The 44,891-nt window shown below is 65.0% G+C and carries 42 protein-coding genes, 4 tRNA genes, 1 other RNA gene and 4 pseudogenes; 35 read left to right on the top strand and 16 right to left on the bottom strand.

The genetic code is table 11. The features are described 5' to 3' along the window. Window positions 1–149: 149 nt before the first annotated feature. Window positions 150–1,238 (top strand): sn-glycerol-3-phosphate ABC transporter ATP-binding protein UgpC, encoded by a 1,089-nt coding sequence (gene ugpC, locus FHT09_RS07295; RefSeq protein ID WP_104604667.1) that lies wholly within the window; start codon window positions 150–152, stop codon window positions 1,236–1,238. On the opposite strand, the gene FHT09_RS07300 is transcribed toward ugpC, so the two are convergent. Then, window positions 1,235–2,125 (bottom strand): folate-binding protein YgfZ, encoded by an 891-nt coding sequence (locus tag FHT09_RS07300; protein ID WP_104604665.1) that lies wholly within the window; start codon window positions 2,123–2,125, stop codon window positions 1,235–1,237. The two genes, ugpC and FHT09_RS07300, sit on opposite strands and share 4 nt — an antisense overlap. Before the next feature lie 39 nt (window positions 2,126–2,164). Between FHT09_RS07300 and FHT09_RS20215 the strand changes: the two genes are divergently transcribed. The 10 genes from FHT09_RS20215 (at window position 2,165) to lolD (ending at window position 8,759) form a co-directional block, all read left to right on the top strand. Further along, window positions 2,165–2,335 (top strand): DUF1674 domain-containing protein, encoded by a 171-nt coding sequence (locus FHT09_RS20215; RefSeq protein ID WP_258077163.1) that lies wholly within the window; start codon window positions 2,165–2,167, stop codon window positions 2,333–2,335. A 56-nt stretch (window positions 2,336–2,391) separates the two neighbouring features. After that, complete coding sequence (sdhC, locus tag FHT09_RS07310) at window positions 2,392–2,784, top strand: succinate dehydrogenase, cytochrome b556 subunit (RefSeq protein WP_104604663.1); 393 nt, start codon at window positions 2,392–2,394, stop codon at window positions 2,782–2,784. Beyond that, window positions 2,781–3,167: a succinate dehydrogenase, hydrophobic membrane anchor protein gene (sdhD, locus tag FHT09_RS07315; RefSeq protein ID WP_104604661.1), complete on the top strand. Its 387-nt coding sequence runs from the start codon at window positions 2,781–2,783 to the stop codon at window positions 3,165–3,167. Before sdhC ends, sdhD begins: the two co-directional genes overlap by 4 nt. Window positions 3,168–3,201: 34 nt before the next feature. Next, on the top strand, window positions 3,202–4,992 hold the full coding sequence (gene sdhA / locus FHT09_RS07320; protein WP_104537314.1) for a succinate dehydrogenase flavoprotein subunit: 1,791 nt from the start codon (window positions 3,202–3,204) through the stop codon (window positions 4,990–4,992). Between the two features lie 3 nt (window positions 4,993–4,995). Continuing rightward, window positions 4,996–5,205: a hypothetical protein gene (locus FHT09_RS07325; RefSeq protein WP_104604659.1), complete on the top strand. Its 210-nt coding sequence runs from the start codon at window positions 4,996–4,998 to the stop codon at window positions 5,203–5,205. Window positions 5,206–5,221: 16 nt separating this feature from the next. After that, entirely contained in the window at window positions 5,222–6,004 is a 783-nt protein-coding gene (locus tag FHT09_RS07330; protein WP_039521725.1) for a succinate dehydrogenase iron-sulfur subunit, read from the top strand. A gap of 111 nt (window positions 6,005–6,115) precedes the next feature. Then, entirely contained in the window at window positions 6,116–6,364 is a 249-nt protein-coding gene (locus tag FHT09_RS07335) for a succinate dehydrogenase assembly factor 2 (protein ID WP_104604657.1), read from the top strand. Beyond that, window positions 6,315–6,767: a hypothetical protein gene (locus FHT09_RS07340; RefSeq protein WP_104604655.1), complete on the top strand. Its 453-nt coding sequence runs from the start codon at window positions 6,315–6,317 to the stop codon at window positions 6,765–6,767. The genes FHT09_RS07335 and FHT09_RS07340 overlap by 50 nt, the downstream gene beginning before the upstream one ends. A gap of 23 nt (window positions 6,768–6,790) precedes the next feature. Then, the gene (locus FHT09_RS07345) at window positions 6,791–8,032 is read left to right on the top strand and encodes a lipoprotein-releasing ABC transporter permease subunit (protein WP_104604653.1); all 1,242 of its coding nucleotides are present in this window, start codon (window positions 6,791–6,793) and stop codon (window positions 8,030–8,032) included. Continuing rightward, a complete protein-coding gene (lolD, locus tag FHT09_RS07350) occupies window positions 8,025–8,759 on the top strand; it encodes a lipoprotein-releasing ABC transporter ATP-binding protein LolD (RefSeq protein ID WP_181126274.1) in 735 nt (244 codons plus the stop codon). Before FHT09_RS07345 ends, lolD begins: the two co-directional genes overlap by 8 nt. 240 nt (window positions 8,760–8,999) lie before the next feature. On the opposite strand, the gene FHT09_RS07355 is transcribed toward lolD, so the two are convergent. Next, the gene (locus tag FHT09_RS07355; protein WP_104604651.1) at window positions 9,000–10,064 is read right to left on the bottom strand and encodes an SDR family oxidoreductase; all 1,065 of its coding nucleotides are present in this window, start codon (window positions 10,062–10,064) and stop codon (window positions 9,000–9,002) included. A 254-nt stretch (window positions 10,065–10,318) separates the two neighbouring features. Here FHT09_RS07355 and FHT09_RS07360 point away from each other — a divergent pair. From FHT09_RS07360 to FHT09_RS07420, 13 genes and pseudogenes are all read left to right on the top strand, one after another. Further along, a pseudogene (locus FHT09_RS07360) lies at window positions 10,319–12,865 on the top strand (DNA internalization-related competence protein ComEC/Rec2); the annotation flags it as partial. Continuing rightward, window positions 12,759–13,421 (top strand): MotA/TolQ/ExbB proton channel family protein, encoded by a 663-nt coding sequence (locus tag FHT09_RS07365; RefSeq protein ID WP_104604647.1) that lies wholly within the window; start codon window positions 12,759–12,761, stop codon window positions 13,419–13,421. The pseudogene FHT09_RS07360 and the gene FHT09_RS07365, both read left to right, overlap by 107 nt. Window positions 13,422–13,424: 3 nt before the next feature. After that, on the top strand, window positions 13,425–13,889 hold the full coding sequence (locus FHT09_RS07370) for a biopolymer transporter ExbD (protein ID WP_104537322.1): 465 nt from the start codon (window positions 13,425–13,427) through the stop codon (window positions 13,887–13,889). Continuing rightward, on the top strand, window positions 13,886–15,655 hold the full coding sequence (gene msbA, locus FHT09_RS07375) for a lipid A export permease/ATP-binding protein MsbA (protein WP_104604644.1): 1,770 nt from the start codon (window positions 13,886–13,888) through the stop codon (window positions 15,653–15,655). The genes FHT09_RS07370 and msbA overlap by 4 nt, the downstream gene beginning before the upstream one ends. After that, on the top strand, window positions 15,652–16,689 hold the full coding sequence (lpxK, locus tag FHT09_RS07380) for a tetraacyldisaccharide 4'-kinase (RefSeq protein ID WP_104604642.1): 1,038 nt from the start codon (window positions 15,652–15,654) through the stop codon (window positions 16,687–16,689). Before msbA ends, lpxK begins: the two co-directional genes overlap by 4 nt. 149 nt (window positions 16,690–16,838) lie before the next feature. After that, window positions 16,839–17,618: a 3-deoxy-manno-octulosonate cytidylyltransferase gene (gene kdsB, locus FHT09_RS07385; RefSeq protein WP_104604640.1), complete on the top strand. Its 780-nt coding sequence runs from the start codon at window positions 16,839–16,841 to the stop codon at window positions 17,616–17,618. Next, window positions 17,615–18,079 (top strand): low molecular weight protein-tyrosine-phosphatase, encoded by a 465-nt coding sequence (locus FHT09_RS07390; protein WP_104537326.1) that lies wholly within the window; start codon window positions 17,615–17,617, stop codon window positions 18,077–18,079. Before kdsB ends, FHT09_RS07390 begins: the two co-directional genes overlap by 4 nt. Window positions 18,080–18,102: 23 nt before the next feature. Then, a complete protein-coding gene (locus FHT09_RS07395; protein WP_166774728.1) occupies window positions 18,103–19,521 on the top strand; it encodes a hypothetical protein in 1,419 nt (472 codons plus the stop codon). Next, complete coding sequence (gene uvrC, locus FHT09_RS07400; RefSeq protein WP_104537328.1) at window positions 19,518–21,374, top strand: excinuclease ABC subunit UvrC; 1,857 nt, start codon at window positions 19,518–19,520, stop codon at window positions 21,372–21,374. Before FHT09_RS07395 ends, uvrC begins: the two co-directional genes overlap by 4 nt. Next, window positions 21,374–22,006 carry a CDP-diacylglycerol--glycerol-3-phosphate 3-phosphatidyltransferase gene (gene pgsA, locus FHT09_RS07405; protein WP_104537329.1) on the top strand — a complete coding sequence of 211 codons (633 nt, stop codon included), beginning with the start codon at window positions 21,374–21,376 and terminating at the stop codon, window positions 22,004–22,006. The genes uvrC and pgsA overlap by 1 nt, the downstream gene beginning before the upstream one ends. Before the next feature lie 36 nt (window positions 22,007–22,042). After that, a tRNA-Gly gene (locus FHT09_RS07410) sits at window positions 22,043–22,118 on the top strand. Window positions 22,119–22,186: 68 nt separating this feature from the next. After that, window positions 22,187–22,260, top strand: a tRNA-Cys gene (locus tag FHT09_RS07415). Window positions 22,261–22,341: 81 nt separating this feature from the next. Continuing rightward, window positions 22,342–22,417, top strand: a tRNA-Gly gene (locus tag FHT09_RS07420). 129 nt (window positions 22,418–22,546) lie between these two features. Here the strand turns inward: FHT09_RS07420 and FHT09_RS07425 are convergent. Then, the gene (locus FHT09_RS07425; RefSeq protein WP_258077162.1) at window positions 22,547–23,359 is read right to left on the bottom strand and encodes a 4'-phosphopantetheinyl transferase superfamily protein; all 813 of its coding nucleotides are present in this window, start codon (window positions 23,357–23,359) and stop codon (window positions 22,547–22,549) included. A gap of 105 nt (window positions 23,360–23,464) precedes the next feature. Continuing rightward, window positions 23,465–23,548: transfer RNA gene (locus FHT09_RS07430), tRNA-Leu, on the bottom strand. A gap of 143 nt (window positions 23,549–23,691) precedes the next feature. On the opposite strand from FHT09_RS07430, the gene FHT09_RS07435 reads away from it, so the two are divergent. After that, entirely contained in the window at window positions 23,692–24,984 is a 1,293-nt protein-coding gene (locus tag FHT09_RS07435) for a nucleotide sugar dehydrogenase (RefSeq protein ID WP_104604634.1), read from the top strand. On the opposite strand, the gene FHT09_RS07440 is transcribed toward FHT09_RS07435, so the two are convergent. Both FHT09_RS07440 and FHT09_RS07445 read right to left on the bottom strand, forming a co-directional pair. After that, on the bottom strand, window positions 24,968–26,227 hold the full coding sequence (locus tag FHT09_RS07440; protein ID WP_104537331.1) for a TIGR03862 family flavoprotein: 1,260 nt from the start codon (window positions 26,225–26,227) through the stop codon (window positions 24,968–24,970). The genes FHT09_RS07435 and FHT09_RS07440 overlap by 17 nt on opposite strands. An 11-nt stretch (window positions 26,228–26,238) precedes the next feature. Continuing rightward, entirely contained in the window at window positions 26,239–26,670 is a 432-nt protein-coding gene (locus FHT09_RS07445; protein WP_104537332.1) for an FKBP-type peptidyl-prolyl cis-trans isomerase, read from the bottom strand. 61 nt (window positions 26,671–26,731) lie between these two features. On the opposite strand from FHT09_RS07445, the gene FHT09_RS07450 reads away from it, so the two are divergent. The 3 genes from FHT09_RS07450 (at window position 26,732) to FHT09_RS07460 (ending at window position 28,752) form a co-directional block, all read left to right on the top strand. Continuing rightward, window positions 26,732–27,097, top strand: coding sequence for a DUF6164 family protein (locus tag FHT09_RS07450; RefSeq protein WP_104537333.1), 366 nt, complete (start codon window positions 26,732–26,734; stop codon window positions 27,095–27,097). 35 nt (window positions 27,098–27,132) lie between these two features. Then, complete coding sequence (locus tag FHT09_RS07455; protein ID WP_104537334.1) at window positions 27,133–27,894, top strand: sulfurtransferase; 762 nt, start codon at window positions 27,133–27,135, stop codon at window positions 27,892–27,894. Window positions 27,895–28,104: 210 nt separating this feature from the next. After that, on the top strand, window positions 28,105–28,752 hold the full coding sequence (locus FHT09_RS07460; protein ID WP_016904564.1) for a response regulator: 648 nt from the start codon (window positions 28,105–28,107) through the stop codon (window positions 28,750–28,752). A gap of 162 nt (window positions 28,753–28,914) precedes the next feature. Here FHT09_RS07460 and FHT09_RS07465 read toward each other — a convergent pair whose 3' ends face one another. Beyond that, entirely contained in the window at window positions 28,915–32,661 is a 3,747-nt protein-coding gene (locus FHT09_RS07465) for an Rne/Rng family ribonuclease (RefSeq protein WP_104604632.1), read from the bottom strand. A 410-nt stretch (window positions 32,662–33,071) separates the two neighbouring features. Here FHT09_RS07465 and FHT09_RS07470 point away from each other — a divergent pair, with 410 nt between their 5' ends. Then, on the top strand, window positions 33,072–34,058 hold the full coding sequence (locus tag FHT09_RS07470; RefSeq protein ID WP_104604630.1) for an RluA family pseudouridine synthase: 987 nt from the start codon (window positions 33,072–33,074) through the stop codon (window positions 34,056–34,058). 114 nt (window positions 34,059–34,172) lie between these two features. Here the strand turns inward: FHT09_RS07470 and zupT are convergent, their stop codons facing one another. Further along, window positions 34,173–34,991 (bottom strand): zinc transporter ZupT, encoded by an 819-nt coding sequence (zupT, locus tag FHT09_RS07475; RefSeq protein ID WP_104537337.1) that lies wholly within the window; start codon window positions 34,989–34,991, stop codon window positions 34,173–34,175. Window positions 34,992–35,319: 328 nt separating this feature from the next. Here zupT and FHT09_RS07480 point away from each other — a divergent pair. Beyond that, window positions 35,320–35,395: non-coding RNA, sX9 sRNA (locus FHT09_RS07480), on the top strand. A 4-nt stretch (window positions 35,396–35,399) separates the two neighbouring features. Here the strand turns inward: FHT09_RS07480 and FHT09_RS07485 are convergent. Both FHT09_RS07485 and FHT09_RS07490 read right to left on the bottom strand, forming a co-directional pair. Further along, window positions 35,400–35,822 carry an energy transducer TonB gene (locus FHT09_RS07485; RefSeq protein ID WP_104604628.1) on the bottom strand — a complete coding sequence of 141 codons (423 nt, stop codon included), beginning with the start codon at window positions 35,820–35,822 and terminating at the stop codon, window positions 35,400–35,402. Further along, complete coding sequence (locus tag FHT09_RS07490; RefSeq protein WP_104537888.1) at window positions 35,819–36,175, bottom strand: 4a-hydroxytetrahydrobiopterin dehydratase; 357 nt, start codon at window positions 36,173–36,175, stop codon at window positions 35,819–35,821. The genes FHT09_RS07485 and FHT09_RS07490 overlap by 4 nt, the downstream gene beginning before the upstream one ends. An 89-nt stretch (window positions 36,176–36,264) precedes the next feature. Here FHT09_RS07490 and FHT09_RS07495 point away from each other — a divergent pair, with 89 nt between their 5' ends. Together FHT09_RS07495 and FHT09_RS07500 are read left to right on the top strand one after the other, a co-directional pair. Further along, window positions 36,265–36,864, top strand: coding sequence for an NfuA family Fe-S biogenesis protein (locus FHT09_RS07495; protein WP_104537339.1), 600 nt, complete (start codon window positions 36,265–36,267; stop codon window positions 36,862–36,864). A 13-nt stretch (window positions 36,865–36,877) separates the two neighbouring features. Then, entirely contained in the window at window positions 36,878–38,686 is a 1,809-nt protein-coding gene (locus FHT09_RS07500; RefSeq protein ID WP_104604626.1) for a transmembrane repetitive protein, read from the top strand. 452 nt (window positions 38,687–39,138) lie between these two features. Here the strand turns inward: FHT09_RS07500 and FHT09_RS07505 are convergent, their stop codons facing one another. Next, a complete protein-coding gene (locus tag FHT09_RS07505) occupies window positions 39,139–39,411 on the bottom strand; it encodes a BPSL0761 family protein (RefSeq protein WP_104604624.1) in 273 nt (90 codons plus the stop codon). A gap of 195 nt (window positions 39,412–39,606) precedes the next feature. Continuing rightward, on the bottom strand, window positions 39,607–40,548 hold the full coding sequence (locus tag FHT09_RS07510; protein ID WP_104604622.1) for a DNA-binding protein: 942 nt from the start codon (window positions 40,546–40,548) through the stop codon (window positions 39,607–39,609). A 105-nt stretch (window positions 40,549–40,653) separates the two neighbouring features. Here FHT09_RS07510 and FHT09_RS07515 point away from each other — a divergent pair, with 105 nt between their 5' ends. After that, window positions 40,654–41,736, top strand: coding sequence for a site-specific integrase (locus tag FHT09_RS07515; RefSeq protein ID WP_104604620.1), 1,083 nt, complete (start codon window positions 40,654–40,656; stop codon window positions 41,734–41,736). Between the two features lie 206 nt (window positions 41,737–41,942). Here FHT09_RS07515 and FHT09_RS07520 read toward each other — a convergent pair. Together FHT09_RS07520 and FHT09_RS07525 are read right to left on the bottom strand one after the other, a co-directional pair. After that, window positions 41,943–43,051 (bottom strand): IS3 family transposase gene (locus FHT09_RS07520; RefSeq protein WP_104604618.1). Its coding sequence is split into 2 segments (ribosomal slippage): window positions 41,943–42,790 and window positions 42,790–43,051, totalling 1,110 coding nucleotides; the frame shifts between segments, so codons are not numbered across the junction. 41 nt (window positions 43,052–43,092) lie between these two features. Then, a pseudogene (locus FHT09_RS07525) lies at window positions 43,093–43,293 on the bottom strand (hypothetical protein); the annotation flags it as partial. 3 nt (window positions 43,294–43,296) lie between these two features. Between FHT09_RS07525 and FHT09_RS07530 the strand changes: the two are divergent. Further along, a pseudogene (locus tag FHT09_RS07530) lies at window positions 43,297–43,482 on the top strand (Presumed portal vertex protein); the annotation flags it as partial. 62 nt (window positions 43,483–43,544) lie between these two features. On the opposite strand, the gene FHT09_RS07535 reads toward FHT09_RS07530, so the two are convergent. Beyond that, the gene (locus FHT09_RS07535; RefSeq protein ID WP_146096428.1) at window positions 43,545–43,817 is read right to left on the bottom strand and encodes a hypothetical protein; all 273 of its coding nucleotides are present in this window, start codon (window positions 43,815–43,817) and stop codon (window positions 43,545–43,547) included. A 78-nt stretch (window positions 43,818–43,895) separates the two neighbouring features. Here FHT09_RS07535 and FHT09_RS20435 point away from each other — a divergent pair, with 78 nt between their 5' ends. Then, window positions 43,896–44,483, top strand: coding sequence for a hypothetical protein (locus tag FHT09_RS20435; protein ID WP_146096427.1), 588 nt, complete (start codon window positions 43,896–43,898; stop codon window positions 44,481–44,483). On the opposite strand, the pseudogene FHT09_RS07545 reads toward FHT09_RS20435, so the two are convergent. After that, a pseudogene (locus FHT09_RS07545) lies at window positions 44,465–44,794 on the bottom strand (CPBP family glutamic-type intramembrane protease); the annotation flags it as partial. The gene FHT09_RS20435 and the pseudogene FHT09_RS07545 overlap by 19 nt on opposite strands. Window positions 44,795–44,891 lie beyond the last annotated feature (97 nt).

A 44,891-nucleotide genomic window follows, 5' to 3' on the forward strand; every position in this document is an offset into this window, starting at 1 on the left:
TCCCGAGATCGATGTTGCCATGTGAAAACGATTACATGTCAGAATAAACCAATGCATTCGTTTGCAGGAGATTTCCTTGCAGGCGCATGTCGCGTCACCGCCGTCGGGAGGGCCGAGGGCAGGGCGCACAACTTACGTTGAGGCCGAAAATGGCGAAAGTGCAGTTGGAAGGTGTCCGCAAGGTCTACGAGAACGGTCAGGTCGCGGTGCAGGGTGCGAGCTTCGAGGTCGCCGATGGCGAGTTGATGGTGCTGGTCGGTCCGTCCGGCTGCGGCAAGTCGACCCTGTTGCGCATGATCGCCGGGCTCGAGGACATCAGCGCCGGCACGCTGAAGATCGGCGAGCGCGTGGTCAACGACGTGGCCCCGAAGGACCGCGACATCGCCATGGTGTTCCAGAGCTATGCGCTCTATCCGCACATGACCGTGGCCGAGAACCTGGCCTTCGGGCTCAAGCTACGCGGCCACCCCAAACAGGTCATCGCCGAGCGGGTCAACAACGCCGCCGAGCTGCTGGGGCTGACCCCGATGCTCGACAAGCTGCCCAAGGCGATGTCCGGCGGCCAGCGTCAGCGTGTGGCGCTGGGAAGGGCGATGGTGCGCGAATCGTCGGTGTTCCTGCTCGACGAGCCGCTGTCCAATCTGGATGCCAAACTGCGCCACAGCGTGCGCACCGAGATCGCGCAGCTGCATCGCAAGCTCGGCACCACGATGATCTACGTCACCCATGATCAGGTCGAGGCGATGACGCTCGGCCAGCGCATCGTGGTACTCAAGGATGGGGTGATCCAGCAGATCGACAGCCCGATGGCGCTGTACGACCGCCCGGCGAATCTGTTCGTGGCCGGATTCCTCGGCAGCCCGGCGATGAACGTGCTGGAGGGGCGCCTGGATGAGCAGGACGGCCTGCATCTGGTGATGGCCGATGGCTGGCGCGTGCCGCTGGGTGCGGCACGGGTGGAGCGCAGCTGGTTCGGGCGCGAGGTGATCGTCGGCGTGCGCCCGGAGCACCTGCAGCCGTCAGGCGATGCCGCGCTGGGCTTTGACGCGCGTGTCGAGGTGATAGAGCCGGTCGGCAATGAGATCTTCCTCAACCTCGACCGCGGCGGCCAGCCGCTGGTGATCCGGGTTGCGCCGCAGGCCTTGCCGGCGGTGGGGGAACCGCTGCGCCTGGCGCTGCGCAGCGAGGCGCTGCACTTCTTCGACCCGGCCAGCGGCGAACGGCTGGCGCTGGCCTAACGCGCCAGTCCCTGCACGAACGCAAGCGGGCGGGCGGCATGCGCGCCCGCCTGCAGCACGGCGTCGGTCTCCAGGGTCAGCTCCAGCGGCAATACCGCCAGCGCAAGATCGCCCGCCACGCTGACCAGCGTGCCGACAGTGGCATCGCCCAGCAGCACGGCCTGGCCCGCGTCGACCGGCGCATCGCTGCCAACCGCATCGACCTGCAGCAATTGCAGCGCACGCTTGGCCTTGCCCAGGAAGTGTGTGCGCGCGACGATCTCCTGGCCCGGGTAGCAGCCCTTCTTGACGCTGAACGCGTGCAGGCGATCCAGCGCCAGCTGCTGTGGTGTCCATTGCTCGCGTTGCGCATCGGGCAGGCGCGCCAGCCCCAGTTGCAGGTCCGTACGGCGCCAGTCGGCATCCATGCGCCGTGATTCGATAGGCGCTGCCAATGCCTGCTCGCCCGCAAGCAGCACCAGCGTGCGCGGCAAGGCATCACTGCCCATGTCCAATTCGATACGCTGCGTTCCGATATCGGCCTGCGCGCCTTGCGCGCGCGCAGGCGCGGCAAGGCCGCCATACGCCGAAAGCGCCGCGACGCCGATCTTGAGCTTGCGCCGGAACACAAAACGGCCGAGTTGGGTTGCGATCTCGGCCGCATTGCCATCGGGCAACAGCATCAGCAGGTGGGTGTCGTCCTCACGTAGGAGTGCGAAGATGGCGATCACGCGCCCCTTTGCCGTCAACCACGCATTCCACTGCCACTGCCCGATCGCCAGCGCCTGTACGTCGTTGGCAAATTGCGCATGCGCGAACGCCACTGCATCCGCCCCGATCAAGCGGACGTATTGCATGTCGTGCAGGGAGCCGAAACCCTGCGGAATGAGATTCAGGTTGTCAGCCACGGAAGGGGAGGACTAAAATCGCAATGTTGTGAGACCACTATGATAGGCCATCCAACCCCCACCCCAGCGCAGGATTCCGAGACGCAGCCTTCTCCTCAGGAGCCTATTCCCGAGAAGCAGCCGCTGCCCAAGGAGATCGGTGGACGCGACGGCCCTGAGCCAACGCGCTACGGCGACTGGGAAAAAAATGGACGCTGCATCGATTTTTGAGCAGCTTTTAGCCACAGCGGTCTAGTGCCGCCCAGCCGAGAAAACGAGCCCAGCGAATGGCGATCCGCGAACGTCCTCTTTCCCCGCATCTCCAGGTGTATCGCTGGCAGATACAAATGGTTACCTCGATCCTGCATCGAGCGACCGGCATCATTTTGTCAGCAGGAGCGCTGGTCATCGCCGCCGCTTTGCTGGTGTTGATGATCGGCCAGGACCACTGGACCTGCCTCACCCAGCAGCTTGGTGCCTGGTATGGTCAGCTTTTCCTGTTCGGCTGGACATGGGCATTTGCCTACCATCTGTCCAACGGTATCCGCCATATCGTGCAGGACTTCGGGTACGGCTTCAGCATTCCCGCCTTCGTGCGTAGTGGCTGGGCCTCGGTGCTGGTCAGCCTGCTGATAACCGCCGCGATCTGGGCCTATGTCGTGATCGGAGCTGGCGCATGAACCGTTACCGTACTCCGCTGAAAAACGTGCGTGGTCTGGGCGCGGCCAAGACCGGTACCGAGCATTTCGTTCTGCAGCGACTGACCGCCACCGCGCTGGTGGTGTTGTCGATCTGGTTCCTGGTCTTCGTCCTGAGCCTGCTCGGTTCGGACTACCCGGCCGCGGTCGCTGCCGTGTCCAAACCCTGGAACGCGATATTGCTGGTCGGCTTCCTGGTGGCGATGTTCTGGCACGCGCAGATCGGTCTGCAAGTCGTGCTCGAGGATTACATCCACAACTCGTTGCTGGCGCTTGCGTTGCAGACCACGGTCAAATTCGTTGCCGCGCTTGGCGCGATCGTCAGCATTTTCGCAGTGGCGCGCATCGCGCTGGGCGGTGCCTGAGTCATCGGGCACCCAGAACAGGAATCCAGATTAGATGTCCGCTTATAAGATCACAGAACACAAGTACGACATGGTCGTGGTGGGCGCAGGCGGCGCTGGCTTGCGCGCCACGTTCGGCTTGGCCCAGAAGGGCTTGCAGACCGTCTGTCTGACCAAGGTCTTCCCGACCCGATCACATACCGTTGCGGCGCAGGGCGGCATTTCGGCCGCGCTCGGCAACATGGGCGAGGACGACTGGCGCTACCACTTCTACGACACCATCAAGGGCTCCGATTGGCTGGGCGACCAGGACGCGATCGAGTACATGTGCCGTGAGGCGATCCCGGCCATCATCGAGCTCGAGCACTACGGCGTGCCGTTTTCGCGCACCGAAGAGGGCAAGATTTATCAGCGCCCGTTCGGCGGCATGACCACCAAGTACGGCGAAGGCCCGTCCGCACAGCGCACCTGTGCGGCGGCCGACCGTACCGGTCATGCGATGCTGCACACGCTGTATCAGCAGTCCCTGGCGCACAACGCGCGCTTCATGATCGAGTACTTTGCGCTCGACCTGATCTTCGACGAGGAAGGCGTGTGCCGCGGCGTGCTGGCGCTGGACATGGCCGATGGCAGCTTGCATCTGTTCCGCGCCCATGGCGTGGTACTGGCCACCGGCGGCTATGGCCGTGCCTACTTCAGTGCCACCTCCGCCCATACCTGTACCGGTGACGGCGGCGGCCTGGTGATGCGTGCCGGCCTTCCGGTGCAGGACATGGAGTTCGTGCAGTTCCATCCCACCGGCATCTACGGTGCCGGCTGCCTGATCACCGAAGGCGTGCGTGGCGAAGGCGGCATCCTGCGCAACAGCAACGGCGAGCGCTTCATGGAGCGCTATGCACCGCATTACAAGGATCTGGCATCGCGCGACGTGGTGTCGCGTTCGATGACCGTGGAGATCCGCGAAGGCCGCGGCGTAGGCGAGCACAAGGATCACATCCTGCTCGACCTGACCCATCTCGGCCCGGAAGTCATCAACGAAAAGCTGCCCGGCATCGCCGAGAGCGCGCACATCTTTGCCGGTGTGGACGTGACCAAGCAGCCGATTCCGGTGTTGCCGACCGTGCACTACAACATGGGCGGCATTCCGACCAACTTCTACGGCGAAGTCGTGCGCAAGCAGGGCGATAACCCGGATGCGGTCGTGCCCGGCCTGTATGCGATCGGCGAAGCCGCCTGCGTATCGGTACACGGTGCCAACCGCCTGGGTTCCAACTCGCTGCTGGATCTGGTGGTGTTCGGCCGTGCGGTGGCAAACCGCTGCGCTGAGACGGTCAAGCCCAACCAGCCGCACAAGACACTGCCGTCCGATGCCTGCGACAAGGCGTTGGGCCTGCTGGACAAGCTGCGTTACGCCAACGGCTCCACACCGACCTCGGTGATTCGCGACAACATGCAGCGCACCATGCAGTCGGACGCGGCCGTGTTCCGCACCAGCAAGACGCTGAAGGAAGGCGTCGACAAGATGGCTGAAATCTTTGCCACCTTCGAAGACGTCAAGGTGTCGGACCGCTCGCTGGTGTGGAATTCGGATCTGATCGAGACCTACGAGTTGAACAACCTGCTGCTCAATGCAGTGGCGACGATCAACTCGGCCGAGCAGCGCCACGAAAGCCGCGGCGCGCATTCGCACGAAGACTTCCCGGACCGCGACGACGTCAACTGGCAGAAGCACACGCTGGTCACCGTCGACGACAAGGGCAAGTGCGCGTTTGAATATCGTCCGGTGCACATGTACACGCTGAGCAAGGACGTGGACGTGGTCCCGCCGAAGCCGCGCGTTTACTGATCGATGCGCATGGATCGAACCGCTTCCGCGTTGTGTCTGCCGGCCGGCCTGTCCGGGTACGGTAGCCATGCACCGCACCAGCCGGATCGCTTCATGACGCAGGGGCAATGCCGGCATGCCGCCGGCCGTTGCGCCACCGCCTCGGCGGTGGCATCCGTCATCTTTACCTTCATGCGCTCGGTGCGGTTGTCGTCCGCACCGCGCATCGCCTGAGCCAACGAGAGCAGCTATGGCAGAGTTCACCCTCCCCAAGAATTCAAAGATCGGCAAGGGCAAGCATTACCCTGCACAGGGCGCCAAGAACAAGCGCACCTTCAAGGTCTACCGCTGGGATCCGGATGGCGAAGCCAACCCGCGTACCGACAGTTATGAGATCGATCTCGACAAGTGCGGCCCGATGGTGTTGGACGCGCTGATCAAGATCAAGAACGAAATCGACCCGACGCTGGCATTCCGTCGCTCCTGCCGCGAGGGCATCTGCGGTTCGTGCGCGATGAACATCGACGGCACCAACACGCTGGCCTGCACCAAGGCGATCGCTGCCTGCGGCAAGGCCGAGGTGCCGATCTACCCGCTGCCGCACATGAGCGTGATCAAGGACCTGGTGCCGGATCTGACGCATTTCTACGCGCAATATGCGTCGATCAAGCCGTGGATCCGCACCCAGACCCCGCCGCCGCCGGATCGCGAGCGGCTGCAGTCGCCGGAAGACCGCCGAAAGCTCGATGGGCTGTACGAGTGCATCCTGTGCGCGTGCTGCTCCACCAGTTGCCCGAGCTACTGGTGGAATGGCGAGCGCTATCTGGGCCCGGCGATCCTGCTGCAGGCGTATCGCTGGATCATCGATTCGCGCGACGAAGACACCGGTGCGCGTCTGGACGACCTGGAAGATCCGTTCAAGCTGTATCGCTGCCACACCATCATGAATTGTGCGCGGACCTGCCCCAAGGGTCTGAATCCGGCGCTGGCGATTGCCGAGATCAAGAAATTGATGATGGCGCGTCGCGCCTGATCGCAAGGCAACACGGACCCGCCTCGGCGGGGAGATGGTTCACAGCGGCACCGGCGCTTGGTCTGGTGCCGCTGTCGTTTTCGGCGCCGGCAAGGCGAGGTGGAGAGGGAGATGGACGAACAAACCCTATTGAAGAAACTGCGCTGGCGCTGCCGGCGCGGCATGCGCGAGCTCGATCAATTGTTTGGGCGCTATCTGGATCGACGCTGGGCTCAGGCTTCCGACTCCGAGCGCGCGGTTTTCCTACAGTTGCTGGATTGCGAAGACGATAAGTTGTGGCGCTGGTTCATGGGATACGAGGCCTGCCCCGATGCCGTCAATGCCGCACTCATCGCCGATATTCGCGCCATGCCGGCTTGAATGGCGGCCCTCGCGCGGGCTTGCTTGCGCGCTGGGCGTGCTGAGCGCGCTCGCGTTGGGGGCACTCTGGCGGAGCGGGGTACCGCCATGGCTGGCGATGCTGTTGTCCGTCTATACGGTGTTGACCGGTGGACGATCGCTGCGCCTGCTGTTGCGCTCGCCAGCACGGGAAGTGATCGTGCCCTGGAGCGAAACGCCCGCCAGCGTTGACGGCGCGCAGGTGCAAGGCCTGCAGGTGGCGTGGCGCGGGCCGATCGCGGTGGTGGCGTGGACCGGCCTGGATGCACGTCGCCAACGCCTGCTTTTCTGGCCGGATACCTTGCCCGCAGCGCAGCGACGTGAACTGCGTCTGGCCGCTCAGGCACACGCCATTTCGTCCCGGCGGCCGCAAGTGGCACCATAGCGTCCCTTTCCTGGTTGAACCGCATGTTCAAACCTATCCCGGTTGCCATCGGCTTGCGCTACCTGCGTGCCAAGCGGCGCAATGGCTTCATCTCGTTTATCTCGATGGCATCGATCCTGGGCATCGCCCTGGGCGTGACCGTGCTGATCACCACGCTGGCGGTGATGAGCGGTTTCCAGAAGGAAATCCGCGACCGTCTGCTGCAGATGGCCGCGCATGCCACGGTCAGTGCGGACGGCGCGCCGATGCGTGACTGGCAGCATGCGGTCGAGGTCGCCATGGCCGATCCGCGCATCGCCGGTGCCGCGCCGTACATCGAAACCGAATCGCTGCTGCAGGGCCCGCGCAAGCAGCCGGCGATCGTGCGCGGCATCATTCCTGCCGAAGAGGGCAAGGTGTCGGTGCTGGCCAAGAAGATGCAGCAGGGGTCGGTCGACAGCCTGACCCCGGGCTCCTACAACATCGTCATCGGCAAGGAGCTGGCGATCTGGCTGGGCGTGGACATGGGCGACAGCATCGTGGTGCTGCTCAGCGATACCCAGGCCACGCCGCTGGGCGCCATGCCGCGGCTCAAACGCTTCACCGTCAGCGGAATCTTCGAGGCGGGCTACAACGAGATCGACCGCGGCCTGGCCGTGGTCAACATGCAGGACCTGGCACGCGTGCTGCGCATGGACGGCGTCACCGGCGTGCGGTTGCGCCTGCACGACATGGATCAGGCCTGGCCGGTGGCACGCGATCTGGCGGTGAAGTTGCATGGCCCGTACCGGGTCAGCGACTGGACCCAGGAGAACGCCAATCTCTACCACTCGTTGAAGATGGAAAAGACCGTGATGGGCATCCTGCTGTCGCTGATCGTGGCGATGGGCGCGTTCAACCTGGTGTCCTCGCAGGTCATGCTGGTCACCGACAAGCAGGCCGATATCGCCATCCTGCGCACCCTGGGCCTGTCGCCCGCGGGGGTGATGCAGGTGTTCATGGTGCAGGGCTCGTTGATCGGCTTCATGGGCACGATCATGGGCGTGATCGGCGGCATCGTGCTGACGCTCAATCTTGAACGCATCCTCGGCGTGATCGAGACGATCTTCAGCGTCAAGCTGCTGCCCGAGGACGTGTATTACATCACCGGCTTGCCGACCGACATGCAGACCCAGGACGTGGTGGTGATCACCGTCGTCGCGTTGGTGATGAGTTTCCTGGCGACCTTGTATCCGGCATGGCGCGCGTCGCGTACCCAGCCGGCGGAGGCGCTGCGTTATGAATGAGATCAGGGAACCGGCCGTGCAAATGCCACACCAAGCAGAGGCGGTGATCCGCGCCGAGGGTCTGGCCAAGACCTACGCCGAAGGCAAGATGCGCACGCCGGTGTTCGACGGTCTGGATCTGACCGTGGCGACCGGCGAAACCGTGGCCATCGTCGGCGCCTCAGGGGCGGGCAAGAGCACGCTGCTGCATCTGCTCGGCGGGTTGGATGTTCCGACCTCCGGGGAGGTGTATGTGGCCGGCCGGCGCATGTCGGCGTTGTCCGATGGCGAGCGCGGCAAGCTGCGCAATCAGGCCCTGGGTTTCGTCTACCAGTTCCATCATCTGCTGCCGGAATTCACCGCGCTGGAAAACGTGATGATGCCGGTGCTGCTGTCCGGAAAAGAGGTGTCCGTGGCGCGGGCGCAGGCCTTGCAGTTGCTGGAATCGGTCGGGCTCGGACATCGCATCGAGCACAAGCCCAGCGAATTGTCCGGCGGCGAGCGCCAGCGTGCGGCGGTGGCGCGTGCGCTAGTGAACAAGCCGGGCTGCGTGCTGGGCGATGAGCCGACCGGGAACCTGGACGACAAGACCGCCGAGACCGTGTTCGAGCTGATGCTGGAACTCAATCGTGCACAGCGCACCAGCCTGGTCCTGGTGACGCACGATCGCAGCCTGGCGCGGCGCCTGGACCGCGTGCTCGAGCTGCATCAGGGCAAGCTGCGCGAATTGGCGCCATCTGCGGTGTGAGAAACGCTGCCTGGCCGTCGGAATTCCTGGCGGCTGGGCGGTGTTGAACCGCGGATCTCAGGTCGAAGATCCTGACGCTGGTTGCGGGTGCATCCGCGTGATGCGTCGACCGACAGTGGCCATACCATGCGCACTCAGCATGCAGTGCCCGCGCGCAGCATCGCGTCGATGTTCGCGGTGACAGGGCTCGCTTGACAGGAAGAACGGTCGCCGCCACGTGTGTGGCGACGACCTAGTGCATCAGGGAATGATGCGCTGCGCGCGCAGACGCGTGAACAATTCCAGGAACGATGCGCGACTGTCGTAGAAATCCGCAAAGCCCAGTTCGCGGCTCTTGGTCATGTCGTTGACGCACTCGATCTCGCGGCCCAGGTCGGCATCGGTGTGCCACCAGGATGCCAATCGATTGACGTCGGTTTCCACCAGGCCATGCTGGTTGGCGATCTCTCTCCATCGTGCCGGCGCGGTCTCGCTCAGGCGTGTCTCCAGCGGCTGCGGCGTCTCGGGGCAGGGCGCAGCGTCGAGCCCGAAGAAGTCGGCAATCTGGCCCCACATCCAGCGCCAGCGGAACACATCGCCGTTGACGGTGTTGAAGGCCTGGTTGCGTGCGGCTGGGCTCAGGCCGGCCCAGGCCAGCTGCTTGCCGAGCAGGCCGGCATCGGTCAGGTCGGTGAGGCTGTTCCACTGCGCCTGCGAGCCGGGAAACACGAACGGCTGGCCGGTGTGCTTGCACAGCGATGCATACACTGCCAGCGTCACGCCCATGTTCATCGCATTGCTGCCATTGGCCATGCCGATCATGGTGTGCGAGCGATGCACGCTCCAGCCGAAGCCGTGCTGCTCGGCGTGCGCGAACAACAGGTCTTCCAGCGTGTAGTAGAAGTTCTCGCCAAGCTGGCGCGGCTCGCTTTCGCGAAACGGCGTTTCCGCCTTGCCGCTACCGTAGTTCTCGAACGCGCCCAGGTAGTGCTTGGTGCCGGTAACCAGCGCCATATGCTGCAGCGGCGCATCGCTCAGCGCTTCGCACAGATGCCGCATCATCGCGCCGTTGGCTTCGACGTTCTCGCGCTCGGTGTCGCGCCGTGTCCAGGTGCAGAAGAACACGTGGGTGATTGGCAGACCACGCAGCGCGGTACTGGTGCTTTCGGCATCCAGCAGATCGGCCGCAAGCGGGAGCACGCCGTCCTGGGGCAGCGGGCGCCGCGCCAGGCCGTAGACGGTCCAGCCATCGGCCACCAGGACATTGGCGAGGTTGTAACCGGAAATGCCGGTCACGCCGACAATCAGTGCAGTGCCTTTACGCATGGCGGAAACCCTTCGACAACAGTAACGAACATAGCCCAACAGGCATGAAATCGAGGCGAATGCATGCGGATGCGGTCGGTGCGCGGTCTGCACACGTCGTCATGCCCAGCGTACTGCACCTCTAGCAGCACCTTTCACCGGCTGGATGCACCACGGCAGGCGCAGCCTTATTCCTACCGGGAAATGCGCCGCTCGCTGCTGTGCCCAATGCCGGCGCTGGTCTAACTTGCGTCGGTGGATGGACCACGGCCAGGATGGCGACCGACAGCATGGATGCGTCAGCACAGGCACCGCCGACGCCGCAGTGCGTATCGACGATGACCGTGGCAGCGGCATTGTTGCTGGGCATCGTGGTGTGCGCGTGGTCGCCTGCGCTGCTGTCGCGTGCGGTCTATGCGGCATGCCTTGGTGCAGCGGCGTTGGGCATCGGCCTCGGCACATGGCTGCGTCCGCGGCGGATCATGCTGGTGTGGGCACTGGCCAGCGCTGTCTTCGGTTTCGGTCTGATGGGCTGGCAGGTCGCCGGCGTCCTGCAGGCACAACTGCGCCCGCAGGATGAAGCGCGAGAACTGACGGTGCGCGGCCAGATTGTCGAACTGCCGGTCGCCGAGCCACGACGCACGCGCTTTCAACTGCGCGTGGACGACGATCCCGCACAGCCTGCCGCAGTGCGCGGCAAGCTGCTGCAGCTGGCCTGGTATGACGACTTCGGTGCCGAGCGCATCGGGCCGCGTGCCGCGCTACGCGCGGGCGCCACCTGGCAGCTGCGGCTCAAGCTGCGCGCGCCGCGCGGCTTGCGCAATCCCGGCGGCTTCGATGCCGAGCGGCAGGCACTGGCGCAGCGCATTGCCGGCACCGGCTATGTGCGGGTGCCGGCCGCGGCGCGTCAGACCGCTGCGGCGCGCGGCGTGGATGCCTGGCGCGAAGGGATGTTGCAGCGCATGGCCGAGCGCGTGCCCGGGCCATCGGCGCCTTACCTGCGCGCGCTCGCGTTGGGCGACACGCGCGGGCTGGACGACGCAGCCTGGGCCACCCTGCGCGCGACCGGGCTCAGTCATCTGATTGCGATCTCGGGATTTCATGTGGGGCTGGTCGCTGCATTCGTCGCCGTGCTGGTCGCCGGACTCTGGCGATCCTGGCCCGCGCTTGGAACGCGGATCCCGCGTATCCACGCGGCGGCAGTCGCCGCCCTGCTCGGTGCGGCAGATTATGCGGTGCTGGCGGGCTTGGCGCTGCCCACCGTGCGCACCGTGCTGATGATTGCCGTGGTCGCATTGGCGCGGGTGCTACGGCGCCGTGCAAGCACCGCGCAGATCCTCGCGCTGGCCTTGTTGGCAGTGCTGCTATGGGATCCGTTGAGCGTGCTGGTGGCGGGCTTCTGGCTCAGCTTTGCCGGGGTGGCCTGGCTGGTGTGGTGTCTGCCTTCGGACGATCGCGCGATCGTGCGGGGCTTCCTGTCCGCCCAGACCGTCGCCACCGTTGGCCTGCTACCGTTGACCGTCAGCCTGTTCGGGCAGGCATCGTTGGTTGGGCCATTGGCCAATCTGGTCGCCATTCCCTGGTGGACCTTTGTGGTGGTGCCGCTCGCCTTGCTGGGTACCGGGCTGGAAGCAGTGCAGCCGGGAGCAGGCGTGTGGGCATGGCGATTGGCGGGATGGTGCTTCGAGCTGACCTGGCCGGGTCTGGTCTGGCTCGGGCAGACATCGGTGGCGCTGTGGTGGGTGCCCGAGTCCGATGCGATCGCGTTGATCGCGGCCTTGCTCGGCGCGTTCTGGTTGCTGCTGCCGCGCGGTACGCCCGGCAAATCCCTGGCGTTGCTGTTGTGGTTGCCGCTGCTGTGGCCGGACCGCGAACTGCCCGCGGCCGGAGAGGCCGACGTGCAGGTGCTGGATGTGGGGCAGGGCCTGGCGGTGCTGGTGCGCACGCAACGGCATACGCTGCTGTTCGATACCGGCCCGGCGGTGCGCGATGGCTTCGATGCCGGCGAGCGGGTGGTGCTGCCGGCCTTGCGCGCGCTCGGGGTGCGCCGCCTGGATGCCATCGTGCTCAGTCATGCCGACGCCGATCATGCCGGCGGCTATGCAGCGGTGCGTGCCGGGTTGCCCGTTGCGATGACGGCGGCGGCGCCGCAGGCGCCGCTGGACGTCAGCACCCGCTGCCGTGGCGGCCAACAGTGGGCATGGGACGGTGTGCACTTTCGCTTCCTGCATCCCGGCGCCGGCTTTCCGTATCTGCGCAATCAATCCAGTTGCGTGCTGCGGATCCAGACGCGATATGGAAGCGCATTGTTGCCGGGCGATATCGATGAGCTCGTCGAGCGCCGCCTGCTGCGGCAACATGCCCCGGAGTTGCGCGCCGATCTGGTGGTAGTCCCGCACCATGGCAGCGCCGACGGCTCGCATGCCGGCTTCATCGTCGCTACCGGCGCGCGGCTGGCGCTGGTGTCCTCCGGCCACGGCAACCGCTTCGGCCACCCGCGTGCCGAGGTGGTGCAGCGCTGGCAGGGTAGTGGCGCCGAGGTGCTGGACACGGCCCAGGCCGGGGCGATCCGGGTTTGGCTGGGCGCCGACGGCCTGCAGGTACGCGAGCGGCGACGCTGGCAGCCACGGCTATGGGATGCTGCAGAACGGCGGCGGTCGGCTGCTATCCTATCGACCAGCGAATAGGCGGCCGCGTTGCCGGAGGAATCGAATCGTGTTGGAGCTGGTCAAGGCAGGCGGTTGGCCGATGGTGCCGTTGCTGTTGCTGGGCGTGATCGCCCTGGCGATCGTGCTGGAGCGTCTGTGGAGCCTGCGCCGCAACGAAGTGACCCCGCCAGGTCTGGGCGAAGAGGTCCGCAACTGGGCGGCGCGCGGCAAACTGGATCCCAGCCATATCGAGTCGCTGCGGCACAATTCGCCGCTGGGCGCCTTGCTGGCCGCTGCGCTGGACGTGCGTGGTCGTCCGCGTGAGTTGATTCGCGAGCGCATTGAGGACACCGGCCGGCATGTGGTGCACCGCATGGAGCGCTATCTGAATGCCTTGGGCACCATCGCCTCGGCCGGGCCGCTGCTGGGACTGCTGGGCACGGTGGTCGGCATGATCCAGATGTTCCTGGGCATCCTCGATCACGGCGTGGGCGATGTGAACCAGCTGGCGGGCGGCATCGGCAAGGCGCTGGTGTGCACGGCCACCGGCATGATCATCGCGGTGCCGGCATTGATGGCGCATCGCTTCTTCAAGGGCCGCATCGCCGGCTACATCATCGAAATGGAGCAGGAAGCCACCTTGTTGCTGGACACGATGGACGGCCGCGTGGTGCCAGCCGTCGCGGCGCCGGTCGCGGCAGCTGGCAAACCTGTCATGGCAAAGGGCTGACGGATGCGCATCGGCAGTGACCGAGGCCAGGACGAGCCGCAGATCGATCTGGTGCCATTGATTGACGTGATCCTTGTCCTCATCATCTTTTTCGTGGTGACCACGACCTTCGACGCACGCTCCACGCTGCAGCTGCAGCTGCCGACCGCCAGCGACCAACACAGCAGCGCGCCGCCACGTTCGTTGAGCGTGCTGGTCAATGCCGATGGGCGTTACTTCATCAACGACCAGGAAGTGCTGCGTTCGGACGTGGACGCGCTCAAGCAGACCATCGCCCAGCTCGCTGGCGACGACCGCGAGCAGACAGTGTTGCTGCGCGCCGATGCGCGTACGCCGTATCAAGCGGTAGTGACCGCGCAGGATGCATTGGGGCAACTCGGCTTCCGCCGGATCGCGATCGCCACAGCGCCTCAAGCCGGGGCGACACCTACGACCGGCCAGACACGCACTAACGGAACCCGCCAGTGACCACCTCCAACGACCGCCCGGCGCCAGTTTCGTCCTGGCGCACGTACCGTCGCCTGCTGGCCTTCGCCAAGCCGTATCGCCTGCTGCTGGCGGCCGCGCTGATTGCCGCGCTGGTCGAAGCGGCGGGCACGACCGGCTTCCTGGCGTTGATGAAGCCGATCACCGACGAAACCTTCATCTACAAGAATGCCGAAGTCAGCCGCTGGCTGCCGGTGCAGATCATCCTGTTGTTCGTCGTGCGCGGAGTCGCCGGCTACATCACCGACATGGCGATGGGCAAATCCGCACGCAGCATCGCGCGCGATCTGCGCGTCAAGGTGATGTCCAAATATCTGCGCCTGCCGGGATCGCGCTTCGACTCCGAACCGGTACCGTCGATGCTGATCCGCCTGGGTTCGGACTCGGACCAGGTGGCGCAGGCGGCGGTGGACGCGGTCAAGGTGATGATCCAGCAGTCCCTGCAGGTGATCGGCGCGCTGGCACTGATGCTGTGGCACAGCTGGCAGGTCACGTTGACCATCCTGGTGCTTGCGCCGGTGCTGGCCTGGGTGATGGACAAGGTGGCGCGGCGCTATCGCCGCATCAGCCACAGCATCCAGGAAAGCGGCGCGCATCTGTTGCAGGCGGCCGACCAGACGCTGTCCAGCCATCAGGAGGTCAAGATCTACGGCGCCCAGCAGACCGAAATGGAGCGCTACGGCGCGCTGGCCGACCGCAATCTGCGGCTGGCGATGAAGGTCGAATCCACGCGTGGCATCTCCACCGCCACGGTGCAGATGATCGGCGCGATCGGTCTGTCGGCGCTGCTGTTCGTGGCCGGTGCCCAGGCGCTGGCCGGGCGGCTGACCGCCGGCGACTTCGTGGTGCTGATGACCTCGATGCTGACCATCATTCCGGGCCTCAAGCAGCTCACCAATGTGCAGAACATGGTGCAGCGCGGCCTGGCCTCGGCCGAGCGCCTGTTCTCGGTGCTGGACAGCCCCGACGAGCCCGATCTGGGCGCGGTGCCGCTGACGCGCGCCAAGGGCCTGATCGAATTCCGCGATGTCACTGCGCGTTATCCGGGCCAGGTGAATCCGGCCCTGGCCGAGGTCAGTTTCGTGGCGCAACCGGGCACGGTGACCGCCATCGTCGGGCGCTCCGGCAGCGGCAAGTCCAGCCTGATCAAGTTGATTCCGCGCTTCTACGAAGCGGAAGCCGGGCAGATCCTGCTCGACGGACATCCGGTGCAGGCGTACGCGCTGGCCGATCTGCGTCGGCAGATCGCGCTGGTCGGCCAGCAGGTGATGCTGTTCGACGGCAGCATTGCCGACAACGTCGCCTACGGCGAAATGCGCACTGCCGACGCCGGCCAGCTGGAACGCGCCATCCTGGGCGCCAACGCGATGGAGTTCGTTGCGCAATTGCCCGACGGCCTGCAGTCGCATGTGGGCACCAAGGGGGGGCGCCTGTCCGGTGGCCAGCGCCAGCGTCTGGCGATCGCGCGCGCGATGCTCAAGGACGCGCCGATCCTGATCCTGGACGAAGCCACCGCAGCGTTGGACAACGAATCCGAACGCCTGGTGCAGGACGCCTTGCACAAATTGATGCCGGACCGTACCACGCTGGTGATCGCGCACCGCCTGTCCACCATCGAGCATGCCGACCAGGTGCTGGTGATGGATCAGGGCCGTATCGTCGAGCGCGGCACGCATCATCAATTGCTGGAGCAGGGCGGCTTGTACTCGCACCTGCACGGCATGCAGTTTCGCGAACGTCAGGCATGAGCAAGCGCGGCACCCGCACGCCGGGTTACTGGTACGACAATGCACCGATCCCGCTGTCGGCGCGCCTGCTGGCGCCGGTCTACGGCGCTGCCATCGCGCTGCGACGCGCCCTGTATCGCCGCGGCTGGCGCAAGCGTCACGGCGTGCCGGTGCCGGTGATCGTGGTGGGCAACGTCACTGCCGGCGGCACCGGCAAGACGCCGTTGACGATTGCCCTGGTCGCCAAGTTGCAGGAGGCCGGTTGGACGCCCGGCGTCGCCAGTCGCGGGTATGGCCGTGACGAATCAGGCACGGCACGCTGGGTCGAGGCGGACACGCCGGTCGCGCTCGGCGGCGACGAGCCGGTCCTGATCGCCTGGAAGACCGGCGCACGCGTGCGCGTGGACAGCGATCGCCTGGCCGCGGCGCGCGCCCTGGTCGAAGCGGGCTGCGACATCGTCATTTGCGACGACGGGCTGCAGCACTACCGGCTGGCCCGCGATGTCGAGATCGAAGTCGTCGATGGCCAGCGCCGCTACGGCAACGGGCGCCTGTTGCCTGCCGGGCCGCTGCGTGAACCAGCGGCGCGTGCACGCGACTGCGATTTCCGCGTGGTCAATCTGGGCCAGGCCAGCGCAGCAGCGACGCCATCCGGGCCCTATGACGCCGGATTCGGTGAATGGCAGATGCGCCTGAGCATCGACAGCGTGCAGCCGATGGATGGCAAGCGCGCTCAACCATTGAGCAGGCTTGCCGGTCAACGCGTGCATGCGGTGGCCGGGATCGCGCACCCGGAACGCTTCTTCGCGATGCTGCGCGCGCGCGGCATCGGCGTGGTGCCGCATGCGTTCCCCGATCACCACGTCTATCGCGCGGCGGATTTCAGTTTCGGCAGCCGCCTGCCGGTGCTGATGACGGAAAAAGACGCGGTGAAGTGCCGGCCGTTCGCCGACGAGTGGCTGTACAGCGTGCCGCTCAAGGCAGAGTTGCCGGCGGCGTTCTGGGTGAGTTTGCTGGATCGACTGGAGAAGTTGGCGAGCCGGCAGGGCGTTTGAACGCTGCGCCGGTAGTGGTGATCTGCGGCCTGGTTGCAGGGTCCTTGCCCACCCACCGTCGCGGGACCTTTCGCTTAATCACACAACGACATCATGCGATTCGGTTATCTCGTTTTTTCAACTCTTCCTGCTTTCCAGAGCGCGCACGCATGACCACCACAACGCCTGCAGATTTCGTCGTCGCCATTCCTGCGCGTTACGCCTCCACGCGCTTGCCGGGCAAGCCGCTGCAACTGATCGGCGATCGCCCGATGATTCAGCATGTCGCTGAGCGGGCGCTGCTGGCCGGTGCGCGCGAGGTCTGGGTGGCCACCGACGATGCGCGCATTGCCGAGGTGATCGGAGGCGTGTCCGGCGTGCATGTGGCGACGACCAGCGACGAACACATATCGGGGACCGATCGGCTTGCCGAATGCGCACGGATCGCCGGCTGGGAGGCCGACACCTGCGTGGTGAACCTGCAGGGCGACGAGCCGTTCGCGCCTGCAGCCGGTATCCGTGCGGTGGCCGAACTGCTGCTGCACTCCGGCGCCGAAATGGCCACGCTGGCCGCGCAGGTCGACAGCGCGCACGAGCTGTTCGATCCGAATGTGGTCAAGCTGGTGCGTAGCGCAGGTGGCGACGCCTTGTATTTCAGCCGCGCGCCGATTCCCTGGCATCGCGACAGCTTTGCCAGTCAGCGCGACAGCTTGCCCGGTGATGGGCAATGGTTGCGCCATATCGGAATCTACGCCTACCGCGCAGGGTTTTTGCAGCGCTTTGCGGCAATGCCGTCCGGCATGCTGGAGCGTATCGAGTCGCTGGAGCAATTGCGCGTGATGGAGGCCGGCTACCGCATCGCGGTAGCGTTGACGCCCGAACACTTCCCGCCGGGCATCGATACGCCGGACGATCTGGCGCGCGCGCAAACGCGCGCGGCAGCGGCATGAGGGTACTGATCGTGTGCCTGGGCAATATTTGCCGCTCGCCGATGGGCGAGGGCGCCTTGCGTGCGCGGCTGGACGCGGCACGGTTGTCGCGCCGGATCGAGGTCGATTCGGCCGGCACCGGCGACTGGCATGCCGGCGATCCACCCGATCCGCGCGCAATTGGCTGTGCAAACGGCCATGGCGTTGACATCTCCGGATTGCGCGCTCGCCAGGTGCGTGCCGCAGACGTCGAACACTTCGACTGGCTGCTATGCGCCGATGCCAGCAATCTGCGCGATCTGCAACGCCTCGCCCCGGCGCCGCTGCGCGACCGGATCGCGCTGTGGCTGCCCTGGGCGGGGGTGGAAGAGCGCGACGACATCCCCGACCCTTATAGCGGGGGCATGGACGATTTCGAGAGGGCCTGGCAGCTGGTCGATACCGCTGCGCGCCAGACCGTGGCCAGACTCACCCGCGGCTAATCGGGCTTGGGCATAATTACGCCATGACTGCCCAGCTCACCCAGGAATTGCCGGAATTTCCTACCTGGCTCAATGCCAGGCCTTCCACCCTGCAGGAGCATCGCGGGCGGGCGCTGGTGCTGGCATTCGTCAACGCCAGCTCGGTGTGGTGCGCCGAGCGCCTGGCCGAGCTGGCGCATTGGCAGGCACGCAGCCCCGGCCGGCTGCAGGTGATCGTGGTGCAGGTGCCGCGCTTTGACAGCGAACGCGAGCCGCAACGTGCGCTCAAGCAGCTCCGCGGTCATGGTGTCAGTGCGCCCATTTTGCTCGACAGGGATTGGGAGAGCTGGCGTCGTTTCGGCGTCGAATCCTGGCCCACGCTGGTGCTGCTCGATGCCTATGGCCGTGAACGTCAGCGTCTGGTCGGGGTGACCGGCGATCTCGACAAGGCGCTGGTCGCACTGTGCGAAGGCCAGCAGCCGCCATCGGATGCCGATCTCCAGGCGGTGGTCGAGCGCGATCCCGAGCCGCGCCTGGAACTACGGTTTCCAACCGGTCTTGCCGCCACCGAGGACCGTCTGTACATCGCCGACACCGGACATCACCGCGTGCTCGAATGCACGCATGGCGGCCGCGTGCTGCGCCAGTTCGGCCATGGCAACGCGGACTTCATCGATGGTGGCGTCGGTGAAGCGGCGTTCCGCCGCCCGCAAGGCCTGGCGCTGGAGCGCGACCAGCTGTATGTCGCCGACACCGGCAATCATGCCCTGCGCCGCATCAACCTGCGCAGCGGGCAGGTCGATACCTTGTGCGGCACCGGTCGTTCCGGCGAGCCGGTCGAGGGGTCGCTGGCATTCGCCGGCGCCTCGGCGTTGAACTACCCGCAAGGCCTGGCCGTTGCCGACAATCAGGTGTTGATCGCCATGGCAGGCGACAACCGCATCTGGAGCTATCACCTGGGCAGCGCCGCACTGAGCGCGCTCGCCGGTACCGGCGCGCTCGAGATTCGCGACGGCAGCGGGCATCTGGCCGCGTTCGCGCAGCCGGCCGGATTGGCAGCGGTGCAGCAGGTGGCCTACATCTGCGATGGCCTGGGCTCGTCGATCCGCACCATGCAATTGCGCGGCGATCTGGTACAGACCCTGGTCGGCGGCCAGGGCACCTGGCAGTTCGGCGACGAGGACGGCCCGCGCGGCACTGCGCGCCTGCAGTTTCCGCAAGCCATCGCGCTGGCTGCCGAGTCGCCGGTGCTGTGGATTGCCGACACCGGCAACGGCCGCCTGCGCTGCCTGCGTCTGGGCGGCGGCGAACTGACCACGGTCGCGCTGCCACGTCGCCTGCATGGCCCGGCCGGGCTGGCGGTCGCCGCCGGTGCGGTGTGGATTGCCGAGACCGATGCCCATGCCGTGCTGCGCTATGACCTGGCGAGCGGCGAACTGCGCGATGTTTCGATAGAAGCATGAACGCAAGGCTCCAATCCGATTTCGATGGAAAGGCGTTTGCTGCGCAATTGAGCACCGCGCCCGGCGTCTACCGCATGTACGCGGGCGACGACACCCTGCTGTATGTCGGCAAGGCCGGTGCGCTGCGCAAGCGCGTGGGCAGCTATTTCAACGGCACACCGAAGAATGCGCGTCTGACCTCGATGCTGTCGCAAGTCGCGCGGATGGACGTCACCGTGACCCGCAGCGAAGCCGAAGCGCTGCTGCTGGAAAACCAGCTGATCAAGTCGCTGTCGCCGCGCTACAACGTGTCGCTGCGCGACGACAAGAGTTATCCCTACGTGCTGCTGACGCGCGAGCAGTGGCCGCGCATCGCCTTGCACCGTGGTCCGCGCGCCGTGCAGGGGCGCTACTTCGGCCCGTACACCGGCGTTACCGGCGTGCGCGAAACGCTGAGCCTGATGCACAAGCTGTTCAAGCTGCGCAGTTGCGAAGACAGCGTGTTCCGCAACCGCTCGCGGCCGTGCCTGCAGTACCAGATCGGCCGCTGCAGCGCGCCCTGCGTGGAGCTGGTCGCCGCGCCCGACTACGCCGAATCGGTACGCCGCGCCACCATGTTTCTGGAAGGCAAGAGCGACCAGCTCGGCGAAGAGATCATGCAGTCGATGCAGCAGGCCAGCGAGGCGCTGGAATTCGAGCGTGCCGCACGCCTGCGCGATCTGCTGTCCTCGCTGCGCAGCATGCAGAACCGCCAGTACGTGGACGGCCGCGCGGCGGATCTGGACGTGCTGGCCTGCGCCACGCAAGCCAGTCAGGCCTGTGTGCTGCTGCTGAGTTTCCGCGACGGCCGCAACCTGGGCACGCGCTCGTTCTTTCCCAAGACCAATGGCGAAGACAGCGCTGCCGAAATCCTGGCTGCGTTCGTGTCGCAGTACTACGCAGAACATTCGCCGCCGCGCGAGATCCTGCTCGATCGGGAAATTCCCGATGCCGAGCTGATTGAAGCCGCACTCGGCACCGCCGCCGAATACAAGGTGACGTTGAAGTGGAACGTGCGCGGCGAGCGTGCCGGCTATCTGCTGCTGGCGACCCGCAATGCACAGCTGACCCTGGTCACCGAACTCACCAGCCAGAGCGCGCAGCACGCACGCAGCGAGGCATTGCGCGAGATGCTAGGGCTGGCAGAGCAGGTCAGGCGGGTGGAGTGCTTCGACATCAGCCACACCATGGGCGAGGCGACGGTGGCCTCGTGCGTGGTGTTCGATGCCAACGGGCCGGTGCGCGGCCAATACCGACGCTTCAATATTTCCGGGATCACGCCGGGAGACGACTACGCTGCGATGCGCCAGGCCATCGAACGACGTTTTCGACGCGCGGTGGAAGAAAACGGCGTGCTGCCGGATGTGCTGCTGATCGACGGCGGCGCCGGTCAGCTGGCCCAGGCAAAGGGCGCGCTAGCAGATCTGGGCATCGAGAATGTGCTGCTGGTCGGCGTGGCCAAGGGCGAGGAGCGCAGGGCAGGGCACGAGGCGCTGATCATGGCCGACGGCCGCGAACTGCGCCCGGGCGCGGCATCGCCGGCACTGCAGTTCATCCAGCAGGTGCGCGACGAAGCGCACCGCTTTGCGATCACCGGTCACCGCGGGCGCCGCCAGAAGGCGCGCATGACCAGCAAGCTCGAGGATATCCCCGGCATCGGCCCGCGCCGACGCGCGAGCCTGCTCAAGCATTTCGGTGGCCTGGTCGGGCTCAAGGCCGCCGGCGAGGCCGAGATTGCGCGGGTGGAGGGCGTCAATGCCGCACTTGCCGCGCGAATCTACGCTAACCTGCACGGGCTGGCGCTTCCCGATGCGGCAGGCGAGTCGAGTCCGTAATGAAGTTGACCATCCCCACGTGGCTGACACTGCTGAGGATCGTGATGATCCCGGTGTTGGTCGTGGTGTTCTACCTGCCGTACACCTGGACCAATTTCGCCTCCGCCGGTGTGTTCGCGCTGGCCGCCATTACCGACTGGCTGGACGGCTGGGTCGCGCGGCGTTATCACCAGTATTCGGCCTTCGGCGCATTCCTGGACCCGGTGGCCGACAAGTTGATGGTTGCAGTGGCATTGTTCCTGATCGTACAGGGCCACCCCACACCGTGGATGGCGTTCTGGGCGGCGGTCATCGTCGGCCGCGAAATCGCAGTGTCGGCGTTGCGGGAATGGATGGCCGAAATCGGCCAGCGTGCCAAGGTACGGGTGGCGGTGATCGGCAAGGTCAAGACCACCGCACAGATGGTCGCGCTGCTCTGCCTGCTGTATTCGGTGACGCCGGGGCAGATGCCCACACACCAAATCTGGTTCGGCAACCTGATCTTCCGCGCCGGTTACTGGACGCTGGCGATCGCCGCATTGCTGACGCTGTGGTCCGGATTCCAGTACCTGCAGGCCGCCTGGCCGAGCCTGCGCGCCGACGAAAAAGCCGCGATCACCAGCAAACCGAAAAAAGTCGAAAGCAATAGTTGACAGCGATGCTGTTCGCTGTAGAATTTCGCCTCCCAAGCGGGAATAGCTCAGTTGGTAGAGCGCAACCTTGCCAAGGTTGAGGTCGCGAGTTCGAGTCTCGTTTCCCGCTCCAGATGTAGACAAGGCCCCTTGCCGGAGGTCTCGTTGTTTCCAGGCAGGATGCCTTGGGTTTGATGTTTCGGCCTGGTGGTAGAGTGGTTATGCAGCGGACTGCAAATCCGCGTACGCCGGTTCAATTCCGGCCCAGGCCTCCACATTGCATGCGTTGTTTGATGCGTCGGCAACGACGACAGGACTGGCGCAACGAAGTAACAAGCTGTACAATTTTGCTCCACGCGGGAATAGCTCAGTTGGTAGAGCGCAACCTTGCCAAGGTTGAGGTCGCGAGTTCGAGTCTCGTTTCCCGCTCCAAATCAGAACAACGGAATCCAAAAAAATTCGGTTATTCACTTACAAGGGCCTAACGGCCCTTTTTTGTTGCGTCAGATTTGGAGGCCTACTCTGTTTACGTACTAGTGACTCAAGGCTGTGCGGCACGAATCACCAGACGCGCCAGGTGATCACCGTCTGCGGATCAACGAAACCAAAACCGATATCGCATATAGATCCGCTCGGCAGATCCGGGCATAGCTGCTCGCTGAGCCGAAGACGAACCACACCGATAGAGGGATCCATCGCCACCAAGTACGCGCTCGAGAAATCGAAGTAGCGGCCTACTGCCAAAAAACTTGCCTTGAACAAACTTTCCTTGGCAGAGAATGCAATTGTCAGCAACATCTCCAGTGACCAATCGGTGGACGCGCAGATTGAATGCAACAGCGTTAGCTCCGAGCCGTCCACAACAATGCTCAACAACGCTTCACACGCATCAGTGCTGACCACGTGCTCCAGATCGATGCCGATACCGCGCCATCTGCCGAGTGGCTCAACGGCCGCCGCTGCCAGGCGATGGGTATGCGAGATGCTGCCGATCACCTGTGCCGGCCATATCGGTTCACGCGAGCTGCCAGTAGCGATTTCGGTATGCGTGCTGATGCTGACCAGTGCCTGATGTTGCAGAGCCTGTCGCGCAGCCAGTCGACCAAAGAAATACTCGGCTTGGCGTTTGCGAACGCTGCGGGTAATCGTGTCAGGACAGACGATGTTGCAGGTGTCGAAGGCCTGGAGCGAAAACTGCTCAAGTTCGAACGCCAGGACCTGCACGGCCACTGTGCCGCCGTCCGTGCAGGGCAGGGAGTACTGCCAACGCGTACGTAACGCTTCTATCGCGTCGAGGTCTGGATTACCAGGTGGAGACGCGTTCTTGTTCAGTAGAGCCGGCTGCATGCCATCGTTGGGCTGATCGCTTTGCATGCTAGACACTGACGTCCTCAACTTTCCGGGCCAGCTGCTGAATTACATCAACCAACACGTCGGCGCCAGTGGCGTGTGTGAACTCGCACGGATCAAATCAGAACGTGCCCGGGGCGGGAATCGAACCCGCATAGCCTTGCAGCTGAGGGATTTTAAGTCCCTTGCGTCTACCAGTTTCGCCACCCGGGCATTGCGATAGCGTGCCTGATTACGCACCGATTGTGAATCGCTGCGTCGCAGGCCTGCCGCACTGATGGCCGAATGGCTGCCTGCGCTATGCTCCCACCGCGCAGGCGCGCAGCAACCGGCTGCGCACGATTGAAGGAAGCCGCATGTCCCGCACCACGCTACTCGCTCCGCTGCAGGCCCGCATCGCCGTGATTGGGTTGGGCTATGTCGGCTTACCGCTGGCCGTTGCATTCGGCGAGCAACGCGATACGTGGGGCTTTGACATCGATGCGCAGCGGGTCGGGCAACTGTGCGACGGCCACGACGCCACGCTGGAGCTGGACGACACCGAGCTGGCTGCCGCCACCCGGTTGCGCTACACCGCGAACGCTGCGGACCTGGCTACATGCAGCATCTTCATCGTCACCGTGCCGACGCCGATCGACAGCTTCGAGCAGCCCGACCTGGAACCGCTGCGCGGTGCCACCACGCTGATCGCCGCTGCGCTCAAGCCCGGCGACCTGGTGATCTACGAATCCACCGTCTATCCGGGCACCACCGAAGAAGTCTGCGTGCCCTTGCTCGAAGCCGCATCGGGGCTGCGTTTCAACGACGACTTTTTCTGTGGCTACAGCCCCGAGCGTGTCAATCCGGGTGACCGCCAGCGGCGTCTGCGCGATATCCGCAAGATCACGTCAGGCTCCACCGCAGAAGCCGCCGATGCGGTCGACGCGTTGTACACCAGCATCATCACCGCCGGCACCTGGCGGGCGCCGTCGATGCGCGTGGCCGAGGCCGCCAAGGTGGTGGAAAACATCCAGCGCGACGTCAATATCGCGCTGGTCAACGAGCTGGCCTTGATCTTCGACAAGCTGCGCATCGACACGCTGGATGTGCTGGAGGCTGCAGGAACCAAGTGGAATTTCCTGCCGTTCCGTCCCGGCCTGGTCGGTGGTCACTGCATCGGGGTGGATCCGTATTACCTGATGCACAAGTCCGAAAGCGTGGGCTATCACCCGGACCTGATCCACACCGCGCGCCAGGTCAACAATCGCGTCGGCCGGCACGTGGCCGAGCGCGTCTGCGGCATGCTGGCCACGCGTGGTGTGGTGCTCGCGCAGGCCAGGGTGCTGGTGCTGGGCGCCACCTTCAAGGAGAACTGCCCGGACCTGCGCAACAGCCGAGCGCTGGAGCTGGTGCAGCTGCTGCAAGCCGCGGGCGTGCAGGTCGACACCTGCGACCCGTGGGCCGACCCTGCAGAAGCGCTGCATCATGCCGGCGTGCAGTTGTGCGAGGTTGCGGACGAAGGCGCGTATGACGCCGTTGTGCTGGCAGTCGCGCATGCGCAGTACCGCGACTACGACACCCGGCGCATCGCAGCCCTGGGCAAACCGGGTGCGGTGATTTACGACGTCAAATCGGTGTGGCCGCGCGAGGCGGTCAGCGATCGTCTGTAGCGCGGCCGTTCTGCTGCAACCACTGCACCGCGCCATGCGCGGCGCGTAATCCGCTGGCGAAGCAGGCGGTCAGCAGATAGCCGCCGGTCGGCGCTTCCCAGTCGAGCATCTCGCCGGCGCAGAACACGCCAGGCTGGGAGCGCGCCATCAGCTGCGCATCCAGCGCCTCCAGCTGCACGCCACCGGCCGAGCTGATCGCCTCGGCAAGCGGTCGCGCCCGCAACAGGCGTAACGGCAAGCGTTTGAGCGTACGCGCCAGCAGCGCGAGATCGCTGCCCGCCTGTTTGCCGAGATGTTCGTAGAGCAAGGCGGCCTTGACGCCGTCGATACCCACCTGCCGGCGCAGATGCTCGCTGAAACTGCGTCCCTTGCGCGGTTTTTCCAGTTCGGCGCTGACGCGTTCCAGCGAGCGTCCCGGAAGCAGGTCCAGGCCAAGCTCTGCGACGCCATCGGCATCGATCTGCGCGCGCAGATCCGCAGCCAGCGCATAGATCAGGCTGCCCTCGATGCCGGTGGACGTCGCAACGCACTCGCCCTGCAACTGCTGCGGTGTGCCGCTGCCATCCTGCCAGTGCGCGACCACGGGCTTGAGCGGCGCACCGGCATGCCGCTGCACAAAATGCGTGCTCCAGGCGATGTCGAAGCCGCAGTTGGCCGGCACCAGCGGCGCCACCGCAATGCCGCGTTCCTGCAGCACGCCTTGCCAGAGACCATCGGAGCCGAGCTGCGGCCAGCTGCCGCCACCGAGCGCCAGCACCACGGCATCTGCGGTGCGTTCGACATCACCGGTGGGCGAATGGAAACGCAGCGCACCGTCATCGCCCCAGCCAAGCCAGCGATGCTGCACATGAAACGCGACGCCTTGTTCCTTGAGTCGGCGCACCCAGCCGCGCAGCAGCGGCGCGGCCTTGCGATCCATCGGGAACACGCGCCCCGAGCTGCCGACATAGGTCTCCACGCCCAGATCGCGCGCCCAGGCGCGCAGCGCGTCCGCATCGAACTGCTGCAGCCACGATGCGACGGCCTCGCTGCGCTCGCGATAGCGCTGCGCAAACAACGGCATCGGATCGGAGTGGGTGAGGTTCAAGCCACCCTTGCCGGCGATCAGGAACTTGCGCCCCACCGAACCCTTGGCTTCGTACAGGTCGACCGCAAGGCCCGCCGCACATGCCGCCTCTGCCGCCATCAGCCCGGCCGGCCCACCACCGATGACGGCCAGCCGCCGCTTGCTCGCATCCGTCATTGCTCAGACCTTCAGCGCGGCTGCACGCCGAGCAATTCCACATCGAACACCAGCGATGCGCCGGGCGGGATCACCCCGCCTGCGCCATTGTCGCCATAGCCGTACGCGGGCGGAATCATCAAGCTGCGCTTGCCGCCCACGCGCATGCCGGCCACGCCTTCGTCCCAGCCGCGGATCACCTGATGGCCGCCCAGCACGAACTGGAACGGCTCGGCGCGGTCGAGCGAGCTGTCGAACTTCTTGCCGTGCTTGTCGGCGGCTTTTTCGTCGTACAGCCAGCCGGTGTAGTGCACGGTGACCATCGCGCCCGCTGTGGCTTCGGCACCGGTGCCGACCTTGCGGTCGATTCGCTCGAACGTGGCGATGGTGCCGCCGGACGGCGGCAGGGCAGGCGCACAGCCCGCGAGCAGCAGGGCAGCACAAAGCGTCAACAGAAGGCGCATGGGGTGGTCCAGCAAAGAGAGTGCGCCATTATCGCACCTGGCTCCCGGTATCATCGCGCCCATGGCCAAGCTGCTGCTCAATCTGCGCAATGTTCCCGATGACGAAGCCGACGAGGTGCGGGCGCTGATGCGCGAGCATCTGGTGCAGATCTACGAAACCCGGCCCAGCAACTGGGGCATCTCCGCCGGCGGTATCTGGCTCAGCGACGATGCCGATTACCCGCGCGCCAAGGCGCTGATGGACGCGTATCAGGCCCGGCGTGGCGCCCTCGCGCGAGCGCAACACCGGGATGCGCTCGCTGCCGGCACGGCCGAAACCTTCGGCGCGCTGCTGCGCAAGCGGCCGCTGTTCGTGATCGCCACGTTGGTCGGCATGCTGGTTGTCGCCTCGCTGGTCCTGTTGCCGTTCCTGCTGTTGCGCGGCTGATCGCACCTGCGGCCGCATCGGCTTAAAATGGCCGCATGATCACCAATACCGCTGCCTACCAATTCGTCACCATCCAGGACCCGCAGTCGCTCGCCGACAGCGTCCTGGCACACGCCGGGCAGCAAGCCTTAAAAGGATCGGTGCTGGTGGCCGAAGAGGGGATCAACCTGTTTCTGGCCGGCGAAGCCGAGCAGATCGACGCCTTCTATGCGTGGCTGCAGGCCGATGCGCGCTTTGCGCAGATGCGCGTCAAGTACAGCCTGAGCGCGCTGCAGCCGTTCGCGCGGCTCAAGGTGAAGGTCAAGCCGGAGATCATCAGCTTTCGCCGCGACGATGCCTCGCCGCTGCAGAGCCGTGCGCCGGCGGTGACGCCTGCCACGCTGCGCGAATGGATACGGGCAGGGCACGACGATCGTGGCCGCCCGCTGGTGCTGCTGGACACGCGCAATGCCCAGGAAGTGGCGTACGGCACGTTCCAGGGCGCGTTGACGCTGCCGATCGACAAGTTCACCGACTTGCCGGCTGCGCTGGAAGCACATCGCGCGGCGTTGGCCGACGCCACCGTGGTGAGCTTCTGCACCGGAGGCATTCGTTGCGAGAAAGCTGCGCTATGGATGCAGGCCGACGGCATGGACAACGTGCTGCAGCTCGAGGGCGGCATCCTCGGCTATTTCGAAGAAGTCGGCGGCGAAGGCTACGACGGCCGCTGCTTCGTGTTCGACGAACGCGTTGCACTGGATGCGCAATTGCGGCCGTTGGTGGACGGCGCGCCCAGTACCGAAGCAGGAAAAATCTGACCGAGCGCGCGTGAATTGCCCGATGTTCGCGTATCTGGAGCGCTCGCATCATCCGGTCATGCCGCGATAGCGCATCCAATGCCTACCACGACACGTGGCAGCAGGGTGCTTTCGCGCTCTGACTCAGACGTAATACGTTGCATCGAGCTTGCCCTGAATTATTCACGGAGATAGGCTGCACCAGCCAGCCGCACAGCGAGGACAACAAGGATGACCATCAGAGTTTTTCTGATCGACGATCATGCACTCGTGCGTACCGGCATGAAGATGATCCTGTCCAAGGAAGTGGACATCGATGTGGTGGGAGAAGCGGAGAGCGGGGAGGCGGCCTTGCCGCAAATTCGTCAGCTCAAGCCCGAGATCGTGCTGTGCGATCTGCACCTGCCCGGTGTCAGCGGTCTGGAGATCACCGAGCGCATCGTCAAAGGCGATTACGGCACCCGCGTCATCATCGTGTCGGTGCTGGAAGATGGCCCATTGCCCAAGCGCCTGCTCGAAGCCGGTGCATCGGGGTATGTCGGCAAGGGCGGCGATGCGCAGGAACTGCTACGTGCAGTACGCGAAGTCGCACTGGGCCGGCGCTATCTCGGCAACACCATTGCGCAGAATCTGGCCCTGTCCAACCTGGAAGGGGGCAGCTCGCCCTTCGACGCGCTATCGCCGCGCGAGCTGGAGGTCGCGCTGTTGCTGACCCAGGGCCTGCGCCAGGAAGACATCGCCAAGCGCCTGAACCTCAGTGCCAAGACCATCAACACGCACAAGGCGCGACTGTTCGAGAAGGTCGGCATCCAGGACAACATTGCATTGGCGCGTCTGGCCAATCAGTACGGCCTGACCGATCCGGCGCGTACCTTGTAAGCCACGCCCTCGGGTTCGATCTTGCAGATGCAGCAGTCAGAACCTGGTCATCCAGTAGCGGCATGACACTGCCGCACACAAAAACAAGGCGGCCCGAAGGCCGCCTTGTTTGACACTACCCGCCTGTATTCACTCAGGCGGGTTCAACCGGCTGGGAAACGATCAGTGATCGCCACGCGGCTTGTTGATGTCGTCCTGCTGCTCCTGCGCGTCATCGCCACTGCGCGCTGCATCTGCCGGCTTCGTTGCCTCGGATACGACGACCGTCTGCTTCGGCTTGTCGGCAGTCTGCTCGTTGGCGTCTGCAGACAGCGCGGGCGCGACCGCTGCCGGCCGCTCGGGCGCCTTGTACGGCACCGGCGCTTCGGCCTGCGGCGGTGTCGCAGCCGTAGTCGCTGCTGTTGCGTCGGCCGGAGCGAAGGCGTCAAGCAGCGTGGTCTGCACCGGAGCGTAGGGCTCGCGCGCCGGCGCAGCGTTGGCAGACGGCGAGGTCTGCGGCACCGTGGTGGTGGACGTCGCAGCAACATCGGCTGCCGGGCTTGCCGGCGCTGACGGCTCGGCATGCGGCGGCTTGGATGTCACGACGTCCGCCTGCGCGCTGGAAGGCGCAGCAGCGAGCGGCTTGGGCACACTGACAGCTGCCGGCGCTGCGTCGGTTTTCACCGTATCAGCTCGCGTTGCCGCCGCGGTGGCAACCGGTGCTGCCTGTTCCTGCCGAGCAATTGCAGGCGCTGCAATGTCGGCAGATGCCGACGGCACCGGCGTCGACTGCACAGCCGGCTCGGGCGAACGCACGGCCGAAGGAGCAGCACGCTCGACCGGCCGAGCTGCAGGAGCCGCGGCTGGCGTTGCGACCGGAGCCGAGGCGGCAACCGGTGTAGAGGCAGCGGATGGAGTCGCAGCGGCAACCGGCGCCTGAGCCGGCGAGGTGGCCGATTGCTGCGCAACATCCGGAGCCTGAGGCGCTTGCGAAGCCGTCGGCGCAGCGGCAGAAGCCTGCGCAGCCGCTGCCGATGCAGCTGGCGCCGTGGTGCTGGCCGATGCGGTGGTTGCAACTGGTGCCGAAGAAGCCGCCGGTGATGCATCGCCACGTGCCTGCTCGACTGCGGTGACTGCCGGAGTCGCAGCCTGCTGCTCGAACGACGGGGTGGCATTGGAAACCGGCGCCGTGGTCGACGCCGTGTCGGCCGCCAGCGGCGCTTCCGCCCGTTCCTTCGGCACCGGGCGCGGCTTCACTGCGGCCGGGGTGTTGGATTCCGGCTTGGCGCGTGCCGATACCGCCGGCGTGCTCGCGTCGTCGTCGAAGTCGAACTCCGGTTGACCGGCGCGCGGGGCAGCCGACGTGTGGGCTTGCGCACCGGCATCGTCGCTCTCGTTGTCGCCATCGAGATCGCTCTCGGCATCGCCGTCCAGATCGTCCGTCTCCAGACCATCGACGCCAGTCCCGCCTTCACCGTTTGCGCCAGCGCCGCGACGGCGACGACGGCCACCGCGACGACCGCGACGACGACGGCTGCCGCCTTCGCCATTTGCCGCATCATCGCCTGCGGCCTCCGGTGCCTGGCCCTCAGCATTTGCGTCGGTGCCGCGATCGGCCTGCGACTCGGTCACGATGACCTCGACCGGGTGCGCCGGAGTGACCGCAGCTGCCGCAGCCTGCGTTGCCGGTGCTGCGGTGTCGGCAATCGTCGCGACCACGGTTGCAGTCGTTGCGGTTGCAGCGGTGGACGTCAGCGTCTGCGCCGAGGCAGTGCCTTCGTCCTGACGCGCAGGGCGCTGCTGCCGCTCGGACGGCGCGCCGTCCTGCGGCTGGGCAGCTGCACGCGGCGGGCGCGGTGGCTGGTTCTGCGGCTTCTGCTTCTGCTGCTGGGCCTGCTGCGGCTGCTTGGCTTGTTGCTGTGCCTCGCTGCGCGGCGGCTTGGGCACCTGCACCTGCTGCGCCTGACCGCCGTTTTGCGCAGCCTGCCCATTGGCCGGCTGGCGACGCTCGTCACGACGCTCCTTGTTGGCGCCATTGCCGTTGCCGCCATTGCCGCGGTGCTGATTGCCGCCGTTGCCACCATTGCGGGCATCACGGCCGTCGCGACGCTGGCCGCCGCGATCGCTACGCTCGTTGCGGTTGCTGCGGCCGGCATCGTTCTGACGCGGACGCTGGGTCGACTCGGGCGCAGGCGCAACCGGCTCGACGCCACCGAAGATGCGCTTCAGCCAGCCGACCACGCCGGTCACCGGCGCGGGAAGCGGCAGTGGCGCGACCGGAGCCGGTGCAGGTGCTGCTGCGGCGACCGGGGCAGGGGCCTCTTCCCGCAGCGGAGCCGGCTGGCTCGGCTTGATCGAGGTCACTGCCGGCGCAGCGGGGATGTTCAACTGTGCCTTGGTCAGCGCGTGCACCGGCAACTTGCGCGGGGTGCCGCGCTGGTAGCTCGGCTTGCCGCTGTCTTCGCCCAGCTCGTTCTCACGCAGACGCGTGACTTCGTAGTGCGGGGTGTGCAGCTGTTCGTCGGCGACGATGATGATCGGCGACTCGTGGCGCTGTTCGATCTCACGCAGCGCGCTGCGCTTTTCGTTGAGCAGATAGTTGGCGATCTCCACCGGGGCCTGGACCAGCACCTGTCCGGTGTTTTCCTTCATGGCGTGCTCTTCGGCCACGCGGATGATCGACAGCGACAGCGACTCGACGCTGCGCATGCGGCCATGGCCGTCGCAACGCGGACACACGATCTGGCTGGATTCGCCCAGGCTCGGACGCAGACGCTGGCGGCTCATTTCCATCAGGCCGAAGCGCGAGATGCGGCCCAGCTGCACGCGTGCGCGGTCGTACTTGAGCGCGTTCTGCAGCTTGTTTTCGACTTCGCGCTGGTGCTTGGTCGAGGCCATGTCGATGAAGTCGATCACCACCAGACCACCCAGGTCGCGCAGGCGCAACTGGCGGGCCACTTCCTCGGCCGCTTCCAGATTGGTCTGGAAGGCGGTTTCTTCGATGTCGCTGCCCTTGGTGGCGCGCGAGGAGTTCACGTCCACGGCGGTCAGCGCTTCGGTCTGGTCGACCACGATCGAGCCGCCAGAGGGCAGACGCACGTTGCGCTCGTAGGCGCCTTCGATCTGCGATTCGATCTGGAAGCGGTTGAACAGCGGGATGTCGTCGGTGTAGTGCTTGAGCTTGCGCAGGCTCTGCGGCATCACCTGCTGCATGAACTCCTGGGCGTCGGCATACAGCTCCGGCGTATCGACCAGGATTTCGCCGATGTCGGCGCGCAGGTAGTCGCGCAGGGCGCGGATGATCAGGCGCGATTCCTGGTAGATCAGGAACGCGGCCGGCTTGCTCAGCGCCGCCTCGGCGATCGCCTTCCAGGTCTGCAGCAGATAGTCCAGATCCCACTGCAGTTCTTCGGCGTCACGGCCGACACCGGCGGTGCGGATGATCACTCCCATGTCGTCGGGGATGTCGAGCTTGTCCAGCGCTTCCTTCAGCGCGGCACGGTCCTCGCCTTCGATCCGGCGCGAGACGCCACCGGCGCTGGGCGAATTGGGCATCAGCACCATGTAGCGGCCGGCCAGCGAGATGAACGTGGTAAGGGCGGCGCCCTTGTTGCCACGTTCTTCCTTGTCGACCTGCACCACGATTTCCTGACCCTCGCGCAGTAGCTCGCGGATGGTCGACTTGTTGTGGTCGACGCCAGCCTGGAAATAATCGCGGGAGATTTCCTTCAGCGGCAGGAAGCCATGGCGCTCGGCGCCATAGTCCACGAACGCCGCCTCCAGGGAGGGCTCGAGCCGGGTGATACGGCCCTTGTAGATGTTGGACTTCTTTTGTTCCTTGGACGGCTGTTCGATGTCGATGTCGTACAGGGTCTGGCCGTCCACAATCGCCACGCGCAGCTCTTCGGCCTGCGTTGCGTTGATCAGCATTCGCTTCATTGTTGCGTTCCTCTCGCGCTCTACCGCGCGGAACGCCGTGACGTTTCGCCTCTGGAACAGCTTGTCGGCCCTTCGCGCAACGCGCGGACAGGCCTGACCAGGGTTTCCAGCGCTACAACACCACGGCAGGCCGCGGGAGCGCTTGTCTTAAGTTTTATAGGTGTTTCAGGGCCGGCAGCCGCGTCCGGACGGACCGGGGCAGCGCACGGGACATGTTCAGCGCGACGGTTGGAAACCGCCGGCGATGGCCGGGTAGGCCGGTGAGCCGCTAACATGGCCGCCCCGGGGGCGGTGGTCGCGCACTGTGCCGGAATCATCGGAAGGCAGGCTTCTGGCCAATCAACTTCCAACGAAATCAAACCCTTATCTCGCTCGCCGAGTGTAACAGAATAAAGAGCCGGATGACCGACCACCAGCCCCCCAAGCCGCCCACCGACCGTGTGGGTGTGCGCATTCTCAAAGTTCCGGAAGACCGTGCTGGGCAGCGGCTGGACAATTTCCTGCTCGGTCAGCTCAAGGGCGCGCCGCGCAGCCTGATCTACAAGCTGGTGCGCAGCGGCCAGGTGCGGGTGAATGGCGGGCGGGCCAAGGCCGAGCGCAAGCTCGAGGGCGGCGAGGAAGTGCGGATTCCGCCGGTGCGCGTTGCCGAAGAGGGCGACAAGGCGGCGCCACCGTCGTCGTTCCTGGCGCGGCTGGAAGCGGCGATCGTGTTCGAAGACGCGCGCCTGCTGGCGCTCAACAAACCGTCCGGGGTCGCCAGCCATGGCGGCAGCGGGATCAGCTTCGGCGCCATCGAAACCCTGCGCGCCCTGCGACCGAACCAGACCCTGGAACTGGTGCACCGGCTCGACCGCGATACCTCCGGCCTGCTGATCGTGGCGAAGAAGCGTTCGGCGCTGACCGAACTGCAGGCCTTGATGCGGGAGGACGACCGTGTCGACGGTCGCGGCATCACCAAGCGCTATCTGACCCTGCTGGTCGGCCGCATGCCGGACGGCGTAATGACGGTCGATGCGCCGCTGCATATCGGGCTGCGCCAGGGCGGCGAGCGGCATGTGCAGGTCAATGCGATCGGCAAGCCCTCGCTGAGCCACTTCAAGCTGCTGGAGCGACGCGGCGGGCACTCCTATTGCGAAGTCCGCATCGAAACCGGCCGCACCCACCAGATCCGCGTGCACGCCCAGCACCTGGGGCACCCGGTGGCTGGCGACGACAAGTATGGCGAAGCGGAGGTCAATAAGCGCCTGCGCGACCAGCTCGGCCTGAAGCGCCTGTTCCTGCACGCCGCTTCGCTGGAATTCACGCTGGATGCCGGCAAGACGCCCTATGTGCTGAGCGCACCGCTGGCGCCGGAGCTGGCCGAGGCATTGGACCGGCTGGGGCGCTAAGGCCGCCGTTGCGCTGCGGCGACGCTTCCATTCCGATTGAAGCCGCCAGGACGTTGCCGGCGTACCCGGGCGGTGCTGGCGTCGTCGTGTCGGCGGCCGCGGCTCGGCCGGGCGCTACGGCGTGGCGAAGCGGAACAACACCAGGCTGATCGCCAGCGTGCCCATGCCGGCCACCAGGCCATAGACCGTCTCGTGGCCCTGCGCGTAGCGCTTGGCCGCCGGCAACAACTCGTCCAGCGCCAGGAACACCATCACCCCGGAAATCAGGCCGAAGACCGTGCCGAACACCGCTTCGGACAGCACGCTGGACAAGGCCAGGTAGCCGATGCCGGCGCCGATCGGCTCGGCCAGTCCACTGAGCAGGCTGGCGCCGAAGGCATAGAACTTGTTGCGCGTGGCGAAGTACACCGGCACCGCAATGGCGATGCCCTCGGGAATGTTGTGGATGGCGATGGCGAACGCGAGCGGCATGCCGACTGCGGGGCTTTCCAGTGTGGCGAAGAAGGTCGCCAGGCCCTCGGGGAAGTTGTGCGCGGTGATGGCGATGGCAGTCATCAGGCCGACCCGGCGGATATAGGCACGGTTGTCGTCGCGGAACAGCGGATCGTCGCTGGACAGGCTCTGGTGCGGGTTGGGCACCAGGCGGTCGATCACCATGATCAACAGCATGCCGGCCAGAAACGCCAGCGTGCCGAAGGTGAAGCCGAGCTTGTCGTTGTAGGCGATGGAAAACGAGGCGATCGACTTGTTGAGAATCTCCGACAGCGACACGTACACCATCGCGCCGCCCGCGAATGCCAGCCCGAACGCCAGCAGGCGCGGGTTGGGCTTCTTGGAGAACACGACCATCAGACTGCCGAGTCCGGTCGCCAGGCCAGCGGCCAGCGTGACCGCAAATGCGGTCCAGACATTGTGGGATGACACTTCGAGCATGTGACGCACGACCTCGTGGAATAGAACCTACCCGGCAGGGAGCGTGGCGACTGCTGCTGCGCACTCTGTGCATCACCACACTGCGGCTGCAGGATGGCCATGGGTGGATGACGAACGCGTGGTATCTGGCGCGACAACCACGGCAAGTGCACGCTGCCACCACCGAGCACACTGGTACCTGGAATTGATGCGGGCTGTTCGTCGCGCCCAGCGCTGCGCGCCGGCGAGTTGCCGCGGCCGCTCTTCGCGCAATGCGTCGGAGGCGGCTTAGAGCGGCTTAAAAACTACCGCGACGCCGTCAGTTGGCGCGGCCGGTGCTCGGAACGGCGTGTACCACTCGTGCATTCCGGCTCCTGTGCGCTGTCCGCACCCGGCTGACGACCGCTCGCTACATTTTGTTAGCCGCTCTTATCCGCCCCGACGCGCACGCTCTTCGATGGCGAAGCATTCGTCCGGGCGCGGCACCGGCGGCTTGAACGCGACCGGCACCTGGATCGTCTGCGGCACTGCCTGGCCATTGCGCGTGGCGGCTCGGAATTTCCACTCGTGCACGCGTTTTTGCGCTGCTTCGTCCAGCACCGGCTGACCGCTGCTTTGCGATACCGAGACCTCGGTCGGGGTGCCTTCGACACCGACCACAACCCGAAGCACGGAGGTGCCGCCGATGCCGGCACAGGCCAGCTGCGGCGAGTATTCCGGCGGCGGGGTCTTCAAGGCGGCCAGTTCGGTCGGTGCCACCGCCGGTGCGGCAGGCTGCTGCGACGACTTGCCACATCCGCTGATGCCGACGGCAATGAACAGGCCGGCGAGGGCAGCGCGAGACAGGGTCATGGGGTGGCTCCTTGATCGTAAAGCTGGGCGGCCTTGGCGGCACAGATGAAGTCGTTTTCGCTCAATCCGCCGACGTCGTGGGTGGAATAGCGCACCACCACGCGGTCGTAATGTACGCCCAGGTCGGGGTGGTGGTCCTCGCGGTGGGCGATCCAGGCCAGCGCATTGACGAAGGCCAGCGTGCGGTAATAGTCGGCAAAGCGGAATGTGCGGGTAATTGCCGTGCCCACTTCGGCCAGCTCCCAGCCCGGCACCTGCGGCAGCAATTCAGCCAGGCGTGCGTCGCCGAGCTTGTGGTCGCTGCCCTTGCGCGGCAGGCAATGGGCGTGCTCCAGGGGAATCAGATCGGTCATGACGGTCTCGCAGGGGTGGCGGACGGCGCGTTCACTCAGGATCACGGTGTTCCATGAGCGCAGGCGCATTGAGCGGTAGAATAACCCGCATGATCCAGATATCCGACAAAGCGCAAAGCTATTTCCGCAAGCTCATCGAACGCGAAGGCGTGCCTGGCATGGGCGTGCGCCTGAGCGCAGTGGATGCGGGCACCCCGCGTGCCGACGCCCGGCTGGAATTCGCCGAACCGGCGGATCTGAGCGGCGACGAGTGGGCGATCGACTGCGACGGCTTCACCTTGTATATCGTCGCCGCCAGCGTGCCCTGGGTGGATGGCGCCGAGATCGACTACGTCACCCAGTCCACCGGCAACCAGCAGCTCACCATCAAGGCGCCCAAGATCAAGGGCGAAGCGCCGGCCGATTCCGCATCGATGGTGGAGCGCGTGCGCTGGGTGGTGGAGAACGAGATCAACCCGCAACTGGCATCGCATGGAGGCCGTGTGGCAGTGCAGGAGGTCTCGGCAGAGGGGGTCGTGCTGCTGCGCTTCGGTGGCGGTTGCCATGGCTGCGGCATGGCCGATGTGACCTTGAAGCAGGGCATCGAGAAGACCCTGATGGGGCGCGTGCCCGGCGTGATTGCGGTGCGCGACGCGACCGACCACGCCACCGGCGACGCGCCGTATATCCCGCGCGACAGCGCGGCCTGATTCCGCGCCACCGGTGACCACGGCCGCCGATCTGCTGCAGGCACTGCGCGCGCGCATGCCAGGCAAGCTCATCCTGGATCGGCGTACCGGTCTGCCTTACGGCTGGGCAACCTGGATGAGCAGCCGCATCGGGCCGGCGGCTGCGTTCGACGATGACCAGGTGATGGGCGTGCTGCTGGCACGGTCAGCGCCGCCTGCAGGTGCTGGCATGGCGTTGCTGTTGTCGCCGTTCCAGGCATTTCGCAGCCTGTGGTGGCAGCACTGGGAGCCGCGGCCGAAAGACCAGCGACCGCAACACTGGCTGGCGCTGCTCGGCAGCCTGTTGATCCACCTTGGCTTCATCGCACTGCTGATCTGGGTCGTCACGGTGCGCTGGGCGCCGGATGACACCAAGACCGGCGACGAATCGCGGGTGCGCATGACCTTCATCGGCGACGGTGCGGCAGAGCAGGGCGGTGGGCAAGGGCAGCCCGCTGACGCTGCGCAGGCCGCCTCGGACGATGCGGCTTCGGCGCCGTCGTCCGGTGCATCCGCTGCGACCGGCAGGCCAAACGCATCGAGCGCCGCGCCGCCGGAGCCTGCGCCTGTCGAGTCCGTCAATCCTTCTTCAAGCGCTCCCCAGGCCCAGGACATTGCGCCGGAACCAGTGGCCGCCGCTGCCAGCGAACCGGTGGCGCCGGAGGTACCACGCGTCACCGTGCAGGTGCCGCCGGTCACGATCGAATCGCCGCTGCAGGTCACCGAAACACCGGTGGCTACGAACGACTTCGTCGTACCGCCACCGCCGACGATTACGGCGGCTCCGCGTCCGGTCGAGCCGGTGGCGCCGCAGATCGAGGTGCGCCAGCGCGACATCCAGACCGTGACCGAGCAGCCGCAACTGCGCGAATTGCAGCGTCCCGCAGCAACCGTCGCGATGCGCGCTGCCAACGCACCGACGGTGCGCGAGCGGGAAATCGTCGTACCGGACCGGCCCCAGGTCGTTGCGCCATCGGTGCGCAGCCGCGAGATCACACCGACGGTGCGCATGCCTGACGTGGCCATTCGAACGGCTGAGTTGCCAAACGTACCGGATCCGGCACCCAAGCCGGCACCGGCCGCGTCAGCCCAGCAGACGCCGGCGACTCCAGCGCCGACGCCGTCGACGTCGGTAGCTGCAGCAACGCAACCATCAGCGGCCTCCACGCAGCCCAATCAGGCACAGGCGAATTCGACGCGATCGGCGCAACCCAGCAGCACCACGGCGGCAGCCGCATCCGCAGCCAGGTCGGCGGCCAGCAATGCCGGCCCGGCACCGGCAGACCGCAGGGGCGGCTGGGATGTTGCGTCCAATGCAGACGATTGGAGCAAATCCGACCGTCATCGCAGCGGCGAAACCACAGGCGCCAATGGAGCGCGCAACGGCATGTTCAACGCAGACGGCAGCGTTCACGTCGCCGCCGGAGCCGGCGATGCCGGCAACGGCGCCGGCGACCGCGGACCGCCAGGCAGCGAAACGGACACCTGGACCCGCGACCAGATCGCCCAGGGCGGCACCTGGCTCAAGCGTCCGCCGTACGGCTACACGCCGACCTCGCTGGACAAATACTGGATGCCGAACCAGTCGCTGCTGCAGGAATGGGTACGGCGCGGCCTGAAGAAGATCGAGATCCCGATCCCGGGCACGACCACCAAGATCAGTTGTGTGGTGTCGCTGCTGCAGTTCGGCGGCGGCTGCGGCCTGAGCGACCCAAACCTCAACGATCAGCCGGCAACAGCCAGACCGCCACCGGATGTGCCGTTCAAACGGGAGCTGCAGGAAGACAATGGGGCTGTGAGGTAGCTGGCCCTTAGGCTGGTTCTGACATAATATACATTATGCGAAATCAGCTCTTGGGGCAGCTCGGGCGCGGCTCCGCTGGATCTGGCTCTGGATCAAATCTTGCCTGCCCAACCGTTCCCCTCGCGAAACGGAACTCGCAGCATTGTTTGCCGACAATAAATCGCCCCACTGGCAGCCAGCATATGCCCCAACTGGCCCCAACAAATGCCCCAACGTCGATAAGCGGCCAACAAATCGCCTCGTTCTCGTGGCGCTACCAACAAGCTGCCCCAAATTCGACGACAGGGCCCCATGTATCGACCGCATCGTCTTGGTGGCGATTAGCCTTCGCGGCCGAAGTCGGTGGGGCCAGCGCGGGCATTGAGCCAGTTGCTTATCCAGGCATTCGTTGCTCTAGACGCCCCCGTGACGCTGACACTGCAGGTGATTGCCTGTAAGGACATGTACATCGCTCAAATCCGGTGAGGACCTTTGGGGTAACTGCGGAACCAGTCATGCTCGAACTGCGAGGTCAAGTAAGGCCGCACAAACGACGATTGGGTAAGGTCCCGCAATCGCTCCTCATGCTGGGCGATGGCTTCAACATCACTGAGTGTTGGGTAGTGACGCAACAGCCGATAGGCTTCCTGGCGCACAGACTTGGGGACGGCTTGGTTGCCGGCGAGTTCCTTGAGAAACGCTCCGGCTTGAAGCAGGTTACGAGTGCGCTCGTCAGGCAGGGTCATGTGATTGCTCACCAAAGCTAAGGAATTCTTAGCGTAACGCTTAGCCCTTCTCTCGTTCCAGGGGCGATTGTACGCCCCGCCGCTTTGGTCACTGGCACGTGGTATTGGCGACCTACGCCTTAATGGCGCGCCGCATTTGACTGCACAAACCACTAGATGTGGTCCTAGGTAACGCGGCACGGCGCTTACTGGGCATCAGGTAACCGTCTTACTGCGATCTCGCTTAGACCGTTCGGTTTTTGGGCGCTTGGGTGGACTCCGTCCCACATGTTGCTGCCACGCTGCTTCGAGTGCTGCCGGCAGATCATTCAATTTGACGAGTTGTGCCTCAAGTGCATCGGCGCGTGCCTGCTGAATCGTCACGCTTTGGCGGAGCTCTGAAACATCGCCTTGCGCGTGTTCTAGCGCTTCCTCAAGTCGGCGCTTATCCAGCGCTGCTTCTCGCTGGCTGGCAGCTAGCTGCTGCTTGGCCTGCTTGGATTCCTGACGCGCATGATCGATCTCCGCATGTGCCCGGTCTTCAGTGGCGCGCATATGCTGGGTCAAGGTGTCGCGCTCGGCACGCGCTGCATCCTGCAACTCCTGGAGTTGGGCCCGTAACATTTCATTGGCGCTTTCTGCGCCGAGGGCGCGTAAAGCTGAAGCGTCACGCTGCTGGCTAAGTTCGGCCAGCTGACGCTGCAGCTGCTCGACAAAGCGCTCCAACTCGGACGTCCGTGCGGCGGCGAGTTGTTCGGCTTGCTGAGCAGCGTGGGTTACGCTTTCTAGCCGGGCAAGCTCGGCCTGCATAGCGTGCCGGTCTCGCTCCAACGTTTCTCGGGCGTCTAAGAGGGATGCACGATCAGAAGCCATTGCTTCATCGGCCTGCACTCGGGCGTGGTCCAGCGCCAATGTCCACCACTGCCCTGCCAGGGCCGCGACGGCTTCAGGCATGTTGGCCGTTGTGATCCGGACCTGACGGTCCGTTGCCAAGCGAGGCCCCAAACCTTGCCACCAAGTCTCCAGCCAGCGCACAACTGTGTTTGGTGACCCTGTACCCAGATAGGCGCGGATACGCTCAACCGTAGGTCGTTCGCCATCTGCAACAAGTGCATCAGCAGCGTCGTGCACGTCGGATTCTGTGATGCCTCTGCCCATTGGAATTGCCTCCCGTACTGGCGCCCTGCCCCGCAGTTGACGTACTCACGATAAGTGATGATTATCGCTAGTACGCGCCCTATTTCATATCGTACATTACGTACTATGAAGAAAAATTCCACCTTTCCAGCTGCAACTCCGACTACCTCGAGCTTGGTGTTGCCCGAGCAACTCGCTCAAAGGGCTGCCGACGCGGTCCGCGAGCTGCTCGCCGAAGCCGCAGCCGCAAACACCACCCGCAGCTACGCGACCGCGTTGCGCTACTGGGCTGGATGGCACCAAGCGCGTTTCGGCATTGAGCTGGCGCTGCCGGCCAGTGAGACTGCCGTAATCCAGTTCCTGGTCGACCACATCCAGCGCAGAGGCAAGTCGGGTCTGGTTTCGGAGCTGCCGCCAGGCATTGACCAGGCCCTTGTTGCTGCAGGTCTTAAGGCCAAGATTGGTCCTTTGAAGCTCTCGACGGTCATCCAACGGGTCGCGGTCCTGTCCACGGCGCATCGGCTCAAGCGTCTCCACAACCCGTGCGAGCTGCCCAGTGTGCGCATGCTGTTGAGCCGGGGACGCCGGGCAGCGGTAAAGCGCGGCGAGCGCCCGACTAAAAAGACTGCGATCACGCGAACCGAGCTCGAGGCTATGTTGGCAACTTGTGACAGCAGCCTTGAGGGCATCCGTGACCGCGCCCTCCTCTGCTTTGGGTTTGCCAGTGGCGGCCGCCGGCGCAGCGAGATCGCCGCTGCTGACATGCGGGATCTGCGGAGGACTGGCGACAGCGGCTACATCTATCGGCTGGAGTTCTCAAAGACCCAGCAGGCGGGAGTCACGGTGGATTCGACGCCGGACAAGCCGATCCTTGGACGCAGCGCCGAGGCACTCGCTACGTGGCTGCAGGCCGCGCAAATCAATGAGGGGGCGATCTTCCGGCGGATCTGGAAGGGACGGGTCGGCCCTGCCCTGCTCCCCGGCTCAGTGGCTACCATCGTGAAGCGCCGGGCTCGGTTGGCGGGCTTGGACGGGAACTTTGGGGCGCACAGCTTGCGCTCCGGCTTCGTGACCGAGGCCGGCAAGCAAGGTGTGCCGCTACCGGCTGTGATGGCGATGACCGAACACCGGTCGGTGGCGAGCGTGATTGGGTACTTCCAAGCCGGAGCAGCGGAAGACAATCCAGCTGCTCGCCTATTGAAGTCATGACGGCTTTCGGCCATCAGCAGGCACTGACAACAGGCTTGGCCGATGACTCAGGATCGGCTGGATCTTACCAATGTCTGCCAGAGCGCAGTGACCCCAATACCTGGGCTCCGACCCATATGGTCCCGCTGCGCGCCGACGAAGGAATGAATTAAGCTCTTTTCAGCTTTTGGGGGAAAGGGATGCTGGGAGTGTCGACTCCCCGCAATTCAGTGCCAGCTAAAACTAGAGGTCTGCGGTTGATGTTGCTCACGGAACTCGGCGGGCGTTAGCCCGCCCAGGCTGTCGTGCGGGATCTGCTGGTTGTAGTCGGCCAGCCAGTGTTCGGTCTGCTCGCGAACCTCGCTCAGCGTGCGGAAGAGATGCATGTCCAGCACGCCGCGCCGGTAGCTGCCGTTGAAGCGTTCGATGAAACCGTTTTGCATCGGCCGTCCCGGCTCAATGAAATCCAATGCGATGCCTTTGCGCTCGGCCCACTCGGCCAAGGCCAGCGCGACAAACTCCGGTCCGTTGTCTAAACGAAGCTTGGCGGGATAGCCGCGCCAGGCTGCGATGCGTTCCAAGGTGCGGATGACGCGGGCGGCCGGAAGATTCAAGTCCACTTCGATCGCCAAGGCTTCCCGGCTGAAATCGTCGATGACATTGAACGTGCGGAAACGCCGACCATCCCACAGCGCGTCGGACATGAAGTCGATCGACCATCCAGCATTGGGGCGTGCTCCGCATGTCAGCGGTTGTGGATAACGGGTCGGGACCCGGCGCCTGCTGCGGCGACGTTGATTGAGTTTCATCAAGCAGTACACGCGCCAGACCCTCTTGTGATTCCACACATGTCCGCGACGGCGGATGATCTGAAAGAGCTTTCCAAAACCACGCTCAGGAAAACGCTCGGCCAATTCGGACAACAGCGCAACGACCTCCTCATCCCGGTCGGGACGACGCCGATAGCGCGCTGTCGAGCGAGCCACGCCAACGACCACACAGGCCCGGCGCTCGCTCAAGCCATGCTGCTCGATGAGCCAGGCAAGAAGCGGGCGTTTGTGCGCCGGGTCTACAGCTTTTTTGCGATGACATCCTTCAGTGCATGGTTTTCCATGGCGAGCTCGGCGTACATGCGTTTGAGCTTGCTGTGCTCGGTCTCCAGGTCGCGAAGGCGCTGCACGTCAGCAGCCTCCATGCCGCCGTACTTGGACTTCCAGACGTAGTACGTCGCATCGGAAATACCCAGCTCACGGCACACATCCTTGACCTGCCGACCGCCCTCGACCTGCTTCAGCGTGGCGACAATCTGGCTCTCGGTGAACTTGCTCTTGCGCATCGTTGGTCTCCTTGGGGGCTAGTGTGCCCGGAGACCTCTAGTTATGGATGGATCAATTTTACGGGAGGCTGACAGGAGCATGCGAGTAAAACTTCAGGAGGGGCACGCTGCGTGCGCGCGACGCGATCGCTGTGGCCTTCGGGCACGCGTCTGGTACGCACGTTTCCCAGATTGATCTTGCGGCCGACGCCAAGCATGTCGTTGCCATTGTCGGCCAGGACGTCCAAGCCGTTGTCTTGCCATTTCTGCGCATCCCACCGCAGCTCATGGGTAACGTGTCGCACAACGCCGGCGGCTTCGGGTCGATCCGCGAAGCCGCCGCCGGTTGGGCTGCCGACGAGCTGGAGCCACTGCAGGCGCGCATGGTGAAGATCAACGGCTGGGTGGACGACGAGGTGATCGCCTCCACCCCTATGCGCTTCCTGCATTAACCTGGCCCTGGAACTGCTATCCGCACTAGCCAGATGCGCGTCGGGCAACTCATACATAACTGTCAAGGTTTACTGCAGATTCGCTCGCCATTGTCCTTGGTCAACGGCTGCTGCTGACGCCGACCATTGGGAGCCGTGCCTTCATAAACCGCACAGTTCGTAGCATCCCACTCAATGCGTGCATCTTTGTACTGATACTGTGTTTGAGCACGCTCAAAGGCTTTGACCTCCGCACTGGGCAGACCGCCATCGTCGATTTTATGTTCCTTGGTGACGGGAGTGCCCGTGCACGCAGCAAGTGAAAGCGCAAGAGCCGACAAGATACCTAGCTTCATAACCACTCCAGTTTGGAAGTTGACTTTGGTGTAGATGGGGGGCGACCTGTTACCGAGGAAGACTGTAAACAGGTCAACATGAAATTCGCGTGCGAGGGATATTACCGGCAGATTCTTCTTGTATCTGGCCGAATCACATTGGAGTGGGATATCAGTCGGGGCGGCAAGAGCAACATGCCGCTGGCTCGTCGCGCGCCTGTGCCGCCTGATGTCATCCGTGAGTCGGCACGCAAAATTGATAAGCATCACTTGACCGGCAAGCTTACCGAGTTGATACGGCAGCTCATACGAGCTGCGAGCCAGGAAGGCGCGCGCTTGACCCGTCCGCAGGCCAGGGCGCTCCATTCGGCGGCCGACATGGAGAGCTATTCACGGGCTGGTATAGAGGTGACTCGACACTGCGCGGCTGGCCAGGGAATGGCTGGAAATCTCGAGAAAAAAGCCCCGCTGAAGAGCGGAACCCTTTTTAGCGTAGGCATTGGTGCGGCTGCTCGCTCCGTCGTTTCGCACTGCTGGGCACGCAAGGAAAATCGTGACAAACCTTATGCCGTGTCCCGTTGCAACGAGCTGGGAAAGCCGAAGTGCTTGGCTGCTGAAACTTGGCCGTATGTGCGCGCGCTATCGTCGCGCCGTCATGCTTGCGGTCTTCATTGCCTGGCGAACTGACCCCGGCGCCAGGCCAGCCAGACCGTCGTGATCCCGACTGCAAGGCAGATCAACATGCCGGGAAGCGAGGCTTCCGGGCCGAACGCACCACCGGTGAGCCATTCTGGCATTGCGGTATTGGGCGTGCTCCGTGCAAGTGCCGGCCCAAGCGCCGTGCCGGACACCGCAGCGCCAAACACGTAGCCCTGGGTAAAATTCCATGCAATATGTGCGCCGATCGAAACCCAGATGCGCCCTGTGAGGGCGTAAAACGCGCCCAACATCACGCCGGCTTCCAACGCGATGCAGATCGCAGCAAACACGGTTGCGTGCGCGACGTCCACCCAATTTTGAGTAGCGCCTCAGTTTGGAGTCCAATTCCCTACCCCGAGGAGATTGGACGTGAAGAAACGTTTTACTGACGAGCAG

The organism is Xanthomonas sp. CFBP 8152 (assembly GCF_014199025.1).
Taxonomy (GTDB): domain Bacteria; phylum Pseudomonadota; class Gammaproteobacteria; order Xanthomonadales; family Xanthomonadaceae; genus Xanthomonas; species Xanthomonas arboricola_B.

Excerpts from the sequence above, each read along its gene's own strand:
- ugpC (WP_104604667.1), top strand. The coding sequence starts at position 150 with ATGGCGAAAGTGCAGTTGGAAGGTGTCCGCAAGGTCTACGAGAACGGT.
- FHT09_RS20215 (WP_258077163.1), top strand. The coding sequence starts at position 2,165 with ATGATAGGCCATCCAACCCCCACCCCAGCGCAGGATTCCGAGACGCAG.
- sdhC (WP_104604663.1), top strand. The coding sequence starts at position 2,392 with ATGGCGATCCGCGAACGTCCTCTTTCCCCGCATCTCCAGGTGTATCGC.
- sdhD (WP_104604661.1), top strand. The coding sequence starts at position 2,781 with ATGAACCGTTACCGTACTCCGCTGAAAAACGTGCGTGGTCTGGGCGCG.
- sdhA (WP_104537314.1), top strand. The coding sequence starts at position 3,202 with ATGTCCGCTTATAAGATCACAGAACACAAGTACGACATGGTCGTGGTG.
- FHT09_RS07325 (WP_104604659.1), top strand. The coding sequence starts at position 4,996 with ATGCGCATGGATCGAACCGCTTCCGCGTTGTGTCTGCCGGCCGGCCTG.
- FHT09_RS07330 (WP_039521725.1), top strand. The coding sequence starts at position 5,222 with ATGGCAGAGTTCACCCTCCCCAAGAATTCAAAGATCGGCAAGGGCAAG.
- FHT09_RS07335 (WP_104604657.1), top strand. The coding sequence starts at position 6,116 with ATGGACGAACAAACCCTATTGAAGAAACTGCGCTGGCGCTGCCGGCGC.
- FHT09_RS07340 (WP_104604655.1), top strand. The coding sequence starts at position 6,315 with ATGCCGTCAATGCCGCACTCATCGCCGATATTCGCGCCATGCCGGCTT.
- FHT09_RS07345 (WP_104604653.1), top strand. The coding sequence starts at position 6,791 with ATGTTCAAACCTATCCCGGTTGCCATCGGCTTGCGCTACCTGCGTGCC.
- lolD (WP_181126274.1), top strand. The coding sequence starts at position 8,025 with ATGAATGAGATCAGGGAACCGGCCGTGCAAATGCCACACCAAGCAGAG.
- FHT09_RS07355 (WP_104604651.1), bottom strand. The coding sequence starts at position 10,064 with ATGCGTAAAGGCACTGCACTGATTGTCGGCGTGACCGGCATTTCCGGT.
- FHT09_RS07370 (WP_104537322.1), top strand. The coding sequence starts at position 13,425 with ATGCGCATCGGCAGTGACCGAGGCCAGGACGAGCCGCAGATCGATCTG.
- lpxK (WP_104604642.1), top strand. The coding sequence starts at position 15,652 with ATGAGCAAGCGCGGCACCCGCACGCCGGGTTACTGGTACGACAATGCA.
- kdsB (WP_104604640.1), top strand. The coding sequence starts at position 16,839 with ATGACCACCACAACGCCTGCAGATTTCGTCGTCGCCATTCCTGCGCGT.
- FHT09_RS07390 (WP_104537326.1), top strand. The coding sequence starts at position 17,615 with ATGAGGGTACTGATCGTGTGCCTGGGCAATATTTGCCGCTCGCCGATG.
- FHT09_RS07395 (WP_166774728.1), top strand. The coding sequence starts at position 18,103 with ATGACTGCCCAGCTCACCCAGGAATTGCCGGAATTTCCTACCTGGCTC.
- uvrC (WP_104537328.1), top strand. The coding sequence starts at position 19,518 with ATGAACGCAAGGCTCCAATCCGATTTCGATGGAAAGGCGTTTGCTGCG.
- pgsA (WP_104537329.1), top strand. The coding sequence starts at position 21,374 with ATGAAGTTGACCATCCCCACGTGGCTGACACTGCTGAGGATCGTGATG.
- FHT09_RS07425 (WP_258077162.1), bottom strand. The coding sequence starts at position 23,359 with ATGCAAAGCGATCAGCCCAACGATGGCATGCAGCCGGCTCTACTGAAC.
- FHT09_RS07435 (WP_104604634.1), top strand. The coding sequence starts at position 23,692 with ATGTCCCGCACCACGCTACTCGCTCCGCTGCAGGCCCGCATCGCCGTG.
- FHT09_RS07440 (WP_104537331.1), bottom strand. The coding sequence starts at position 26,227 with ATGACGGATGCGAGCAAGCGGCGGCTGGCCGTCATCGGTGGTGGGCCG.
- FHT09_RS07445 (WP_104537332.1), bottom strand. The coding sequence starts at position 26,670 with ATGCGCCTTCTGTTGACGCTTTGTGCTGCCCTGCTGCTCGCGGGCTGT.
- FHT09_RS07450 (WP_104537333.1), top strand. The coding sequence starts at position 26,732 with ATGGCCAAGCTGCTGCTCAATCTGCGCAATGTTCCCGATGACGAAGCC.
- FHT09_RS07455 (WP_104537334.1), top strand. The coding sequence starts at position 27,133 with ATGATCACCAATACCGCTGCCTACCAATTCGTCACCATCCAGGACCCG.
- FHT09_RS07460 (WP_016904564.1), top strand. The coding sequence starts at position 28,105 with ATGACCATCAGAGTTTTTCTGATCGACGATCATGCACTCGTGCGTACC.
- FHT09_RS07465 (WP_104604632.1), bottom strand. The coding sequence starts at position 32,661 with ATGCTGATCAACGCAACGCAGGCCGAAGAGCTGCGCGTGGCGATTGTG.
- FHT09_RS07470 (WP_104604630.1), top strand. The coding sequence starts at position 33,072 with ATGACCGACCACCAGCCCCCCAAGCCGCCCACCGACCGTGTGGGTGTG.
- zupT (WP_104537337.1), bottom strand. The coding sequence starts at position 34,991 with ATGCTCGAAGTGTCATCCCACAATGTCTGGACCGCATTTGCGGTCACG.
- FHT09_RS07485 (WP_104604628.1), bottom strand. The coding sequence starts at position 35,822 with ATGACCCTGTCTCGCGCTGCCCTCGCCGGCCTGTTCATTGCCGTCGGC.
- FHT09_RS07490 (WP_104537888.1), bottom strand. The coding sequence starts at position 36,175 with ATGACCGATCTGATTCCCCTGGAGCACGCCCATTGCCTGCCGCGCAAG.
- FHT09_RS07495 (WP_104537339.1), top strand. The coding sequence starts at position 36,265 with ATGATCCAGATATCCGACAAAGCGCAAAGCTATTTCCGCAAGCTCATC.
- FHT09_RS07505 (WP_104604624.1), bottom strand. The coding sequence starts at position 39,411 with ATGACCCTGCCTGACGAGCGCACTCGTAACCTGCTTCAAGCCGGAGCG.
- FHT09_RS07510 (WP_104604622.1), bottom strand. The coding sequence starts at position 40,548 with ATGGGCAGAGGCATCACAGAATCCGACGTGCACGACGCTGCTGATGCA.
- FHT09_RS07515 (WP_104604620.1), top strand. The coding sequence starts at position 40,654 with ATGAAGAAAAATTCCACCTTTCCAGCTGCAACTCCGACTACCTCGAGC.
- FHT09_RS07535 (WP_146096428.1), bottom strand. The coding sequence starts at position 43,817 with ATGAAGCTAGGTATCTTGTCGGCTCTTGCGCTTTCACTTGCTGCGTGC.
- FHT09_RS20435 (WP_146096427.1), top strand. The coding sequence starts at position 43,896 with ATGAAATTCGCGTGCGAGGGATATTACCGGCAGATTCTTCTTGTATCT.